The 57059-nt window shown below is 60.7% G+C and carries 52 protein-coding genes and 2 pseudogenes (1 of these 54 running past the window's edge); 28 read left to right on the top strand and 26 right to left on the bottom strand.

What is annotated here, in order from left to right; genetic code table 11:
- The 5 genes from pstA to NTD84_RS00250 all read left to right on the top strand — a co-directional run.
- A protein-coding gene (gene pstA / locus NTD84_RS00270) for a phosphate ABC transporter permease PstA (RefSeq protein ID WP_262162614.1) crosses the window boundary here: on the top strand, nucleotides 1–1247 show its 3' portion. 424 nt of this gene lie to the left of the window's left edge; 1247 of the gene's 1671 nt are visible here — the last part of the coding sequence; the start codon falls outside the window, past its left edge; its stop codon occupies nucleotides 1245–1247.
- A gap of 131 nt (nucleotides 1248–1378) precedes the next feature.
- Nucleotides 1379–2212, top strand: coding sequence for a phosphate ABC transporter ATP-binding protein PstB (gene pstB, locus NTD84_RS00265; protein WP_262162613.1), 834 nt, complete (start codon nucleotides 1379–1381; stop codon nucleotides 2210–2212).
- Between the two features lie 72 nt (nucleotides 2213–2284).
- Complete coding sequence (phoU, locus tag NTD84_RS00260) at nucleotides 2285–3046, top strand: phosphate signaling complex protein PhoU (RefSeq protein ID WP_262162612.1); 762 nt, start codon at nucleotides 2285–2287, stop codon at nucleotides 3044–3046.
- Between the two features lie 167 nt (nucleotides 3047–3213).
- Entirely contained in the window at nucleotides 3214–4167 is a 954-nt protein-coding gene (locus tag NTD84_RS00255; protein ID WP_262162610.1) for a response regulator, read from the top strand.
- 205 nt (nucleotides 4168–4372) lie between these two features.
- The gene (locus NTD84_RS00250; RefSeq protein ID WP_262162609.1) at nucleotides 4373–5269 is read left to right on the top strand and encodes a M23 family metallopeptidase; all 897 of its coding nucleotides are present in this window, start codon (nucleotides 4373–4375) and stop codon (nucleotides 5267–5269) included.
- 26 nt (nucleotides 5270–5295) lie between these two features.
- Here the strand turns inward: NTD84_RS00250 and NTD84_RS00245 are convergent, their stop codons facing one another.
- From NTD84_RS00245 to phoB, 3 genes are all read right to left on the bottom strand, one after another.
- On the bottom strand, nucleotides 5296–6636 hold the full coding sequence (locus NTD84_RS00245; protein ID WP_262162608.1) for a hemolysin family protein: 1341 nt from the start codon (nucleotides 6634–6636) through the stop codon (nucleotides 5296–5298).
- A gap of 122 nt (nucleotides 6637–6758) precedes the next feature.
- Nucleotides 6759–8045: a phosphate regulon sensor histidine kinase PhoR gene (phoR, locus tag NTD84_RS00240; RefSeq protein ID WP_262162626.1), complete on the bottom strand. Its 1287-nt coding sequence runs from the start codon at nucleotides 8043–8045 to the stop codon at nucleotides 6759–6761.
- 81 nt (nucleotides 8046–8126) lie between these two features.
- Nucleotides 8127–8816 (bottom strand): phosphate regulon transcriptional regulator PhoB, encoded by a 690-nt coding sequence (gene phoB, locus NTD84_RS00235; RefSeq protein ID WP_007896474.1) that lies wholly within the window; start codon nucleotides 8814–8816, stop codon nucleotides 8127–8129.
- Nucleotides 8817–8968: 152 nt separating this feature from the next.
- On the opposite strand from phoB, the gene NTD84_RS00230 reads away from it, so the two are divergent.
- Nucleotides 8969–9352, top strand: a complete 384-nt coding sequence (locus tag NTD84_RS00230) for a hypothetical protein (protein ID WP_262162607.1) — start codon at nucleotides 8969–8971, stop codon at nucleotides 9350–9352.
- A 56-nt stretch (nucleotides 9353–9408) separates the two neighbouring features.
- Here NTD84_RS00230 and ubiA read toward each other — a convergent pair whose 3' ends face one another.
- Entirely contained in the window at nucleotides 9409–10299 is an 891-nt protein-coding gene (gene ubiA, locus NTD84_RS00225; RefSeq protein ID WP_262162606.1) for a 4-hydroxybenzoate octaprenyltransferase, read from the bottom strand.
- Nucleotides 10299–10850, bottom strand: coding sequence for a chorismate--pyruvate lyase family protein (locus tag NTD84_RS00220; protein WP_262162605.1), 552 nt, complete (start codon nucleotides 10848–10850; stop codon nucleotides 10299–10301). Before NTD84_RS00220 ends, ubiA begins: the two co-directional genes overlap by 1 nt.
- A gap of 201 nt (nucleotides 10851–11051) precedes the next feature.
- On the opposite strand from NTD84_RS00220, the gene NTD84_RS00215 reads away from it, so the two are divergent.
- The 3 genes from NTD84_RS00215 (at nucleotide 11052) to NTD84_RS00205 (ending at nucleotide 12873) form a co-directional block, all read left to right on the top strand.
- Nucleotides 11052–11219 carry a rubredoxin gene (locus NTD84_RS00215; RefSeq protein ID WP_007954349.1) on the top strand — a complete coding sequence of 56 codons (168 nt, stop codon included), beginning with the start codon at nucleotides 11052–11054 and terminating at the stop codon, nucleotides 11217–11219.
- Between the two features lie 37 nt (nucleotides 11220–11256).
- Nucleotides 11257–12405, top strand: coding sequence for an NAD(P)/FAD-dependent oxidoreductase (locus tag NTD84_RS00210; protein ID WP_262162604.1), 1149 nt, complete (start codon nucleotides 11257–11259; stop codon nucleotides 12403–12405).
- Between the two features lie 192 nt (nucleotides 12406–12597).
- Nucleotides 12598–12873 (top strand): HU family DNA-binding protein, encoded by a 276-nt coding sequence (locus tag NTD84_RS00205; RefSeq protein ID WP_003213368.1) that lies wholly within the window; start codon nucleotides 12598–12600, stop codon nucleotides 12871–12873.
- 106 nt (nucleotides 12874–12979) lie between these two features.
- Here the strand turns inward: NTD84_RS00205 and NTD84_RS00200 are convergent, their stop codons facing one another.
- From NTD84_RS00200 to tssI, 7 genes are all read right to left on the bottom strand, one after another.
- Complete coding sequence (locus NTD84_RS00200) at nucleotides 12980–13453, bottom strand: Hcp family type VI secretion system effector (protein ID WP_262162625.1); 474 nt, start codon at nucleotides 13451–13453, stop codon at nucleotides 12980–12982.
- Between the two features lie 389 nt (nucleotides 13454–13842).
- Nucleotides 13843–14166, bottom strand: coding sequence for a DUF6124 family protein (locus NTD84_RS00195; protein ID WP_262162603.1), 324 nt, complete (start codon nucleotides 14164–14166; stop codon nucleotides 13843–13845).
- A gap of 366 nt (nucleotides 14167–14532) precedes the next feature.
- A complete protein-coding gene (locus NTD84_RS00190; protein WP_410017319.1) occupies nucleotides 14533–16875 on the bottom strand; it encodes a lipase family protein in 2343 nt (780 codons plus the stop codon).
- The gene (locus NTD84_RS00185; RefSeq protein ID WP_262162623.1) at nucleotides 16872–17663 is read right to left on the bottom strand and encodes a hypothetical protein; all 792 of its coding nucleotides are present in this window, start codon (nucleotides 17661–17663) and stop codon (nucleotides 16872–16874) included. Before NTD84_RS00185 ends, NTD84_RS00190 begins: the two co-directional genes overlap by 4 nt.
- 41 nt (nucleotides 17664–17704) lie before the next feature.
- Nucleotides 17705–18496, bottom strand: a complete 792-nt coding sequence (locus tag NTD84_RS00180) for a hypothetical protein (protein ID WP_262162602.1) — start codon at nucleotides 18494–18496, stop codon at nucleotides 17705–17707.
- The gene (locus NTD84_RS00175) at nucleotides 18493–19341 is read right to left on the bottom strand and encodes a DUF4123 domain-containing protein (RefSeq protein WP_262162601.1); all 849 of its coding nucleotides are present in this window, start codon (nucleotides 19339–19341) and stop codon (nucleotides 18493–18495) included. Before NTD84_RS00175 ends, NTD84_RS00180 begins: the two co-directional genes overlap by 4 nt.
- Nucleotides 19338–21353, bottom strand: coding sequence for a type VI secretion system tip protein TssI/VgrG (gene tssI / locus NTD84_RS00170; protein ID WP_262162600.1), 2016 nt, complete (start codon nucleotides 21351–21353; stop codon nucleotides 19338–19340). The genes NTD84_RS00175 and tssI overlap by 4 nt, the downstream gene beginning before the upstream one ends.
- Before the next feature lie 630 nt (nucleotides 21354–21983).
- Between tssI and tssA the strand changes: the two genes are divergently transcribed.
- From tssA to NTD84_RS00090, 16 genes are all read left to right on the top strand, one after another.
- Complete coding sequence (tssA, locus tag NTD84_RS00165; RefSeq protein WP_262162599.1) at nucleotides 21984–23540, top strand: type VI secretion system protein TssA; 1557 nt, start codon at nucleotides 21984–21986, stop codon at nucleotides 23538–23540.
- 32 nt (nucleotides 23541–23572) lie between these two features.
- A complete protein-coding gene (gene tssB, locus NTD84_RS00160; RefSeq protein ID WP_262162598.1) occupies nucleotides 23573–24076 on the top strand; it encodes a type VI secretion system contractile sheath small subunit in 504 nt (167 codons plus the stop codon).
- A 28-nt stretch (nucleotides 24077–24104) separates the two neighbouring features.
- Nucleotides 24105–25580 carry a type VI secretion system contractile sheath large subunit gene (tssC, locus tag NTD84_RS00155; RefSeq protein ID WP_262162597.1) on the top strand — a complete coding sequence of 492 codons (1476 nt, stop codon included), beginning with the start codon at nucleotides 24105–24107 and terminating at the stop codon, nucleotides 25578–25580.
- A gap of 14 nt (nucleotides 25581–25594) precedes the next feature.
- Nucleotides 25595–26002: a type VI secretion system baseplate subunit TssE gene (gene tssE, locus NTD84_RS00150; RefSeq protein WP_262162594.1), complete on the top strand. Its 408-nt coding sequence runs from the start codon at nucleotides 25595–25597 to the stop codon at nucleotides 26000–26002.
- Between the two features lie 20 nt (nucleotides 26003–26022).
- Nucleotides 26023–27810: a type VI secretion system baseplate subunit TssF gene (tssF, locus tag NTD84_RS00145; protein WP_262162593.1), complete on the top strand. Its 1788-nt coding sequence runs from the start codon at nucleotides 26023–26025 to the stop codon at nucleotides 27808–27810.
- Complete coding sequence (gene tssG / locus NTD84_RS00140; protein WP_262162592.1) at nucleotides 27774–28781, top strand: type VI secretion system baseplate subunit TssG; 1008 nt, start codon at nucleotides 27774–27776, stop codon at nucleotides 28779–28781. The genes tssF and tssG overlap by 37 nt, the downstream gene beginning before the upstream one ends.
- A gap of 12 nt (nucleotides 28782–28793) precedes the next feature.
- Nucleotides 28794–31430 carry a type VI secretion system ATPase TssH gene (gene tssH, locus NTD84_RS00135; protein WP_262162590.1) on the top strand — a complete coding sequence of 879 codons (2637 nt, stop codon included), beginning with the start codon at nucleotides 28794–28796 and terminating at the stop codon, nucleotides 31428–31430.
- A 54-nt stretch (nucleotides 31431–31484) separates the two neighbouring features.
- A complete protein-coding gene (locus NTD84_RS00130; RefSeq protein WP_262162589.1) occupies nucleotides 31485–31625 on the top strand; it encodes a type VI secretion protein in 141 nt (46 codons plus the stop codon).
- Nucleotides 31626–31642: 17 nt separating this feature from the next.
- Entirely contained in the window at nucleotides 31643–32839 is a 1197-nt protein-coding gene (gene tagH / locus NTD84_RS00125; protein WP_262162587.1) for a type VI secretion system-associated FHA domain protein TagH, read from the top strand.
- A 5-nt stretch (nucleotides 32840–32844) separates the two neighbouring features.
- Nucleotides 32845–33345 (top strand): type VI secretion system lipoprotein TssJ, encoded by a 501-nt coding sequence (gene tssJ / locus NTD84_RS00120; protein WP_262162585.1) that lies wholly within the window; start codon nucleotides 32845–32847, stop codon nucleotides 33343–33345.
- Nucleotides 33346–33347: 2 nt separating this feature from the next.
- A complete protein-coding gene (gene tssK, locus NTD84_RS00115; RefSeq protein ID WP_262162583.1) occupies nucleotides 33348–34679 on the top strand; it encodes a type VI secretion system baseplate subunit TssK in 1332 nt (443 codons plus the stop codon).
- A 5-nt stretch (nucleotides 34680–34684) separates the two neighbouring features.
- Nucleotides 34685–35560: a type IVB secretion system protein IcmH/DotU gene (icmH, locus tag NTD84_RS00110; RefSeq protein WP_262162581.1), complete on the top strand. Its 876-nt coding sequence runs from the start codon at nucleotides 34685–34687 to the stop codon at nucleotides 35558–35560.
- Between the two features lie 13 nt (nucleotides 35561–35573).
- The gene (gene tssM / locus NTD84_RS00105; RefSeq protein ID WP_262162580.1) at nucleotides 35574–39086 is read left to right on the top strand and encodes a type VI secretion system membrane subunit TssM; all 3513 of its coding nucleotides are present in this window, start codon (nucleotides 35574–35576) and stop codon (nucleotides 39084–39086) included.
- Complete coding sequence (locus NTD84_RS00100) at nucleotides 39086–39814, top strand: PP2C family protein-serine/threonine phosphatase (RefSeq protein WP_262162578.1); 729 nt, start codon at nucleotides 39086–39088, stop codon at nucleotides 39812–39814. Before tssM ends, NTD84_RS00100 begins: the two co-directional genes overlap by 1 nt.
- Nucleotides 39811–40830 (top strand): serine/threonine-protein kinase, encoded by a 1020-nt coding sequence (locus tag NTD84_RS00095; protein WP_262162577.1) that lies wholly within the window; start codon nucleotides 39811–39813, stop codon nucleotides 40828–40830. The genes NTD84_RS00100 and NTD84_RS00095 overlap by 4 nt, the downstream gene beginning before the upstream one ends.
- A 290-nt stretch (nucleotides 40831–41120) precedes the next feature.
- Nucleotides 41121–41504: a helicase gene (locus tag NTD84_RS00090; RefSeq protein WP_262162576.1), complete on the top strand. Its 384-nt coding sequence runs from the start codon at nucleotides 41121–41123 to the stop codon at nucleotides 41502–41504.
- A 95-nt stretch (nucleotides 41505–41599) separates the two neighbouring features.
- On the opposite strand, the pseudogene NTD84_RS00085 reads toward NTD84_RS00090, so the two are convergent.
- The 8 genes and pseudogenes from NTD84_RS00085 to exbB form a co-directional block, all read right to left on the bottom strand.
- Nucleotides 41600–41794: pseudogene (locus NTD84_RS00085) on the bottom strand (cell filamentation protein Fic); the annotation flags it as partial.
- Nucleotides 41794–42050: pseudogene (locus NTD84_RS00080) on the bottom strand (hypothetical protein). The pseudogenes NTD84_RS00085 and NTD84_RS00080, both read right to left, overlap by 1 nt.
- A 250-nt stretch (nucleotides 42051–42300) precedes the next feature.
- Complete coding sequence (locus NTD84_RS00075) at nucleotides 42301–43701, bottom strand: aminoacyl-tRNA deacylase and HDOD domain-containing protein (RefSeq protein ID WP_262162575.1); 1401 nt, start codon at nucleotides 43699–43701, stop codon at nucleotides 42301–42303.
- A 78-nt stretch (nucleotides 43702–43779) separates the two neighbouring features.
- Nucleotides 43780–45855, bottom strand: a complete 2076-nt coding sequence (gene recG / locus NTD84_RS00070) for an ATP-dependent DNA helicase RecG (RefSeq protein WP_262162574.1) — start codon at nucleotides 45853–45855, stop codon at nucleotides 43780–43782.
- A 9-nt stretch (nucleotides 45856–45864) separates the two neighbouring features.
- A complete protein-coding gene (locus tag NTD84_RS00065; RefSeq protein ID WP_262162572.1) occupies nucleotides 45865–46794 on the bottom strand; it encodes a hydrogen peroxide-inducible genes activator in 930 nt (309 codons plus the stop codon).
- Between the two features lie 210 nt (nucleotides 46795–47004).
- The gene (locus NTD84_RS00060; RefSeq protein WP_262162570.1) at nucleotides 47005–47751 is read right to left on the bottom strand and encodes a TonB family protein; all 747 of its coding nucleotides are present in this window, start codon (nucleotides 47749–47751) and stop codon (nucleotides 47005–47007) included.
- A complete protein-coding gene (gene exbD, locus NTD84_RS00055) occupies nucleotides 47748–48176 on the bottom strand; it encodes a TonB system transport protein ExbD (RefSeq protein ID WP_262162568.1) in 429 nt (142 codons plus the stop codon). The genes NTD84_RS00060 and exbD overlap by 4 nt, the downstream gene beginning before the upstream one ends.
- Nucleotides 48177–48182: 6 nt before the next feature.
- A complete protein-coding gene (gene exbB / locus NTD84_RS00050; protein ID WP_262162567.1) occupies nucleotides 48183–49151 on the bottom strand; it encodes a tonB-system energizer ExbB in 969 nt (322 codons plus the stop codon).
- Between the two features lie 188 nt (nucleotides 49152–49339).
- On the opposite strand from exbB, the gene NTD84_RS00045 reads away from it, so the two are divergent.
- The gene (locus NTD84_RS00045) at nucleotides 49340–50197 is read left to right on the top strand and encodes an SDR family oxidoreductase (RefSeq protein WP_262162565.1); all 858 of its coding nucleotides are present in this window, start codon (nucleotides 49340–49342) and stop codon (nucleotides 50195–50197) included.
- A 140-nt stretch (nucleotides 50198–50337) separates the two neighbouring features.
- Here NTD84_RS00045 and NTD84_RS00040 read toward each other — a convergent pair whose 3' ends face one another.
- The 6 genes from NTD84_RS00040 to NTD84_RS00015 all read right to left on the bottom strand — a co-directional run bounded on the left by NTD84_RS00040 (nucleotide 50338) and on the right by NTD84_RS00015 (nucleotide 55643).
- The gene (locus NTD84_RS00040) at nucleotides 50338–51078 is read right to left on the bottom strand and encodes a hypothetical protein (RefSeq protein WP_262162564.1); all 741 of its coding nucleotides are present in this window, start codon (nucleotides 51076–51078) and stop codon (nucleotides 50338–50340) included.
- Between the two features lie 69 nt (nucleotides 51079–51147).
- A complete protein-coding gene (locus NTD84_RS00035) occupies nucleotides 51148–51528 on the bottom strand; it encodes a RidA family protein (protein WP_003229509.1) in 381 nt (126 codons plus the stop codon).
- Between the two features lie 24 nt (nucleotides 51529–51552).
- A complete protein-coding gene (gene spoT / locus NTD84_RS00030; protein WP_262162563.1) occupies nucleotides 51553–53658 on the bottom strand; it encodes a bifunctional GTP diphosphokinase/guanosine-3',5'-bis pyrophosphate 3'-pyrophosphohydrolase in 2106 nt (701 codons plus the stop codon).
- Between the two features lie 57 nt (nucleotides 53659–53715).
- On the bottom strand, nucleotides 53716–53979 hold the full coding sequence (rpoZ, locus tag NTD84_RS00025) for a DNA-directed RNA polymerase subunit omega (protein ID WP_003177259.1): 264 nt from the start codon (nucleotides 53977–53979) through the stop codon (nucleotides 53716–53718).
- Between the two features lie 167 nt (nucleotides 53980–54146).
- Entirely contained in the window at nucleotides 54147–54767 is a 621-nt protein-coding gene (gmk, locus tag NTD84_RS00020; RefSeq protein ID WP_262162562.1) for a guanylate kinase, read from the bottom strand.
- A gap of 12 nt (nucleotides 54768–54779) precedes the next feature.
- Nucleotides 54780–55643, bottom strand: a complete 864-nt coding sequence (locus NTD84_RS00015) for a YicC/YloC family endoribonuclease (RefSeq protein ID WP_262162561.1) — start codon at nucleotides 55641–55643, stop codon at nucleotides 54780–54782.
- A 280-nt stretch (nucleotides 55644–55923) separates the two neighbouring features.
- Between NTD84_RS00015 and rph the strand changes: the two genes are divergently transcribed.
- Together rph and NTD84_RS00005 are read left to right on the top strand one after the other, a co-directional pair.
- Nucleotides 55924–56646, top strand: coding sequence for a ribonuclease PH (rph, locus tag NTD84_RS00010; protein WP_150780185.1), 723 nt, complete (start codon nucleotides 55924–55926; stop codon nucleotides 56644–56646).
- Between the two features lie 29 nt (nucleotides 56647–56675).
- Nucleotides 56676–57044, top strand: coding sequence for a DUF4870 domain-containing protein (locus NTD84_RS00005; RefSeq protein WP_262162559.1), 369 nt, complete (start codon nucleotides 56676–56678; stop codon nucleotides 57042–57044).
- The last annotated feature ends 15 nt before the right edge of the window (nucleotides 57045–57059 follow it).

The raw sequence follows: 57059 nt of genomic DNA, 5'->3' as shown, positions 1-57059 counted from the left end.
ACGGCTACCTGGTCAACGTCAAACAGGACGGCAAGGTCATCGCGGAAGGCGAGGCGGCGTGGCCTGAGTTGCAGGCCCGCGTTGCCCGCGTCAACCAGCTCGCGGCACAGCTCAAGACCCTGGAAAAAGTCGACATCGGCGCGATCAACGCCGGCCTCGAACGCATCCGGCTGCACGGTCGCAAACTGGAGTTGGCCGGCAAGCTCGACGCCACCGCGCAAGCGGACATGGAATCCGAGCGTGCCGAGCTGAACGCGCGTTATCAGGACATCGAAGCCCGTCTTGCCGACCTGCATGCCCAGTTCAACCGCGACAGCCTGACGGCCCGCGATGCCAACGGCAAAGAGATCGTGATCGACATCGGCAAAGTGGTTCACGCCTACCAGCCGAACGCCATGGGCACGATGACCAAGATCGGTTTCTACTTCAGCAAGGTCTGGGAATTCCTCAGCGACGACCCGCGTGAAGCGAACACCGAAGGCGGGATCTTCCCGGCGATTTTCGGCACCGTGATGATGACCCTGATCATGGCGATGATCGTGACGCCGTTTGGCGTACTGGCGGCGGTTTACCTGCGTGAATACGCCAAGCAGAACGCGCTGACGCGGATCATCCGCATCGCCGTGAACAACCTGGCGGGCGTTCCGGCAATCGTGTACGGCGTATTCGGCCTGGGCTTCTTCGTGTACGTGCTGGGCGGTTCGGTCGACCGGTTGTTCTTCCCTGAAGCGCTGCCGGCACCGACCTTCGGTACGCCGGGCCTGCTCTGGGCGTCCCTGACCCTGGCGCTGCTGGCGGTGCCCGTGGTGATCGTCGCCACCGAAGAAGGCTTGGCGCGGATTCCTCGCACCGTGCGTGAAGGCTCGCTGGCCCTCGGCGCGACCAAGGCGGAAACCTTGTGGAAGATCGTGCTGCCGATGGCCAGCCCGGCGATGATGACCGGCATGATCCTCGCCGTGGCCCGCGCCGCCGGCGAAGTGGCGCCGCTGATGCTGGTAGGTGTGGTGAAACTGGCACCGTCGCTTCCACTGGACGGCAACTACCCGTACCTGCACCTTGACCAGAAAATCATGCACCTGGGCTTCCATATTTATGACGTCGGCTTCCAGAGCCCGAACGTCGAAGCCGCACGACCGCTGGTGTACGCCACAGCGCTGTTGCTGGTGCTGGTGATCGCGACGTTGAACCTGTCGGCCGTTTACATCCGCAACCACCTGCGCGAGAAATACAAAGCGCTGGATAGCTGATTTCTTATGTGGGAGCCAGCCTGCTGGCGATGGCATCACCGCGGTTTCACAGATGAACCGCGTTGCCTGAATCGCCAGCAGGCTGGCTGCCACAAAAACCGAACCGAATTTGTCAGCACAGGGAGCCTCCCATGCAGCACGAAACTCATACCCACGGCATCAACATGTCCGCCCTGGGCCGCGACAAACAGAGCCTGAGCCTGGCGCAGGAAACCGTGGCCATCGAAGTGCCGGGCCTGAGCCTGTTCTACGGCGAGAAACAAGCGCTGTACGACGTCAGCATGAACATCCCGAAACAGCGCGTGACCGCCTTCATCGGCCCGTCCGGCTGCGGCAAGTCCACGCTGCTGCGCACCTTCAACCGCATGAACGACCTGGTTGACGGTTGCCGCGTAGAAGGCGAGATCAACCTGTACGGCAACAACATCTACCGCAAGGGCGAAGACGTGGCCGAGCTGCGTCGTCGCGTCGGCATGGTGTTCCAGAAGCCGAACCCGTTCCCGAAAACCATCTACGAAAACGTGGTGTACGGCCTGCGCATCCAGGGCATCAACAAAAAACGCATCCTCGACGAAGCCGTTGAATGGGCGTTGAAAGGCGCGGCGTTGTGGGACGAAGTCAAAGACCGCCTGCACGAGTCGGCACTGGGCCTGTCCGGTGGCCAGCAGCAACGTCTGGTGATCGCGCGCACCATCGCCGTGGAACCGGAAGTGCTGCTGCTCGACGAACCGTGCTCGGCACTCGACCCGATCTCCACGCTGAAAGTCGAAGAGCTGATCTACGAACTGAAATCGAAATTCACCATCGTCATCGTCACCCACAACATGCAACAGGCCGCGCGGGTTTCCGACTACACGGCGTTCATGTACATGGGCAAACTGGTGGAATTCGGCGACACCGATACCCTGTTCACCAATCCGGCGAAGAAGCAGACCGAAGACTACATCACCGGTCGTTACGGCTAGCAAGCGGTTGGTTGCTCACTGAACTGACGCTGCGGCCCACCGCACCTTACCGGACGCTCCAAGGACGCCAACATGATTAGTAAAGAAGGCCTTACCCATCACATTTCCCAGCAGTTCAACGCTGAGCTGGAGGAAGTGCGCAGCCACCTCCTGGCCATGGGCGGGCTGGTAGAGAAGCAGGTCAACGACGCCGTGACGGCGCTGATCGAGGCCGACTCCGGCCTGGCCCAGCAGGTCCGCGAGATCGACGAGCAGATCAACCAGATGGAGCGCAACATCGACGAAGAATGCCTGCGCATTCTGGCCCGTCGTCAGCCGGCGGCGTCCGACTTGCGTCTGATCATCAGCATTTCGAAGTCGGTGATCGACCTCGAGCGTATCGGCGACGAGTCGACCAAGATCGCTCGCCGCGCCATCCAGTTGTGCGAGGAGGGCGAAGCGCCGCGCGGTTATGTCGAGGTGCGCCACATCGGCGACCAGGTGCGCAACATGGTGCGTGACGCGCTGGACGCCTTTGCCCGCTTCGACGCCGACCTGGCGTTGTCGGTGGCGCAGTACGACAAGATCATCGACCGCGAATACAAGACCGCCCTGCGCGAACTCGCCACCTACATGATGGAAGACCCGCGCTCTATCTCGCGGGTCTTGAGCATTATCTGGGTGCTGCGTTCGCTGGAGCGGATCGGCGACCACGCGCGCAACATTTCCGAGCTGGTGATCTACCTGGTGCGCGGCACCGACGTGCGCCACCTGGGCCTTAAGCGCATGAAGGAAGAAGTTGAAGGAACAAGCGGTGAAAGCGCTAATGTTCCGGTCAAAGTTGACGATAAGTAAGATTGCCCAAGAAAAACGCCCGGTCCTTTGGCCGGGCTTTTTTGTGTGCGCAATTCGATAGTGAAAGCAGCACCCGCGAACGAAAAGTCCCGGCGTGACTGAAGGTTTTTGGCAATGTGCCATCAGCAAGACGGTATGCTTGCCGGGATTTTTTCAAGGGGTGATGGATGAGCAAGATCAGCGTGTTGGTGGTGGACGATGCAGCGTTCATTCGTGACTTGGTTAAGAAGTGTCTGCGTAACTACTTTCCGGGTATCCGCACCGAAGATGCCATCAACGGCAAAAAGGCCCAGGCGATGCTGGCCAAGGAAGCGTTCGACCTGGTCCTGTGCGACTGGGAGATGCCGGAAATGTCCGGCCTGGAGTTGCTGACCTGGTGCCGCGAGCAGGACAACCTCAAGACCATGCCCTTCGTGATGGTGACCAGCCGAGGCGACAAGGACAACGTCGTCCAGGCGATCCAGGCCGGCGTGTCCGGCTACGTCAGCAAGCCATTCACCAACGAACAACTGCTGACCAAGGTCAAGCAGGCGTTGAACAAGGTCGGCAAGCTCGACACCTTGATGAACAGCGCACCGACCAAAATGAATTCGGCCTTCGGTAACGACTCCCTGAGTGCCTTGACCAGTGGCAAACCTGCCGTAGCCAGCGTCGCCCCCGCAGCCGCGGCGGTTGCCCCGATCGCCCGGCCTGCCGCCGCTCCAGCCCCCGCAGCGGTGGCACCGTCCCGCGGCTTGCTCAACAGCCCGCCGGTAAAAGCGCCCGCGGCGAGCGCCGCCACCGGCGGTCGTGGCCAGGGCCAGTTGCGTCTGCCGAACGGCATTCAGGCGTGCGTGATCAAGGCCTTGAGCCTCAAAGAAGCGCTGCTGGTGGTCAAACGCAGCGAAGCCTTGCCGCAAGTGCTCGACAGCGCCGTGCTCGATCTGGAGCAGGGCGACAACGCCGAAGTCGCCCGCCTCAATGGCTACCTGCACGCCATCGTCGCCCACGAGCAGAAACCCGACAGCGAATGGCTGCAACTGACGTTCCGCTTCGTCGACCAGGACGCGCAGAAACTGGACTACCTCTCCCGCCTGATTGCGCGCGGCACGGCGCAGAAGCATTTCATTCCGGGCGCCTGATCTTCGTCGCCTGACAGTCCGCCTCCGCGGGCAAGTCCGCTCCCACACAGGAATGCGTTCCCTGTGGGAGCGGGCTTGCCCGCGATGGGGCCGTCCAGTTCACCGCACATCTGCTGAACGGTGGAATTTGAAACATCGGCCGACTACCCAGGTCCATTGCAGCTGCTAGGCTCCATCCAGATCTTTACTCGACAGAATCTTGCCCATGCACGCGCGCTTGCTGTTTTTCTGCGGTCTTTTCATGGCGTCCGCTTCGGCCATGGCCATGACGATCTACAAATCCACCGATGCCAATGGCGTGGTTTCCTACAGCGACCGCCCCACGCAGGGCTCGCAGGTGTTCACCTTTCGTGATCGCATGGTCGAGCACCTGGAGCGTCAGGTGTATCTGGTCATTACCAAGAAGAAGGGCGCGGACAGCGTTTATGTGCGCAACGATTTGTATGCGCCGGTTGAGATCGAGTTGAGTTTCGACGGGCTGCAGAACGTCAGCGGTGCGCCTAGCCGGCCGATCCGTCGGGTGATGCCGGCGCGCAGCAGCATTCGTCTGGCGCTGCTCACGGCGCTGCAGGCGGAAAGGCCGCTCACCTACGTCCCCAAATTCGAATACTTCCTGGGCGACCCCTCGGGGGCTGCCCAGGACTACCGATACCCGTTCCCCTGGCGCGGTGGACCGTTTCGGTTAAGCCAGGGGGCCAATGGGCAGTACAGCCACTTCGGTCCGAAAAACCGTTATGCCATGGACATCGCCATGCCCGTGGGCACGCCGATCATCGCTGCGCGCGGTGGGGTGGTGGTGAAAACCGAGAACGCCCAGACCGGGCGTGGCACCGATGCGTCGGGTAATTTCGTGCGGGTGCTGCACGATGACGGGACGATGGGCGTGTACCTGCACCTCAAACAAGGTTCGGTCAGTGTTCGCGAGGGGCAGCGGGTGTCGGTGGGCAGTCCGTTGGCGCTGTCAGGCAACACCGGCAACAGCAGCGGCCCGCACCTGCATTTCGTGGTACAGCGCAATACCGGGTTGGGGCTGGTGTCGATTCCGTATCAGTTCAATCAGCCGATGGGGGCGTTGCCCAACTTCGCGCTGGGCAAGCAGTGAGCAGCCGGCTCCTACAGGGGTAGGGTTTAATCGAGCATCAACACCTTGGCCAGAATGATCTTCGGTCCCTTCATCTTCTTGATGATGATCCGCAGGCCTTCAACTTCCAGCACTTCTTCCTCTTCCGGCACCCGCTTCAGGGTTTCGTAGATCAGCCCGGCCAGGGTTTCGGCCTCGACGTGGTCCAGATCGATGCCCAGCAGGCGCTCAACCTTGAACAAAGGCGTGTCGCCGCGCACCAGCAGCTTGCCGGGCTGGTACGCGAGGATCCCGCGTTCCGCCTTGCGGTGTTCGTCCTGAATGTCGCCAACCAGCACTTCCAGCACGTCCTCCATGGTCAGGTAACCGATGATGTTGCCATCGGCTTCTTCGACCAAGGCGAAGTGCGAGCCGCCTTTGCGGAACTGCTCGAGCAATTGCGACAACGGCATGTGCCGCGACACCCGCTCTAGCGGGCGGGTCAGTTCCGCCAGGTTGAACGACTCGGGAATGTGGTCCAGGGCCGCCAGTTCCAGCAGCAGGTCCTTGATGTGCAGCAGGCCGACGAACTCCTGGCGGTCACTGTCGTATACCGGATAGCGGCTGAACTTGTGGCGACGGAACATCGCCAGGATTTCCTTGAGCGGCGCGTTGAACTCCAGCGTCACCAGGTCTTCACGGGAGTTGGCCCAGTCGACCACTTCCAGTTCGCCCATCTCCACCGCCGAAGCCAGGACGCGCATGCCTTGGTCGCTCGGGTCCTGGCCACGGCTGGAGTGCAGGATCAGTTTCAGTTCTTCGCGGCTGTAATGGTGTTCGTGATGCGGGCCGGGTTCACCTTGGCCGGCAATCCGCAGGATCGTGTTGGCGCTGGCGTTGAGCAGGTAAATCGCCGGGTACATCGCCCAATAGAACAGGTACAGCGGCACGGCGGTCCACAGCGACAATAGCTCGGGTTTGCGGATCGCCCAGGATTTCGGCGCCAGTTCGCCGACCACGATGTGCAGGTACGAGATGACAAAGAACGCGGCGAAGAACGACACGCCCTTGACCACTTCGGCCGACTGCACGCCGACGGTTTCCAGCAAAGGCTCGAGAATGTGCGCGAAGGCCGGTTCGCCGACCCAGCCGAGGCCGAGGGAGGCCAGGGTAATGCCCAATTGGCACGCTGACAGGTAGGCATCGAGCTGACTGTGAACGGTGCGCAGGATGTGTCCGCGCCAGCCGTTTTTCTCGGCGATGGCCTCGACCCGGGTGGAGCGCAGTTTGACCATGGCAAATTCCGCCGCAACGAAAAAACCGTTGAGCAGAACCAGGATCAGAGCAAAAAGAATCATGCCGAAATCGGCGAAGAGTGTCGCGAGGGTCAAGCCAGGGGAAGGGTCCATGATGGAGTTTTGCGGGTTCCGTGTATTCGAATAGGGGTAATTGCGGTGCCTGAAGGGCAGGCACAAGTCAGCCAATGTAGCGGCTGACTTGTCGATTGCCTAGTGGCGCGTGCCGGCCGGTATCAGTCAGTGGTGCTGATGACCGGGGTTTTCGTGACCTGGGCCGGCGCGAAATGGCAGGTGAAGGTACTGCCGTGGCCCGGCACGCTGCTGATTTCCATCCGTGCGCGGTGGCGCAGCAACACGTGCTTGACGATCGCCAGCCCGAGGCCGGTGCCGCCAGTATTCGAGTTGCGGCTGGAGTCGACGCGGTAGAAGCGTTCGGTGAGGCGTGGCAGGTGTTTACTGTCGATGCCGATGCCGGAATCCTGCACGCTCAGGTGCGCACCTTGTTCATCACCCCACCAGCGAATGCGGATATTGCCTTCGGCCGGGGTGTATTTCACCGCGTTGAACACCAGGTTGGAAAACGCGCTGCGCAACTCGGCTTCGCTGCCCTTGAGCTGGATCGTCGGGTCGGCTTCCAGGGTGATGCCCTGATTTTTCTGCCCGGACAGTTGCTGCGCGTCGCTCTTGATCGATTGCAGCAAGCCGTCGATGGCCACGGGCTGATTGTCCGACGGGTAATCCGTGGCCTCCAGTTTGGCCAGCAGCAGCAAGTCATTGAGCAGCGTCTGCATGCGCCCGCCTTGCTGTTGCATCTGTTGCAGGGCACGGCTCCAGCGCGGGTTCACGTCCTCGACGTTGTCGAGCAGGGTTTCCAGGTAGCCGCAGATCACCGTCAGCGGCGTGCGCAACTCGTGGGAGACGTTGGCGATGAAGTCCTTGCGCATCTGCTCCAGCTGATGAATGCGCGTCACGTCGCGCACCAGCATCAAATGCTCGTTGTTGCCGTAGCGGGTGATGTACAGCTGGATGCGCAGGCGGTCGTTGGTCGGTGATGGGATTTCCAGCGGTTCGGCGTAGCTGTCCTGCTCGAAGTATTCCTTGAAGCGCGGATGGCGCACCAGGTTGGTCACGGGCTGGCCGCTGTCCTGGGGGGTCTTGAGGCCGAGCAGGGTTTCCGCCGCGCGGTTCCACCATTCGAGGTTGCCGTCGGTGTCGAGCATGATCACCGCGTCTTTCAGCGCCGCGGTGGACTCCTGAACCCGGTCGATCACCGCTTGCAGGCGCCCGCGCACCCGTTGGTCGCGGCGCTGCAGGTGGTAGATGCTGTCGAACACCTCGCCCCACAGGCCGTAGCCATCGGGCGGTGCTTCATCGGGTTTGTGCAGGCGCAGCCACTCGTGCAGGCGCAGCAATTGCTTGAGGGTCCAGGCCAGGTAAAGGCCCAGGCCCGCGGCCAGGCTCCAGCCGTAATAGCCGGTGATCAGGCCGATCACCAGGCAGGCGGTGACCAGCAGCAGCATGTGGCGAATCAGGGTGCCATGCCAGTTTTGGTTCACGTCAACGCGCGTCCTTGTCAGCTTGTCGGGCAGGAAAGGTCCGGATCAAGCTTTGGTGGAAAAGCGGTAGCCGGTGCCGCGCACGGTTTGTACCAGATTTTCGTAGGCATCGCCGAGGGCTTTGCGCAGGCGCCGGATGTGCACATCGACGGTGCGTTCCTCGACATACACATTGCCGCCCCAGACCTGATCCAGCAACTGGCCACGGGTGTAGGCACGTTCCTGGTGGGTCATGAAAAATTGCAGCAGGCGGTATTCGGTCGGGCCCATCTCGGCGGGTTTGCCGTCGATGGTCACGCGGTGGCTGATCGGGTCCAGCAGCAGGCCGCCGACTTCGATCGGTGCCTCGCCATCGGTTGGCCCGGCGCGACGCAGCACGGCCTTCAGGCGCGCCACCAGCTCACGGGGGGAAAACGGTTTGGTGATGTAGTCGTCAGCGCCGACTTCCAGGCCCTGGATCTTGTTGTCCTCTTCGCCCTTGGCGGTGAGCATGATGATCGGGATGTCACCGGTCAGCTCATCGCGCTTGAGGCGGCGGGCCAGCTCGATGCCGGAGGTGCCGGGAAGCATCCAGTCGAGCAGGATCAGGTCCGGCTTGCGGTCGACGATGATGGCGTGGGCCTGCTGCGAGTTCTCAGCCTCCAGGCAGTCATAGCCGGCCATTTCCAACGCAACGGCGATCATTTCGCGAATGGGCGCTTCGTCGTCGACGATCAGAATGCTCCTGCCAACCATGCCGTTAATCCTCTTGTCATTTAACTGTCTTGCGCCGCATTAGATAACGGAATTATTGCAGTCGTGTGACAGTATTTTAGTCCCCCTGCGATTGTCATGATCCTGAACTAAGCTCTAAGTCCGAACCCTGACAACCACAAAAGAAGGTTTCCATGACTCAATTCACGCAATCCTTTAAAGCCCTGGTGCTGGCTGCAGCCCTCGCGTTGCCTTCGATGGCGATGGCTGCGGACCCGGCCATGATGAAAGACGGCATGATGGTCGACCATAAGGGCATGACCCTGTACACGTTCGACAAGGACACCGGGGGCAAGTCGGTATGCACGGGTGACTGCGCAAAAAACTGGCCGCCGCTGGCAGCAAAGGCAGGCGACAAGGCTGAAGGCAAATGGTCGATTGTCAAACGTGACGACGGCACGATGCAGTGGGCCTACGACGGCAAGCCGCTTTACACCTTCATGAAGGACAAGGCACCTGGAGACATGACGGGTGACAAGATGAAAGACGTCTGGCATGTCGCCCGTGAGCATATGTAGCAAGTGGTTTGAACGATAAAAAGATCGCAGCCTGTGGCTGCGGTCTTTTAGCTTCTTCAACGCAACGCGTAATCCAGAACAATCCCGACAAAAATCGCCAATCCCGCCCAGTGGTTGTGCAAAAACGCCTTGAAACAACGCATCCGGTCCTTGCCGCGGGTGTACCAGAACTCCCAGGCAAAACAGCCCGCCGCCGCCAGCAAGCCCAGGTGGAACCAGCCACCCAGCTCGAATTTCGACCCGGCCAGCAACAGGCAACCCAACGCCAGTCCCTGCAAGGTCAGGATGATCACCCGATCCGCCTCGCCAAACAGAATCGCCGTGGATTTAACGCCAATCTTCAAATCATCATCGCGGTCGGTCATCGCGTAATACGTGTCGTAGCCCACCGTCCACAGCAGGTTGGCAATCCACAGCAACCACGCCGCGGCCGGCAACTCGCCGGTTTCGGCGGTGAAGGCCATCGGCATCCCCCAGGAAAACGCCGCGCCCAGCACCACTTGCGGGTAGTAGGTGTAGCGCTTCATGAACGGGTAACTGAAGGCCAGCGCCAGGCCGCCAAACGACAGCCAGACCGTCGCCGCATTGGTGCACAGCACCAGCAGGAAACTCAGGCCCATCAGCACCGCGAAAAACACCAGGGCTTCCCGGGAGCTGATCCGGCCGCTCACCAGGGGCCGTTGTTCGGTGCGTTTCACGTGGCCATCGACCTTGCGGTCTGCCCAGTCGTTGATCACGCAACCGCCGGCGCGGGTCAGCACCACGCCGAGCACGAAAATCACGATATTGGCCAGCGACGGCGAGCCTTTGCCGGCAATCCACAGCGCCCATAATGTCGGCCACAGCAGCAAATAAATGCCGATAGGCTTGTCCATGCGGGTCAGTTGAATGAAATCCCAGGCTCGCGGGTTCACGCGGTTCAGGGACTTGAGCAGGCTCTGGTACATCAGCAGTTCTCCGGATGCGCGCGGGTCGCGAGCCACAAAGTCGGCAGGAAGATCTCGGCCACCAGCACGCTCAAGGCGCCACGGTCGAAGCGCGAGCGTCGGCCCCATAGCCCGGACGCTCGGGATTCCAGCGGCAGCCATTGCTGAGGATAGTGACAAACCTCAATGGCGCGCCGCTGAAAGGCCTGATCACAGAACAGCAACTCGCCCAGCGAACGGCTGCCCAGTTCGTCCATGTGCAAGCCGTCGCCCTGCAACGCGCTGCGCGCCGCCACGCTGCGGGCGAACACCCAGGCTTCGCCGTGGCCGCGCAGGTACACCTCGCGCACCCAGCCTTCGCTGCCTTCGGCCAGCGCCAGCGCCGCGCATTCGTCGGCGCGCAGCGGTTGCCAGCCTTCGAACAACGGGGTCACGCTGAAACCGTCATTCGACAGGCGGATCAGCCGTCGGGTCAGCGAGCCTTCATCGAAGAGCCAGTCGAGCGTAGAGGCGTCGGGGAGGGGCGTGAGTTGGCTTTGAGGCAGCCATAGCGGGGCGTTTGTGTGTTGCACAATGAGTCATTATTGGCAGCAAATGAGGCGGCGAGCTTACCATGTCGGTCGGCGATTTTGATTGATCCGGCCGGCCATTGCGCCGAACAGGCTTGCATCTGTCGAGCCCGATCAGTACAAAACGCCCTGAGCCGGACGGCAGCGCGTCAACCATCGACCGTTCGCGCCAGCAATGAGCCTGAATCCTGAGGATGTACCTGAATGAAAAAGTGGCAATGTGTGGTCTGCGGCCTGATCTATAACGAAGCGGACGGCTGGCCGGATGACGGCATTGCGCCGGGCACCCTGTGGCAAGACGTGCCGGAAGACTGGCTGTGCCCGGACTGCGGCGTCGGCAAGATGGATTTCGAAATGATCGAAATCAACTAAGACCTTTTTAGACCAAGACCTTTTAGAGGAGCAGGGCATGAACGCACCTGTCGTGATCGTTGGCACCGGCCTGGCTGGCTACAACCTGGCCCGGGAGTTTCGCAAACTCGATGGCGAAACCCCGCTGCTGCTGATTACCGCCGATGACGGGCGTTCCTACTCCAAGCCGATGCTCTCTACCGGTTTCGGCAAGAACAAAGACGCCGACGGCCTGACCATGGCCGAGCCGGGCGCCATGGCCGAACAGCTGAACGCCGAAGTGCGCACCCACACGCGCATCAGCGGCATCGATCCCGGCCACAAGCGCTTGTGGATCGGCGAAGAATCGGTGATCTACCGCGACCTGATCCTGGCCTGGGGCGCCGAAACCGTCCGCGTGCCCATCGAAGGAGATGCCGCGGACGCCGTGTTCCCGATCAACGACCTCGAAGATTACGCACGCTTTCGCGCGGCCGCGGCCGGCAAGCGTCGGGTGTTGTTGCTCGGGGCCGGCCTGATCGGTTGTGAATTCGCCAACGACCTGATAGCGGGCGGCTACGAAGTGCAACTGGTTGCACCGTGCGAGCAAGTCATGCCGACCCTGCTGCACCCGGCCGCCGCCGCTGCGGTCCAGGCCGGCCTGGAAAGCCTGGGCGCGCGCTTCCACCTCGGGCCGGTGCTCACCCGCTTGCAGCGCGTCGCGGATGGCCTGGAAGCGCACCTGTCGGACGGTCAGGTCATTGCGTGCGACGTGGTGGTCTCGGCCATCGGTCTGCGCCCGCGCATCGACCTGGCGGCTGCGGCCGGTGTGCAGGTCAATCGCGGCGTGGTCGTCGACCGTCACCTGAAAACCTCCCACGCCAATATCTACGCCCTGGGCGACTGCGCTGAAGTCGATGGGCTGAATCTGTTGTACGTGATGCCCCTCATGAGTTGTGCGAGGGCGCTGGCGCAAACCCTCGCCGGCAACCCGACGGCGGTGAACTACGGCGCGATGCCGATCACCGTGAAAACCCCGGTCTGTCCACTGGTGGTGTCGCCGCCGCCACGGGGTTTGGAGGGCGTTTGGACGGTCGAAGGACAGGGCGCCGACATCAAGGCGTTATGCCGCGATGCGGCTGGCAAGCTGCTCGGTTACGCCCTGACAGGCACGGCGGTAATGGAAAAACTCGCGCTGAACAAAGAGCTTCCGCCGCTGCTGGCGTAAATACTGGTCGTTCTGTCGGAATCACCCCTCTTTTGCCCCTACAAACGTCGCGCCGAGACTGGCGCGGCTCTTCCGTGCGTGCCATCCTCACTCCCGTCTGCCGCAGAGTAGAGCACCTGCGGCGCTTTGGGCGCTGTTCCAACGAGAACAGCACGGACATAACAACAAAAAACCGTCAAAGGGGCTTCACTAATGCGTAAACCAGAACTCGCCGCTGCAATTGCGGAAAAAGCAGATCTCACCAAAGAGCAGGCCAACCGCGTTCTCAACGCCGTTCTCGAAGAAATCACCGGCGCCCTGCACCGCAAGGACAGTGTGACGCTGGTCGGCTTCGGCACCTTCCTGCAGCGCCACCGCGGTGCCCGCACCGGCAAAAACCCGCAAACCGGTGAGCCCGTCAAAATCAAGGCCAGCAACACCGTTGCATTCAAGCCAGGCAAATCGTTGAAAGACAGCGTCAATCCGTAATCAGTACTCCCAGCCTGCGAAGACAGGCAGCGGGATAAAAAATGGGCACGCCGATCGAATCGGGTGCCCATTTTTTGTGGCCGGCGGAAATGTGCTGTGTGCCTGATTAGCCGGTGATCGGGGTGCGCCAGTCATCGGAACCCGACGTCCCGGATATTTCGTGGGTCCAGGTGATCTTGCGGTAGGTGAACTGCACTTCTTCCAGGTGCGTGAAGTGCGAGTTCGACGGGTCCTGGCAGTTATGCATCCTGTTGTTGATGGCGACGATGATCGCGTCTTCCAGTTTGGTGGTGTAGTAGTGCTCCTGGGTGCCTTTTGCCGAAGTGCGGAACCACTGGATGACGATCTCGGACATGCGCTCCCCGGACGTCAACGCCGCTTGCAGCAGCGGCGAAGACTTGTCGTAGACCTTGGTGATCACGACCGGTTTGTGGATGCGCTGGCCGGTTGGCTGGCCGGATTGCGGGTCTCGCGGGATGATCACGTCATGCTCGAAAGCCTGAACCATGACCTGGTCTTCATGACCTTCCTGGTAGCTATTGCCAACGGAGTCGGCGGTGAAGGCGCCGGCAGTGATCAGCCTTTATTTTTCGCCAGTGATGGACATGTACGCGGGTGTTGCCATGGGTGTGCTCCTTGCAATGGGTTAAGTGCCTGAATGGCGGTGTTGCCTGTGGGTGAAACTCTGATTGTGGTTACCAAGAGGGATCAAAACGTGGACTCCGGTCTTCCGTGACCCAGCCACGCGGACGAACGTTAAGGTGCAGTGAACAGGGTAAAGAAAACATTACCGAAGCAAAGAGGTACTTCAAGGCAATCGGGCTGAATCGGACGGGTCCTACGGGGGTTTAGGAAACAGGGAAAATATCTGTATTGGTTTTTTGTCCCCGTCTGTGTGGTTGGCATCTTGACGAGACAGCCCCGACGGCCGCACTGGTCACCGATCGGGGCTGTTTACCGCTTGGCGAGTCAGCCGGTTCGGTTTTGCCTGGCCAAAATCGCCGCCATTTCCGGCTCATCCAGATGATCCAGCGCTCGCTCTACCAACAAATGCACCCCGTCGGCCATCCGGTTGAGCGCCAGGGCTTTGGAGCGGCGTGAACCGTCCACACCGTCCGCGAGGTCGGCCGCGATGGCGCTGATGGACAGCAGATCTTCCGAGGCGTTGGCGAGGAGGGTTTCGGTGTTGATGTCGGGGCAGACGCTGAAGAGGTGACCGCGGCGATTTTGTGATTCTTGCTTGCTTGAAGGTTCCGAATGGATATCCGGTGGATCGGGAGTGATCTTGACCATTGGTTCTAACCTCTAAAGGTGAGGCCGCAACCTGTTCGCGACTAAACGAAAAGGAGGCGGCTGTGCACAGGTTAGTCGACCGACGAACCAAGAAATCGGCGCGCCCGAGGGCGCCCTGCGCACAGCCACCATCAAGTGCAGGAACAAGATTCCTGACTGACAGGGGCATCGTACGACTTGGTAGCAACGGGCGACTAAACCCGATCACTGATGAGCAGTGACGAGAATCAAACTACCGACCGGCCCCAAGGCGCACAAGCCGGCGGATTCTGGCGTAGCTGTAGGCAACGACGCAAGGTGTTGTAGCTCTCGGGAAGTAACCCTGAAGCCTTTTAAACAACCATCGCGCGCCGTGTAGGAGCACACCTAGATGATCGAATCAATATCCAGTTCGATGGGCGCACCCACTACGTACCCTCCGGTGATAGCCGCAATCGCTGCGTCAATGTCTACGGGAGGCGCCGGCATCATCGCCAGTTGCTCCCTGGCGATATTTTCCGGATGAGCCTTCCATCGCACCAGGCTTTCCTGCACCCGCTCCGGTTGGTCGGCATGGCTGCCATACACCTGGGCCTCGGTGATCGTCTGGTTGTGCAGCGTTTCCAGACGTGCCTTGGTTTCCCCGATCAGCCTGACTTCTTTTTCAAGATCCCTTAACGCCTGGGCATCTCGCTGGGGATTGGCATGAATGCGCGGCTGAGTCTGGATTTTTGCACTCAGTGCGCTGAGTTGTCCGGAGACATTGGTCAGGACGTCGCTGACCCGCTGGTACTCGTAGAAGGTCACCTGCGAGCGCCTGAGCTCCAGCGCTTCCTGCCAACGGCGCAGGCTGGCCCAGCAGCCGGGAATGTAGCTGTCGACCATCGAGTGATTGCCTCTATCGATCACCTGCCGCAGGAAATTGCCGCGCGTTGGCAAACCATCAGTCTGTTGCAGCGCCTGGGCATAACCATGGTCGTTGATCGTGCTGCAGCGCGGTTCCCAGAGGATGGAGGACCGGTGACCTTCGCCGAATTCAACCGGCATGAAGTGACGTAACTGGCCGTGATGCCCATAGGGGTTACCCGTGAAATTGATGATCCCGCCTATAAAAAACGCCAAACCACCCACCGGGTGAAGGCTGAGTACCACCCCTTGGGTGGAGTACACCGGAATACGGTTAGACGGCGTGTTCATCCAGGTGGACGGAACGCTCGGTACGGGGTCGTTGTGGAACACGATGCGGTGATGTTTGAGCGGTTTTGCAGCCTCAATGAAGATCGAGTCGGCGGCGCGGGGGGCGCCGTAGGTGTAGAGCACGATGTCAGGAAAATATTGTTCATCGCGTCGTAACATTTCAGCCAGCAACAGCGCTACCGCACCACCAAGACTGTGCCCGGTGATTACCAGCTTTTGCCCGCTGTAGAATTTTTCCATGTAGCTCACGGCAAACGTGTAGGCCACTTTCGCAGCCCGATAAAACCCGTTGTGTACTTTGCCATCCCCTTCCTCGAAGGGGACCTGGTGGGCATCCGCATCAAGCCAGGCGTCGGGCCATGTCTCGCTGGTTCCCCTGATACTGATCAAAATCAACTCATCGTGATGGGTGATGAAGGCTTGTGTGTCGGTCTTGTTTTCTTTGTTGCGATCATCCAGGAAGTTCACGTTCGCCGGGTGCTCCTGCAAGCCGCCCAAATCCGGATCATTGACCTCGGGATACAACTGCGGATCGAACGGCACCACTTCCAGACGTTTGGAGTAGGGCACCTCTTCATACAAGGGGTAGAACTTCGCCGTCTGTGAGCCATCGACTCGCCATAGCTCATCAAATTGCGGCAGGGCATGACCGAACCAGTTGCCGCTGCTGGGCTGAAGTGGAAACGTCACGCTGTCCGTCTCGACGGGCTGGGTATTCGGGTCTTGTCCAAAGTCGGTGTAACTCAACGTCGACATCAGGGCCAGTTGATAAAGGTTGAGCGCGCAGAACTCATCGCTGGTCGACAACATCGGTCGCAGCGCTCTCATCGGACGCACTTCCAGCACGTGATGTTTGTTTGGCAGCAAGGCGATGCCTTTTGCCTTGCGCGGTGGCGGTGGCGGGGCGAAGCCCAGGTCGGACATGCCCATGTCCGCTGGTGTCATGACAGCGCCCATTCCGACATCCGTGGCATCTTTATCTTGAGGCGTGAATGCTCTGGTTGTGGCGGGCTGGCGAAACAGCTTGTGCAACACCGTGTTGGGTGGGGCGCTACGCGAGACCAAGGGCGGCAAATGCGCGACATGCTGGACCAGTTCGCTCACTTCAACCTGGTAATAGGCATCAGGATCAGCGAGGTTTTTTGCCGGATTTGCCAGAGTGCGTAAGCCTGACTTGTCGAAAAAACGGGTTTTTTCGGCGCGGACTTGTAGTTCGGTGATGGGGAGGGGGTAATTCGGTCGTTCGCTTAAGAACGTGTATGTTCTCTCGCTACCTTGATATGGCTGACTCAGCTTTAGCAATACCGGGCCACAGAAGTGGTTGTCCACCTTTCCCGTCCCGGTTCCATCTAGCTTTCCGGTGTAAACCGTATCCTCGTAATCAGTAACCTCGAAAGTTAAACCGGCATAAGACTTGCCATCACCAAATTCATCCACTAACTGAAAACTGGTCGAATGCCCCCTCAAAGGGCAGGCATGGATGCTGCCCCCCATAAATGGCACATCACTCGCCACTAAAGATTTAATACTCACGGCGTCTCCTCCTTGTTTTCAGCGCAGCCTGGGTAAATGGTGCAAATCCGTTCATCCACCATCTTGAAGGTGCTGAAATCCTTGTAATTGCCGTAACAAAACGCGTATTGGTCTGCAAAGTTTTCGCCCATGCAGCGTTTCCATCCGTCGGGCACTTTCACCCAAGTGTCACCAATCGCAGGTAGTTCCTCCTCAGCCAGTTTGATTTTCAGCCTTACGGTTTTGCCAGGTAACTGGTCCAGCGTGTATGCCGTGAAGGGACGGCCTTTGGTGACTTTGCCCTGCACATCGAGTTTTTTGCATGTGAGGAGTTTTATGAGGTAACGCTTCGGACCGACCGTGCGGAAGAACCATTGGCATTTACCAGAGAACTCACCTACGCCATCCGCGTTGAACGTGCCTTTATTCCGATCCAACAACGCTGGGCGCACGGCAATGGCGGCATAGTCAGAGCTTCTATTGCCGAGTTTCGGGCCAAAGATTCCGGTGATCTTGATCTCCACCAGATTCAGCGCCACGAGGCAGTTCTCGACCTTCCTATAGAGCTCAATCTCAGAAGCCGTTTCATATTTCATATCGAGCTTGTTAAAGCCGAGCTGAGCATTTCTGCCTCCCGCCAGGGTGCACGTTTGGCCTTTGGCTGGCAGGTAGATGGCCTTCAGTTCGTATTTGAAATCAGGCGGAAGTTCGGGGGCAAAGGTGAAGCTGTCCGACTTGCCAAGGGCGGAACAGCCCACTGTCAGCGACAGGCAACTGCCGAGGGCCAGGCCTTGAATGACTCGTTTAATGAACGGGACATTTACTCGCCAATGCCCAAGTTTTTGATGGGTCATGGGTTGTCGTCCTTGTCTTCCGTGCAGCCTGGATAAATGGTGCAGGTCCTTCCATCCACCAGTTTGAAGGTGCTGAAATCGTTGTAATTTCCATTGCAATAGCCACGCTGATCTTGAAGTCCTTTTCCCAAACAGCGCTTCCAGCCTCCCGGGACCTGGACCCAAGTGTCCCCCCAGCCTGGCAGTTCTTCATCCGCTATCTTGATTTTCAGCTTTACAGTTTTGCCCGGTAGTTGGTCCAGCGTGTAAGCCGTGAAGGGACGGCCTTTGGTGGCACTCCCCTGTGCGTTATTTTTTTTGCACCTGAGCAGTTTTATGACATAACGCTCAGGGCCGACGGTGCGAAAAAACCATTGGCATTTGCCGGAGAACTCACCTACGCCATCCGCGTTGAACGTGCCTTTATTCCGATCCAACAACGCTGGGCGCACGGCAATGGCGGCATAGTCAGTGCTTCTATCACTTCGTTTCGGACCAAATACGCCCGTGACCTCGACTTCCACATGATTCAATGCCAACGGGCACCCGCTCACCTTTCGGTAAAGCGGGATCTCGGAAGTCGCTTCGTATTCCATGTAGACCTTGTTGAACCCGAGCTGCGTACCTTTCCCTCCCGGCACGGTGCACGTCTGCCCTTTGGCGGGCACGTAGCTCGCGGTCAGTTCATACTTGAAGTCAGGGGGGAAATCGGGGACGAAGGTGAAACTGTCCGACTTCCCAAGCGCAGAACACCCCGCCATCAAGGCAAAACAACAGGCGAGGGTCAGGCGCTCAAAGATCCGCGTCATAGGGGTGCATACCCTTGCCAATACAACACCTGCTGATACACCCGCTCAAAATGCGCAGCCGGTTCTTCACCGGTTTTCGGCCCCCAAAACCTGGGCGGCAGATACCCCGGCGCCTTTAACGTCTGGGTCAGTAGAAAATGCACCTGCTCGGGTTGTTGCCAGTCCCATAACCGGGCCAGTTGAATCAGGCCCCACAGCCAGTCATCGACATCTCGGTCCGCGGCGAGGCGAGCCAGGGCTTCGGTGTGCTCACGGACCAGGTACCGGCGGGTGTTATCGAACTGCACGTTCGCGTAGACGATGTCCGGCGTAGGGGTGTTCAGCCAGGCCGGATCGGCTGGCAGTGGATGTTCGCCGGGATCCGGGTTGTCGGTGACGGTCCACTGCCCTTCGTGCCAGTAACAGACACTGGTGATCGGCCCCAGATAATCGGCGTACTGTTCGTCTTGCAGATGGGCGAGCGCGCGTCCCAGTACACGGTTGTCGTGGAAGCGATACACCGCCTGACTCGGGCGATGACCGACGACCAGCCGCTCGCGCCAATGGCTGGCCAGCCCATCAAGGTCGGATTGGGTGGCGCTCGCCAGCCAGCCCCAATGACGCTCGGGCGCATTCAGCAATGCCTGAATGACGGGATGCCTGACGTTGCCGATCCGGAAAAGAAAAGGGCCCGTTTGCGCCATCGAGTTAGCCGTCGTGCCGGCGTACAGACTGCGGTACTGATCAGCCCCGAGCTCCCTGGTCAACTCCCGGCGCTCGTCGAACTGGCCGTCACTATCGAGCATCAGGAAAAGGTGCTTTCCGCTCTGGGATTGTTCGAGCAGCCATTGTTCAAGTGTATTCATGCGATGACTCCAAGGGTGCATTGGCCGGCGTGACACGCCTCGCAAAGCGGGCAGTAATCCGCTGCCTGCTGGCGGGCGCTGGCGACGATAGACAGGGGGTTGGCGATAGCGGCAGCGGGAACGCCCGCTGGCGTCTGCAGCGGTGGCATTGCTGCGAGCGGGGCGCCGCCTTCGACGATGGGGACGCTGCTGAAAAGCCCGCTCGCATTGATGACTAGGTGGTGACCGCCCGCCGTGAGCGTCAGGCTGGCGTCTCCATTGATAATCACGTGGGTGGCGGTGAGATGGGCCTGTTGAGCGGCGTGAATCACCAGCGAGCGTGCGGATGTGGTGCTGCTATTGCCACTGATGGTGAGCAGCTCATCTGCGCCGATCAGCGTGCTGCGCGTACCTTGGGTTTTGTGGCGTTCCTCGCCCGTGATCAGGCTGTTGCTGTTGCGGTCTACCTGCTCGAAGCGATCGTTTTTGATCACGCTGTGGCTGTCGTTGAGGATCAATTGCTCGAGGTCGCGTTGGGCGCGCAGGTAGATTTTTTCCTGCCCGGCTCGGTCCTCAATCGACAGCTCGTTGTAGCCGCCGCTGCGCGGTGAGCTTTGGCTGCGCAGCACCGTTCGGGTTTTGTGCTGGGGCAGTGGATGGGCAACGGACGTGACCTTGTTGGCCACGCAACCGGTGATCAGCGGCTGGTCCGGATCGCCTTCCTCAAACGTCACAACCACTTCCATGCCGACACGCGGAATGGTCGCCGCACCAAATCCCTCGCCCGCCCAGCGGGAGGCCACCCGGAGCCAGCAGCTGCTGTGTTCGCTGTTGCGCTCGGTCCGGTCCCAGTGAAATTCGACTTTCACGCGACCGTATTCATCGCAGTAGATCTCCTCGCCGGCCGGGCCCGTGACGCGAGCGGTCTGGCACACCAGCAGCGTTTTTCGAGGCGCCAGAGGCGGGCGGTAAAACACGTCAGCGGGCATCGCGGTGAAGGTGTTGCGGTAGCCCTGAGTGAAGCCGTCGGCGGGACTGTCCTGGCTGCCTGCTTCCTCCAGCGATTGGGGTTGTTTGCCTTCGTGCTTAACACGGACGAGCAGCCACTGGTCATTGCACGCTTTGCGCGGATGCTCCGTCAGTTTGAACAGATGACCGCTGCGCAACGTCGGCTGGTCGCTTTCACCTTTGGCTAACTGATAGTCGCGGCGATGTCGCTCCAGGGCCTGGCGCACGCCCTGCTTGCCCTGTTTTTCAGTCTGCATCAGCAGCGGATAACGATAGTCCTCAAGCTCGGGAAGGAACTCGGCTTTGAAGCGACTTTCCAGCAGCCGGGTCGGGCGTTCAAAGTCGTAGTCGCGGCGTGTGACGGTGCTGGTGCGCGTGCGGAACCCCAGGTCGAAACGCTTCACCACCGGATGCTCGGCGACCATGCCGGCGTCGTGTCGAAAAGCGGTGGGGGCCAGCGTGCGGAAAAACACCGGGTCCTCGGTGAACACCAGCACATGCCCTTCAAGCGCATGCTGGTGATGCCAGGCAAGGCCGTCTTCGGCGCACAGGCGCTGGATGAACGCGAAGTCGCTTTCCCCGTACTGCGTGCAGTACTCGCGCTCGGCGCTGGTGCGGACATGGAAGGTGAATGCGTCCATCTGCAGGCCATGCTGCTTCAGAACTTGAGTGACGATCTGCGGCACCGTCAGGTTCTGGAAAATCCGTTGGTTGTAGCTGAACTGCAAGTAGTGCAGCGCCGGTACGAGCGTCAGGTGATAGTGGCTCAGGCGCTTGCCAGTGCGGCCCGCGACCATCTCTTCGATGCGGCCATGCAGGCCTTCGCCATTGAAGCCGAATTGCAGGAACGCCGGCAGGCTGAGCAGGCTTTCCAGATCGACATTGGGGTTTTCGCTGACCAGGTCGACGCGAATGGCATAGAGCTCACTGATGGCTTCGGTGCCCTTGAAACTCAGGACTTTGAAGTCGTGGTGAACGGTGGGGATCTGCAGGGTGAATCGCGTGCTGCTTTCTAGAGTGAACATACGCTTGTCCTTAAGCAAAGTTGATTAGGCGTGGCGTCCAGTCGTCCTTGACTAGCCACGTGCAGGGTAACTCCGACTCACGCTAACAAATGCCTGAAACAAATTGATGTAAGAAACTTCCCGGAAGTTTGTAAGAGCGTTCCGCAATAAAGGTTTTCATGTTGACGGTAGGAAATGCTTGTAGGAGTGGGCTTTAGAAACAGTAGTTGGGTTTGTATTTTTGGCTTGTCTCTTAAAAATTTAATGAGTGTCGAAAAATAACGTGCAATCAATATGGTGGCTGGCGAGTGACAGCCATTGGCCGTCAAATAATCATGTTCCGTAATACATTTTCAGAAACGTCCTACTTTTATTTTTTTCAAGTCTTGTCATGCTTCGCCCCCTGTTTCCGAGGCTTTGGATCGACCTGCCGTTGGGCAGCAGCCATCAAGTTTTTCCTGGAGGCGGCCTCCGTCGTGGAGAGCTCGATTCTTCTTAAATAGCTATAGTTCATTCAAGGTGATTTAAGAAAGTCAATAAATCTTCTTGAGTCAAATTGTTTGATGAAGTGACAGCTGGTGACTTTTCGTGAACGTTCCATGCTGCTGAAACTTCAATTTCGTACAAGTGCAACAACACTAAAGGCTAGGAATGTCCTACTCAAACAAACTGTCCGCGCATTATCTCGATCTCGCGAAAGTCTCTATTTCCAAAGAGCATTTCGCGGGCGAGGACGTTCGCTTTTCGAGCGACTACGAGGCGTTGGAGAGTGAGTTGGCCAAGGGCTCGTCCATGCACGAAGCAGGGCAGATCGAGTGGCTGAAAATCTGTGAAATCAGTGAAAAAGTGCTGCGGACCCAATCCAAGGATTTGCGGGTCGGCGCCTGGCTGACCTGGGCCCTGTACCAGCGCGAATCCTTTCAGGGTTTGCTGGCCGGTCTCGGTTTGCTGCACTACCTGTGCGAAAGCCACTGGGCTGAAGTCCATCCTCAAAAGGCGCGTACCCGCGCCGCAGCGATCAGCTGGCTGGTGCCGCGTCTTGAGCAGGCGCTGACTGAAAACATCGCGATCAAAGAGCAGTTGCCGATGTTCCGTCGTCTCGTGGAACACCTGGAAGGCCTCGACACGATCTGTACCGAGCAATTGGGCGCCGACGCGCCGCTGCTGCTGCCGATCTGCCGCCGCCTGAAAAACAGGATCCAGCGCGCTGCCGATAACCAGCCGCAGCCCGGCACGGTGGGCGCGGCCGTCGCCCAGGTCAAGCAAGCCGCCACGCAACTGTTCACGCCCGGCGCGCCGATCGATAACGAAAAAGAAGCCCACAAAGCCTTGCGCGCCCAGCAGGAAAGCGCGCGGCCTTTGTGTGCCTGGTGGCTCAAGCAGAAAGCCACCGACCTGCGTGCCTTGCGCCTCAATCGCACGTTGCTGTGGCTGTCCATCGACGCCGTCCCAGAGCGCAACGCCGAGCACATTACCGCGCTGCGTGGCCTGCCGGCCGACAAGCTCAAGACCTTTCAGGACCGTTACGACCAGGGTAAATACGCCGACCTGTTGGTGGAACTGGAAGCGAGTCTGGCGAAGACGCCGTTCTGGTTCGATGGCCACCGGATCGTCTGGGAATGCCTTCAGGCCCTGGACGCCGAAATGGCGATGCGCGAGGTGGAAATCCACTTTGCGCTGCTGGTTCAGCGCCTGCCGGGGATCGTCGAATTGCGTTTCCATGACGGCGCGCCGTTTGCCGACCCGGCCACCCGTGCCTGGATCAGCGCCAATGTCCTGCCACACCTGCAGAGCACCAGTACGCCGCGCAAGGTCGAAATCGCCGACACCCAGCCGGCCTGGGAGCTGGCCCTCGAAGAAGTCCTGCCGATTTTACGCAAGGACGGCCTCAAGGCCGCCGTGCTGATACTGAAGCAGGGCCTGCAAAGCGCGCAGGGCGGACGCGTGCGGTTCTTCTGGCAGTTCGCCCTCGCACGGCTGTGCTTCATGGCCAAGAAATACGAGCTGGCCAAGACCCAACTGGAAACCCTCGATCAAACGTTACAGGACTCAGGCCTGCAAGCCTGGGAGCCCGATCTTGCGCTGGAAGTGCTGCGTCTGCTGCATAGCTGCTGCGAGTTGCTGCCGCAGAACCATGCTGTACGTGAACGCAAGGAAGAGATTTATCGCAGGCTGTGCCACCTCGATCTCGAAGTGGTACTCGACTAGGCCCCAGGGCCACAAACGCAAGGAGAAAAGCCATGGCCAAAGAAGGCTCGGTAGCCCCCAAGGAACGCATCAACGTCACGTTTAAACCTGCCACCGGCGGTGCCCAGGAAGAGATCGAACTGCCGTTGAAACTGCTGGCAATCGGGGATTACACCCACCGCAAGGACGAACGCAAAGTCGAAGATCGCAAGCCGATCAGCATCGACAAGATGACCTTCGACGAAGTGCTGGCCAAGCAGGAATTGCAATTGGTATTGAGCGTGCCGAACCGTCTTCAGGAAGACAGCGACACCGAAGAATTGGCCGTGAAACTGCGCGTCAACTCAATGAAGGACTTCAATCCGGCCAGCCTGGTCGAGCAAGTGCCCGAGCTGCAGAAACTGATGGAGCTGCGCGACGCGCTGGTGGCCCTCAAAGGTCCGCTGGGTAACGCGCCTGCGTTCCGCAAAGCCATCGAAGGTGTTCTCGCCGACGACGAATCCCGCGGTCGCGTACTGGGTGAGCTGGGCCTGAACGCCGCCGCCCAGGACGTCTGAGTCTCCATCAGCCAAGGAAGCCAACACCATGAGCACCCGTGCAGCGCAGCAAAAGAATCAAGAGAACAGCGACTACAGCATTCTCGACAGCATCATCGCCGAAACCCGCCTGACGCCGGACGATGACGCCTACGGCATCGCCAAGCGCGGTGTGTCGGCCTTTATCGAAGAGCTGCTCAAGCCGCAGAACAGCGGTGAGCCGGTCAAGAAAGCCATGGTTGACCGCATGATCGCCGAGATCGATGCCAAGCTCAGCCGACAGATGGACGAAATCCTCCACCATCCGGACTTCCAGTCCCTGGAATCGTCGTGGCGTGGATTGCAGTTGCTGGTCGAGCGCACCAACTTCCGCGAAAACATCAAGATCGAAATCCTCAACGTCTCCAAAGACGACCTGCTGGACGACTTCGAAGACTCGCCGGAAGTGATGCAGTCAGGCCTGTACAAGCACATCTACACCGCTGAATATGGTCAGTTCGGTGGTCAGCCGGTGGGCGCGATCATCGCCAACTACTTCATGTCCCCAAGCTCGCCCGACGTGAAACTGCTGCAGTACGTTTCGAGCGTGGCCTGCATGTCCCATGCGCCGTTCATTGCCGCCGCCGGCCCGAAATTTTTCGGCCTGGAAAGCTTCACCGGCCTGCCGAACCTGAAGGACCTGAAAGATCATTTCGACGGGCCGCAATTCGCCAAATGGCAGAGCTTCCGTACCTCAGAAGACGCCCGCTACGTGGGCCTGACCGTGCCGCGTTTCCTCCTGCGCAACCCGTACGACCCGGAAGAAAATCCGGTCAAGTCGTTCGTGTACAAAGAGACCGTCGCCACCAGCCACGAACACTACCTGTGGGGCAACACCGCCTATGCGTTCGCGACCAGGTTGACCGACAGCTTTGCCAAATTCCGCTGGTGCCCGAACATCATTGGCCCGCAAAGCGGTGGCGCGGTGGAAGACCTGCCGTTGCACCACTTCGAAAGCATGGGCGAAATCGAAACCAAGATCCCGACCGAGGTACTGGTTAGCGACCGTCGTGAATACGAGCTGGCCGAGGAAGGTTTCATCTCCCTGACCATGCGCAAAGGCTCTGATAACGCGGCGTTTTTCTCCGCCAGCTCGGTGCAGAAGCCGAAGTTCTTCGGCATCAGCGCCGAGGGCAAAACCTCAGAGCTGAACTACAAGCTCGGCACTCAGTTGCCGTACATGATGATCGTCAATCGCCTGGCTCATTACCTGAAAGTGCTGCAGCGTGAGCAACTCGGTTCGTGGAAGGAGCGCACCGACCTCGAGCTGGAACTCAACAAGTGGATCCGTCAGTACGTGGCGGACCAGGAAAACCCAAGCGCCGAAGTCCGTGGCCGACGTCCGCTTCGTTCTGCCGAGATTTTCGTCAGCGATGTCGAAGGCGAGCCTGGCTGGTACCGGGTGAGTCTCAACGTGCGGCCGCACTTCAAGTACATGGGGGCGGATTTCACGTTGTCGCTGGTGGGCAAGCTGGACAAGGAATAATCGGAGCTCAACTCATGACTGGATACGGCAGCCTTTTCGAACGCCTGGATGGCGCCGCGGACGAACGCGCCGGCTGGAGCCGCGAGGTGTCCGCCATGGCGTCGGTGGCTGCCCACCTGGCCAAGATGCTCAGCACCCGTGCGGGCAGCGTACAAACGCTGCCCGATTACGGGCTACCCGATCTCAATGACATGCGCCTGAGCCTGCACGACTCCCTGAATCAGGCCCGCGAGGCCATCACACGCTTCATCCAAGCCTACGAACCGCGCCTGAGCAAGGTGCGTGTCATCCCCCAGCCGCGTGAGCACGATCAGTTGCGCTTGTCCTTCAGCATCGAAGGCTTGCTGGAAGTCGAGGGTTTCAAGCGTCAGGTCAGTTTTGTCGCGTGCCTGGATGGCAGCGGCCAAGTCCAGGTTAGCTAACCAACAGCAGGTATTTTCGCGTGTCTTTCAACCACTACTACCAAAGCGAACTCACTGCCTTGCGCCAGCTGGGTCGTCGATTCGCTGAGCGCAGCCCGGCGTTGGCACCCTTTCTTGGACAGGTCGGGCGGGACCCTGACGTGGAGCGGTTGCTGGAAGGTTTTGCGTTCCTGGCCGGGCGCCTGCGGCAGAAGCTTGATGATGAACTGCCAGAACTCAGCCATTCGCTGATGCACCTGCTTTGGCCCAACTACATGCGGCCGCTGCCGGCGTTCAGCATTTTGCAGTTCGATCCGTTGCAGCGTTCGGGGCCAGCGTTGAGGGTCGAGCGTGACACGCCGGTCGAAAGTGAGCCCATCAATGGCGTGCATTGTCGCTTTCGCACCTGTTATCCGACCGATGTGCTACCGCTGGATCTGGCCGCGCTGAATTACTCGGTGAAGGGCGATGGTGCGCTGTTGAGCCTGCGTCTGGAGATGAGCGCCGACGGACACCTTGGCGAACTGAAACTAAGTCGCCTGCGTCTGCACTTTGCCGGCGAGCGCTATATCACTCAGATGCTGTACCTCGGCCTGCTGCGCAATCTGCAAGGCATCGAGCTGATCCCGCTGGACAGCGCCGGCAAACCCATCGAGCGCAAGGACAGCACGTTGGTGACGTTCAAACTGTCCGGCGACCGCGTGCAGCCGGTGGGGTTTGCCGAACACGAAGCGTTGATTCCGTACCCGCTGAACACCTTCCGCGGCTACCGCTACCTGCAGGAATACTTCGCCTTCCAGGACAAATTCCTTTTCGTCGATATCAACGGCCTGGACGTGCTCAACGCGCTGCCGGAAGACACGCTGAAGCAGGTGCGCGGCCTCGAGTTGCGCTTCGACATTCACAAGAGCGGCATTCAGCGCCTGCGCCCGACCCTGGAAAACGTAAAGCTCTATTGCACGCCCATCGTCAACCTGTTCAAGCACGACGCGCTGCCGATTCGCCTGGACGGCAAGCAGGACGAGTACCTGCTGCTGCCGGCCGAATTCGATTTGCAGAGTTGTGGTGTGTTTTCAGTGGAAACCGTGACGGGCTGGAGGTCCGGTGGCCTTGAGTATCAGAAGTACGTGCCGTTCGAATCCTTCGAGCACGACCCAAGCTTCGACGTGCCTGACAGCCGCCCGCATTACAGCCTCCGCCAGCGTTCTTCGTCGCTGCACGACGGCCTCGACACCTACCTGAGCTTCGGCGTCCGTCACACCGACGCCGGGGAAATACTGTCGGTCGAACTGATGTGCACCAACCAGAATCTGCCGCGCCAGCTCAAGCTTGGCGATATCTGCAGGCGTCGTGAAAAAACGCCGGAGCTCCTGAGTTTTCGCAACATCACGCCGGCCACCTCCAGCTTCGCGCCGCCGCTTAACCGGGATTTCCTGTGGAAGCTGATCAGCAACATGTCGCTCAACTACCTGTCCCTGGCCGACGTCGATGCGCTGAAGGTGATTCTCGAAACCTACGACCTGCCGCGCTATTACGACCAGCATGCAGAAAAAGTCAGCAAGCGCCTGCTGGGGGGGCTCAAGTCGATCCGGCACCGACACGTCGATCGACTGCACCGAGGATTGCCGGTTCGCGGGTTGCGTACCGAGCTGACCATCGATCCGGAAGGGTACGTCGGTCAGGGCGACCTGTTCCTGTTCGCATCGGTTCTCAACGAGTTTTTCGCACTTTACGCCAGCCTCAATTCGTACCACGAGCTGCAGGTCAACAGCACACAGGGAGAGGTGTACCAATGGACGCCACGCATGGGGCTGCAGCCCCTGCTTTAAGCGGGCTGACTCGGGTTATACGCGAGTACTCGCTGTTTCAGGCCGTGCTGCTGGTGGTCGACCGGCTGCGTGAAGCACACCCGCACCTGAGCGAAGACGACCTGTACGACCAACTGGAATTCCAGGCAAACCCAAGCCTTGGTTTTCCCGCCAGCGACGTCGATCGCGTGGAGTTTTTCCAGGAGCACGGGCAGCTGCGCGCGCGCCTGCGGTTCAACCTGATCAGCCTGGTCGGCTCCGGTTCGCCGCTGCCGGCGTTCTATGGCGAACAGGCGCTCGGCGATAGCGAAGGCGGCAACCCGACCCGACAATTCCTCGACCTGTTTCATCATCGCCTGCAACGGCTGATGCTGCCGATCTGGCGCAAGTACCGCTACCGCGCGAGTTTCCAGAGTGGCGCACTCGACCCGTTTTCGGCACAGCTGTTTGCGCTGATCGGCCTGGGCGGCGAAGAGATCCGCAAGGCCCGGGAGCTGAACTGGAAACGCCTGCTGCCCTACCTCGGTTTGCTCAGTTTGCGGGCGCACTCGGCGGCGCTGATCGAAGCGGTGTTGCGTTACTACTTCAAGCACGCCGAGCTGACCATCGAGCAGTGCATCGAGCGCCGCGTGGATATTCTCGATGAGCAGCGCAATCGTCTCGGCCGCGCCAACAGCCTGCTCGGCGAAGACCTGGTACTGGGCGAACACGTGCGCGACCGCAGCGGTAAATTCCGCATTCACATCCGCGAGCTCGACTGGCAGCGCTTTCACGAATTCCTGCCGATCGGTTTTGGTTACCAGCCGCTGTGTGCGCTGGTGCGCTTCACCCTGCGTGACCCGCTCGACTACGACATTCGCCTGGTACTACGCCAAGAGGAAATCCGCGAACTGCGCATCGGTGAGCAGAACGCCTGTCGCCTGGGATGGACCAGTTGGCTCGGCCGCGAACAAGCGGACGGTGTGGTGGCCCTGGGCAGCAAAATTCATTAAGGAAGATGACCATTGATCAACGTAGACCTGCAACAACTCATCCAGGCGCTGGACGCCGAAACCCGTCGTGATCTGGAAGGTTCCGCCGAGCGTTGCGTCGCGCGAGGCGGCAGCAAGATCCTCGTCGAAGACCTGTTGCTGGGATTGCTGGAGCGTCCGCAAGGCCTGCTCGCCCGCGCGTTGCAGGACGTCGAAGTGGAGACCGGCGAGCTGAGCGCGGCGTTGCAATCGAGAGTCGAGCACAGCGCCTCGCGCAACCCGGTGTTTGCCCCGGAACTGGTGCAGTGGCTGCAGGATGCGTTGCTGGTGGCGAACCTTGAATTAGGCCAGAGCCAGGTCGGGCAGGCCGCATTGATCCTCGCGTTGCTGCGCAGCCCGATGCGCTACGCCGGCAGCCGCTACCAGTCGTTGCTGGCCAGACTGAACATCGAGCGCTTAAAAGAATTTGCCCTGTCGCAGCAGGAACAACCGCCCACCGGCAAACCGGACGTACCAGGTGAATCACTGCTGGAGCGCTTCACTCATAACCTGACCCAACAGGCCCGTGACGGCAAACTCGACCCGGTGCTGTGCCGCGATGGCGCGATCCGGCAGATGGTCGACATCCTCGCCCGGCGCCGCAAGAACAACCCGATCGTGGTCGGAGAGGCCGGCGTCGGCAAGACCGCAATCGTCGAAGGCCTGGCTTCGCGCATGGCTGCCGGTGAAGTGCCGCAGGTGTTGAAAGGCGTGGAGCTGCTGTCACTGGACATGGGCCTGCTGCAGGCCGGTGCCAGCGTCAAAGGTGAGTTCGAGCGTCGGCTCAAAGGCGTGATCGACGAAGTCAAAGCTGCGCCGAAGCCGGTCATCCTGTTCATCGACGAGGCCCACACGCTGATCGGCGCGGGCGGCAACGCTGGCGGATCCGACGCGGCCAACCTGCTCAAGCCCGCATTGGCTCGCGGCGAATTGCGCACCATCGCCGCAACCACCTGGGCCGAGTACAAGAAGTACTTCGAAAAGGACCCGGCACTGGCCCGGCGTTTCCAGCCGGTGCAGTTGCACGAGCCGACCGTCAGTGAAGCGGTGACCATCCTCCGGGGCCTGGCTCAGGTCTACGAAAAAAGCCACGGCATCTACCTGCGTGATGACGCCGTGGTGGCAGCGGCCGAGTTGTCCGCGCGTTATCTCGCCGGGCGGCAACTGCCGGACAAGGCTGTCGACGTCCTCGACACTGCGTGCGCCCGCGTGCGCATCAGCCTCGCCGCGGCGCCGGAAAGTCTGGAGCGCCTGCGCGGTGAGCTGGCTGAAGGGGGGCGGCAGCGTCAGGCGCTGCGTCGCGATGCCGAAGCCGGCCTGCTGATTGATGATGACGCGCTGGACGCTTTGGAAGGTCGACTGGCCCGCGCTGAAGACGAACGAGCGGCGTTGCAGACGCTGTGGACTGAACAGAAGGCACTGGCGCAGCGCCTGCTGGATTTGCGTCAGCAACTGGCCAGGGCTCGCCAAGCCGCCGCGGTCGAACCTGCCGAAAAAGAGGTCGCAGGCGCCGTGGACGGAACACTCGAAGCGTCTGCGAAAGACGTCGGATCCCTTGAAGCCGCACTCAACGACACCCACAAAGCCCTGACCGCAGCCCAGGCCAACGAACGTCTGGTGAGCTTCGAAGTCTGCCCGCGTCTGGTCGCCGAAGTGATCAGCGCCTGGACCGGCGTGCCGCTGGCGCAATTGGCCTGTGAGCACAACGCCAAGGTCGCCCGTTTCGCCACCGATCTGCGCAGCCGCATCCGGGGCCAGGAACAGGCTGTTTACGCCCTGGACCGCTCAATGCGCGCGACGGCGGCCGGCCTGAACAAGCCAGATGCACCGGTTGGCGTGTTTCTGCTGGTCGGCCCGAGCGGCGTCGGCAAGACCGAAACCGCGCTGGCACTCGCCGACTTGCTGTACGGCGGCGAGCGTTTCATCACCACCATCAACATGTCCGAGTTCCAGGAAAAGCACACCGTCTCGCGCCTGATCGGTGCGCCGCCGGGCTACGTCGGTTACGGCGAGGGCGGCATGCTCACTGAAGCGGTGCGCCAGAAGCCGTACTCCGTCGTCCTGCTGGATGAAGTCGAAAAGGCTGATCCGGACGTCCTGAACCTGTTCTACCAAATCTTCGACAAAGGCGTGGCGAACGACGGGGAAGGGCGCGCGATCGACTTCCGTAACACGCTGATCCTGATGACTTCGAACCTCGGCAGCGAGCGCATCAGCGAACTCTGCGAGAACGGTGCGCGTCCGACCGCCGAAGTGCTGGAAGAAACCCTCCGCCCTGTATTGAGCAAGCATTTCAAACCGGCGCTGCTGGCGCGCATGCGTGTGGTGCCTTACTACCCGGTGGGGGGCCCGGTGCTACGCGAACTGGTCGAAATCAAACTCGATCGCTTGGGCGAGCGTCTGCACCGCCGCCACCTGGATTTCACCTACTCGCAAGACCTCGTCGATCACCTCGCCGATCGCTGCACCCAAAGCGACAGCGGCGCGCGGTTGATCGACCACCTGCTTGACCTGCACGTGCTGCCAAAGGTGGCTGATCGCTTGCTCGATGCGATGGCCTGCGGCGACAGCCTGAGGCGCGTCCACGCGACGCTGGATGGCCATGCCGGCGTGACCTGTGAGTTCGCCTGAAGTGTTTGTCCGAACGGCGTTCGCTTCGTTTTTTCTACCCCTGGAGACCCTCTGATGCCTGTCCGTCACTGGTACGCCGTCCTGCTGACCCTGGTCGTTCTATGCGGCCTGGGCGGCTGCAGCGGCAATTACACATTCAACGACAACGCCTATCGCCCGTTGGGTGATCCTCAGGCGGTCAATCGCGGCAAGTGATCGCAAGGAGTCTCACCATGGAACTGGTCCTGGAAATACTCAACCCTCAGCAGTTCGTGCCAAAGGTGCTGAGTCAGAAAACCTTCAAACAGACCGGTGGGGTGATTGGCCGGAGCGAAGATTGCGACTGGGTTATCCCGGATCGCAAACGTCTGCTGTCCAATCACCACGCGTTGATCAGCTTTCGTGACGGTACGTTTTTCCTGACCGATACCAGCAGCAACGGTATCCAGAACCGCGCAAACGGTGCGCTCCTGCGCAAGGGCGAAGCGATGCGCATCGAGCATGACAGCGTTTACGTGCTGGGACATTTCGAGATCCGTGCGCAACTGGTGCGCGACCCGGCGACTGTTGAGCAGGAAGTGGGTCGCCCGCTACCAGCGGGCAGCGTTATTCCGGACGACGCGTTCCTCGACCTCGACCCGTTGAACGCTTTCCATCAGCAAGCGCACGAGTATTCGGAAATCGACGCATTGATCTCCCCGGACACCCCCGTCGAGGACCCCCGTCAACGCGCCGACTACGCGCGCATCGACATGGAACGCCTGATGGTGCCCGAGCTGATCGACCCCCCGGCTGAACACGCGCCGGCCGCTATGCCAACCGCACGGGAGCGCCAGAGCGATGGTTTCTGGGAGCACTTCGGGGCCGCCCTGGGCGTGGACCTCAACGGTCTCGACCACGACGCCCGTGAAGCCCTGGCGCTGAATGCCGCACGCCTGCTCAAGCAAAGCGTTGGCGGCTTGCAGCAGAGCCTGCACACCCGCAGCGAACTGAAAAACGAACTGCGACTCGCCCAGACCAGCGTACAAGGCGCGCAGAAAAACCCGCTGAAATTCACCGTCGATGCCAGTGATGCGCTGGGCATCCTGTTACAGCCGAACAGGCCGGGCCAGTTGCCGGCCGAGCAATCGATCGCTCGTGCGTTCCGCGATTTGCAGGCGCATCAGGTCGCTCTGCTGACCGCCAGTCGAGCCGCCGTCCGGGGTGCGCTGGAGCACTTTTCGCCACAGCAACTGACCTTGCGTTTCGAGCGCGACAATCCGCCGTTGCTGGCCACGTCGGGCAGTCGCTGGAGAGCCTACGGTCGTTATTACCAGGCCTTGCGTCAGGACGATGACTGGAGCGAGCGTCTGCTGGCCCGCGACTTCGCCCAGGCGTACGAAGAACAGATCCGTCTGATTTCCACCCTTCACACCGACCACCAAGGATGATGCGCATGTCTCGCTGCCCGACCATTTTTTTCAAGAGGCTGACGGTGCTAATGGCGATGGTGCTGCTCGCTGGATGCTCGTCGCTGTCGCCGTTTTCCCAGGTCACCAAAGTCAATCTGACACTGAGCGGCAGTGATCAGCTGAACCCGGATCTCAACGGGCGCCCATCACCGATCGTCGTGCGCCTGTTCGAGCTCAAGCACCCGGTGGCGTTCGAGAATGCCGACTTTTTCAGCCTGTACGAACGCGCCAGGGAATCCCTGGCCCCCGACCTGGTGGCCAGTGAAGAAGTTGAATTGCGCCCAGGTGAAACCCTGTCACTCAAGCTCAGCGTGAAGGAAGGAAGCCGCTACGTCGGCATTCTCGCGGCCTACCGCGACCTGCCGGAAACGCGCTGGCGTTACACGGTGCCGGTCACACCAATGGCTATCACCGACGCAGACCTGACCCTCGACCAGTCCGGTATTCGTAACGGTAACGCAACCCTCGTCAAGGCGGATGACTGACCATGAATGCCGATAAAGTCATTTGGCAGGAAGGCATGCTGCTGCGTCCCCAGCACTTCCAGCACAACGATCGCTACTACGACCACCAGATGAAGACCCGCACCCGGTTGCTGGGCCGTTACACCTGGGGCTTCCTCAGCCTGGAAATCGACCTGCACTTTCTCAACATGGGCAAGCTGGTGCTCAGCCGGGCTTCGGGAATCCTGCCGGACGGAAGCCTGTTCGAACTCGAGGGCCACACCCAACCGCTGGCACTCGACGTGCCGCCCAATACTGGCAATACACCGGTCTATCTGGCGCTGCCGCTGGTCACCGGCAACCACATCGAGTCGCGCCGTTTGGAGCAGGCCGACATGCTGGCGCGCTACATCGCCTACGAAGCTGATGTCGCCGATTCCAATGCCGGCGACCATTGCGCCCGCCAGGTCAGCTGCGGCCGTCCGGACTTCAAACTGTTGCTCGGCGAGCAGCAGAGCGATCAGGCCTACGTGAAACTGAAGATCTGCGAGGTGCTCGACACCACGCCCGATGGCGTGATCAGTCTCGATCCGGGCTTCGAGCCGACCTACCTCCAGGCACATGCGTCCAGTTATTTGCTGTCCTGCCTGAAAGAAGTGATCAGCCTTCTCGGCCATCGCGGCGACACCCTCGCCGAACGCATTCGCTGCAACGGCAAGGTCGGTGGCGCGGAAGTCGGCGACTTCATGATGCTGCAACTGATCAATCGCACCGAGCCACTGCTGCGTCATTATCTCGGTCTGGAGCAGGTGCATCCGGAAACCTTGTACTGCACGTTACTGACCCTGCTCGGCGAACTGGCGACCTTCTCCAGTGATAGCAAACGCCCGCGGCTGGACAGCCATTACCAGCACAGCGACCAGGGCGCGAGCTTCCGCAAACTGATGGACGCGATCCGTCAGGTGCTGTCGATGGTGCTTGAGCAACACGCCATCGAACTGGAGCTGCAAGCGCGCCAGTACGGGATCAGTGTCTCGCCGCTGAACGACCACACACTGCTGGGCTCGGCGTCGTTCGTGCTCGCCGCCAGTGCCAATTGCGACTCCGACGCACTGCGCCAACGCTTGCCCGCGCACCTCAAGGTCGGCCCGGTGGAGCACATCCGCCAGTTGGTCAACCTGCATCTGCCGGGCATCAAGGTCAAACCGTTGCCGGTGGCCCCACGGCAGATCGCGTTTCACTCCAACAAAACCTATTTCATCCTTGAGCTCAGTTCCGAAGACCTGGCGCAACTCCAGCGCTCCGGCGGCTTCGCGTTCCACGTGTCCGGCGAATTTGCCGAGCTTGAACTGAAATTCTGGGCCATCAGGAACTGACCGACATGAACAAGGATACGGAACACCCTCAGGACGAGAAGACCATCCTGCTCGACCGCGGCGGCCACGGCCCGGCGCAGGGTCCGCTGACCGATTTCGCTTCACCACCGCAGTTCGAACAACTTGAAGAGCGGATGATCTACGCCTCAAGCCAGGGACCGGCGGAGTCATTCAATATCCGTCTCAATACGCTGGTGGCTGCTGCCGCCGATCTGTTATCGGAAGTGGTACGACTCAAGCACCGCACCACTCCCGATGATGTGCATGCGCTAAAAGAGCGACTGACGATTGCATTGCAGCAATTTGAGAAGCGCGCACAGCATGGCGGCTGCGAAAGCAGCGAGGTGTCGATTGCGCGTTACCTGCTCTGCACCGTGATCGACGAAGCCGTCGTGACCACGTCATGGGGAGGTGCCAGCAATTGGTCGCAGATGAGCTTGCTCAGCAGCTTCCACAACGAAACCTCCGGCGGCGAGAAGTTCTTCCAGCTGCTGGATCTGGTGTCGAAGAATCCGGTCAAGCACCTGCCGATGCTAGAGCTGATGTACGTGTGCCTGTCCCTCGGTTTCGAAGGCAAGTACCGCGTGCAGACTCGCGGCATCGTCGAACTCGAACGCATCCGCGACGCCTTGTATCGGCAGATTCGTCAGCTGCGCGGCGACGTACCGCGTGAGTTGTCGCCGAACTGGGAAGGCCTGAACGATCAGCGCCGCAGCCTGGTGCACATCGTGCCGACGTGGACGGTGGTGGCGTTCACCGTGGTCTGCCTGGTGGTGATGTATTCGGGGTTCGCCTGGGTGCTGAGCGAGCAACGCGACACCGTGCTGCGACCTTATCAGACCCTGGACCCCATCTGGGTCCAGCCGCAGTCGCAGCCTTAAGCAGGGACGTGTGATGAAAAAGTTTTTCAAGAAAATCGGCGCATTGCTGCGCCAGACCTGGGTCTGGACCTTGCTGCTGGTGCTGTTCGTTGCACTGCTGGTTTGGTTCGCCGGGCCGCTGCTGGCGGTCGACGATTACAAGTTCTGGGAAGCCTCGACCTCCCGCTTGCTGAGCATCAGTGTGCTGTTCCTGATCTGGGGCCTGACCATGGTCTTCGTCAGCTGGCGCGCCGGTGTGCGTAAAACAGCCATTGAAGTCACCGAGGACGGGCAGGACCGTATTCGCCGTGAAGAACAAATCGATAAAGAGGAAAAGGCGCTTCGGGCTCATTTCAAGGACGCACTGAATATCCTCAAGACCTCAAGCCTGTATCGCGGCCGCAGCGAACGCTGGCGCAGTGATTTGCCGTGGTACCTGCTGATCGGCCCGCAGGGCAGCGGAAAAACCAGCTTGCTGGATTTCTCGGGCCTTGAGTTTCCAATCAACAGGGTTGAGCGCAAGCTGACCCGCGACACCGCAGGCACCCGTCATTGCGACTGGTATTTCGCTGACCACGGGGTGCTGATCGACACCGCCGGGCGTTACCTGACCCACGGGGATGTCGCCGTCGATGGCCGCGCCTGGAACACCTTGCTCGACCTGCTGCGCAAGCGTCGCCGTAACCGTCCGTTGAATGGTGTGCTGGTGACCCTTTCGGTGGAAACGCTGCTGGGCGCGACCCCGGATGCCCTAAAGGCGCTGGCTTGCCAAGTGCGTGGACGCCTGCAGGACGTGCATCAGCAACTGCACGTCGATGTGCCGGTTTACCTGGTGCTGAGCAAGGCGGACAAGCTACTCGGTTTCGACGAGTTCTTCGACCAGCTGACCCGCGAAGAAAGCGATCAGGTACTCGGCACCAGCTTCCGCATCGAGCAGAGCGGCACCGACGCGACCTTGCTGCGCGCTGAGTTCGAAGCGTTGTTGCGTCGCCTCGACAGCCAGGTCATCACGCGCATGCACCAGGAGCGCAACACCCAGCGTCGTGGTCGCATTCTCGACTTCCCCCATCAACTGGGGCGGATCGGCGAGCCCCTGTGTCATTTCGTCGAGATGGCATTCACGGGCAACCGGTACCAGCGTGCCAGCCAGTTGCGCGGTTTCTACCTGACCAGCGCACCGTATCTGACCAAGGAAACCGACCCGGGCAGCGCCGACACTGGCGTGACATCTGGAAACCAGGCCGGCGCAGTGCCAACCCTGCGCAGCGGCCGTTCGCGATTCATTCACCACCTGTTCAGCCGGGTGATTTTTCCCGAGGCCGATTTGGCCGGTCTGGACAAGCGTGAACGCAGGCGCATCCACTGGGGCCAGCGTGCGTTGTACGTCGGCGCATTGGCGGTGCTGAGCCTGTTCGGTCTGTGGTGGGCGAGCGGGTTCTCGGCCAACCATGAGCGCCTGGAGCAGCTGCGCCAGCTGGCCACTCCGCGCTCGGCACTGACCGCGCATGACGATGCCGTGGGTGTGCTCAAGACCCTCGACACCCGCTACGCGGCGACCCAGGTCTTCCCGAAAAAAGCTGACGTGGGTTACCGCGAGCGCAGTGGCCTGTACCAGGGCGAAGTCGTCAATCCGGTGGTCAGCGGGGTTTACGAGCGCGAGCTCGAAACGCAGTTGCTGCCGACGGTCGCGACGCTGCTGGAAGGGCAGATCCGCGTCAACATGAAGGACCGCGAACGCTTGATCAACAGCCTGCGTGCGTACCTGATGCTGGGCATGAAGGATCGCCGCGACGCGGCATGGCTCAAGGAGTGGGTGGCCGCTGAATGGTCCCAACGGTACGCCGGCAACGCCGCCGTGCAGAACGGTCTGAACAGCCACTTCGAGCGTTTGCTCGAGCAGCCGTTCATTTACCCGCTCAACGATCAGTTGGTGACTCAGGCGCGGCAGGTGTTGCGCAGCGAGTCGCTGGCCAACGTGGTTTACCGAATGCTGCGCGAGCAGGCCCGCACCTTGCCGGAATACCGCTTGAGCCAACACCTGGGGTCGCAGGGCGGGCGGTTTGTCGGTACCGATTACGTGATCCCGGGGTTCTACACGCAACAGGGCTATCAGCAGTATTTCTCGGTCCAGGGCTCCGCGCTGGTGACCGATATCCTGCGTGACAACTGGGTGCTGGGCGAAGGTGAGGGTATCAGCGGCATGGACTTGCGTCGCTTGATGGTCGAGCTGGAGCAACTGTATTTCCGCGATTACGCCAACTTCTGGAGTGAAGCGGTCGGCCGGGTGGCCCTGCCACCGATCAGCGACGTGGGCGAGGGCGCCGAGCAACTGGCAGGCCTGACCTCGGCTAACTCCCCGGTGCTGCAATTGCTGATGGAAGTGCGCGAGCACACCCGTTTCAACAGCGTGGCGGACAGTATCGCCGCGGCCGCAGACACCATGGAGACACTGGGCGAGAAGGGCGGCAAGCTCGGGAAGCTGGCCGTGGCGTCAGTGGACAAGGCCGTCGACAGGAGCAAGAACCTGCCGGACACCGCGAAGAAGTCCCTGCAACGTCGCTTTGAACCGCTGCATCGGTTGCTGGACGAAAACGACGGTCCGGCCGCTGATCTGATCCCGGCGTTGAATGCGCTCAATGACCTGCAGACGCAACTGGCGAGCCTCGCCCGTGCCAGTGCGCCGGAGCAGGCCGCGTTCGAAATGGCCAAGACCCGCATGAGCGGCCAGCGCGATGCGCTGAGCAATCTGCGCAACGCGTCGAACCGTCTGCCGCGGCCGGTCAGCGCGTGGTTCAACATGCTGGCCGAAGACACCTGGCGTCTGGTGCTCAATCACTCCTATCACTACCTGAACCAGCGTTATCAGAGCGAGCTGTACAGCTTTTACGGCAAGGCGATCAACAAGCGCTACCCGTTCAGCGCCCACAGCACCAGCGACGTGGCGATCAGCGATTTCCGCGATTTTTTCAAGGCACAAGGCATTGCCGATCGCTTCTTTGATCACTACATGCGTCCGTTCGTCAGTGGCGATCCGGGCACCTATCGCCTGCGCAGCATCGACGGTCTCAGCCTGCCGATCTCCAAGGTCTACCTTGATCAGATGGCTGCGGCAAAAGTGATCCGCCAAAGTTTCTTCTCGATCAACCCGGCCGAACCGCACGTGCAGTTCAAACTGGAACCGTACACCCTCGACCCGGCGGTCAGCCGTTCCGAATTCAAGTTCGGCGACAAAACCATCGAATACCGTCACGGCCCGATCGTGCCGGTGTCGTTCAAATGGCCGACCGATGCTGAGGACGGTCGCACCAGCCTGGTCCTCGAAAAAATGGTTGGTCGCCCGATCGGCATCGAGAAGAACACCGGACCGTGGTCACTTTTCCGTATGTTCGACCTGATGCAGACCGAGTACCTGAGCGGTCGTGATGTGTTGGTCCTGAAGGCCGATGTAGGGGGCCTGCGTGCCAACTACCTGCTGTCGAGCCAGCGTACACCGAACCCGTTCGACTTGAGCGTACTGCGTACTTTTCGCATGCCGGTGCAGCTCTGATGCAAATTGCCAGGCCCTGGCGCAGCGCGGCGCGCACCGACGCCGGCAAGGTTCGGCCACGCAACGAAGATGCTTTTCTCGACTGCCCACAGCAAGGGCTGTGGGCGGTTGCGGACGGCATGGGCGGTCATCAGGGCGGCGACATCGCCAGCCAGTTGATCGTCGCCAGCCTGGCGGAATTGCCGGCGCAGGAGGACTTCGACGAACGCCTCAAAGGCATTCGTCAGTGCCTGCACTGGCTCAACCGTCGCCTGGGTCAGGAGTTGACCGTCACCGACGGACGCCACGACAGCATCATGGGTAGCACCGTGGTGACGCTGGTGGTGGAGGGCAATCGCGCGGCCTGCATCTGGGCCGGCGATAGTCGTTGCTATATGTGGCGTGGCCAGCGGTTGTATCAACTGTCGAAGGACCATTCGCTGCAACAGCAACTGATCGACGAGCAACAGATGAGCGTCGAAGACGCCCGCGCCCATCCTTCGGCTCACGCGTTGACCCGTGCGGTCGGCGCGTCCGAGCAACTGGCACTGGAGGTGCTCGAACTCCAGATCCACCCCGGTGATGCGTTTCTGTTGTGCAGCGATGGTTTGTACAACGAGCTGGGCAGCGATGCTCTGGGGAGCGCGCTGAGCCTGACCGCACCGCACGTTGCGCTGGAGCGGCTGTTCGATGGCGCGTTGCGGGGATCGGCCCGAGACAACCTGACGGCCGTGGTGATCCGCCAATGAGCCAACTCACGCTGGCGCTTGACGATTCGCTGACGGGTGAAGAACAGGCTATCAACCTGACTTACTTTGCATTCGCCAGGGCCCACACCGCGGAGCCAGATTCGCTGCCGGCCAGGGGCAGCGTCGGTGCAATGCCGCAAGTGCTGGCAGGCCGATACCGCATCGAACGCCTGCTCGGTGCCGGCGGCATGGGCCTGGTCTACCGGGCACGGGATCTGCTGAGTGAGCAGTTCGGCGACCCCAATCCCTACCTCGCGCTGAAAGTACTCAGCGAAGCATTCGCCGAATCGCCGGACGCCACGGCCTTGCTCTACAGTGAGTTCGCCCTGACCCGGCGCCTGCGCCACGACAACGTGCTGCGCCCGCACACCTTTGAGGTGGACATCGATTGCCAGCGTGCTTTCATCACCATGGAACTCATGCGTGGGTTGACCCTGGACAAACTGCTCTGCGAGCGGCCACTTGGCCTGCCGTGGAAAGAACTGCGCGATATCGCGTTGCCGCTGCTCGACGCGTTGGCCTACGCCCACGCGCGCGGCGTGCTGCACGGCGACATGAAGCCAAGCAACGTGATGCTCAGTGAAGAAGGCGTGCGCCTGTTTGACTTCGGTCTGGGCCAGGCTGAGACAGGCATCCTGCCCGGCCTGGCGCAACTGAGTCGCGACCGCTTCAACGCCTGGACGCCCGGCTACGCCGCGCCGGAATTGCTTGAAGGTCAGCCTCTGTCAGCCAGTGCAGACGTCTATAGCGTGGCGTGCGTGCTCTACGAGTTGGCGAGCGGCAAACATCCGTTCCGGCGCCTGCCCTCGACCCAGGCCCGTGACGAACACCTGGAGCGCGAGTTGCGCGCGCCGAAAAATCTTCCGAAACACTGTTGGCCAGCCCTGCGAAGGGCGCTGGCATTCGATGCGGCCGATCGAACGATCACCGCCGAACAACTGCGTGACGCCATGGGCGACACGTCGTCGTGGCTGCAACGACTTGTCATCGGCAAACGGTCTCTACGGGGTTTCTGAACCCGATTCCGCGATACGACCCGGGAATCTGTAGGAGCGAGCACGCTGGCGATGTTCGTTAACGATAACGCGTGCTGCCTGATACCCCGCGACGCCTTTGCAACCATCGCCTGCAGGCTGGCTCCCACAGAATCACCCTTTTCAGCTTCGGCCGCGTCATACCTACGTGACTTGGTAGTCATTGACGCCAAAAACACCACCATCTTCTTCTAACACTGCACAACAGTAGCGTTCCTCCCCAGAGCCGTTACACTGCCTCCGCCGTTCATTTCCCTTTTGAGGCTGCACGCATGAAATTTCGTTTTCTTCTGTGGATGCTGGGTGTGTTGATGGGTAAGGCCAGCCGGAAAAATCCCGCGTTCCAGCAGCAGTTGGGCGACAAGGAATTGGTGTTTCAGCTACAAACCCTGGACGGGAAAGTCGCGCGGCATTTCCTGGTCAAGGATCAACGCATTACCAGCAAGTCCGGCATGTATGCAACGCCGGCGTTTGCGATTGCGTTTAAGGATGCGGCTTATGGCTTTGCCACAATGCAGGCGAAGAACAAGCAGTTGGCGTTCATGACGGGGATTCAGGACAAGTCGATTCAGATCAAGGGCAACCCGGCGTTGGTGATCTGGTTTCAGGGGTTGACCAGGTATTTGAAGCCGCGTAAGGCCAAGCCTAAGGCGTGAGGTTTTTCAGTTCGCTTGCAGGTTTTTTGTCGGATCGCCGCCTGGAGCAAGATCGCCCCTTCAGTCATCCGATTCAGGCGCACCAAGGGGCAGTGCGAGAACAGAATCTCGTGAGCGCTCAGTACTGCCTCATAATCGATTAGCTTCTTCTTGGCCAGATAGGCAAGGGCGTCTTCGATGCTCAACTCGAAAGAAAGATGCTCTGATTCTTTTACTTCAGTGGGGTCTTTCAGCTGCAGCGAATTTTGCAGATATTCAGCCGTTTCAAAGTCGCCGAATGGATCAAACATTACGCGCTACGTTTCTTCGAGCGTCTTTTCTGAAGGTAGCGTCCTTGGAGTGCCAAGGTCTCGGATTTACTTAGAATGCCTTTTTCTTGAGATTGACGAGCAATTGTTCGACGCCATCCAGCTCCACCACATCCCCCGCCATACGGGTAATGAGTACCGCCATACGGCTCATGCCGTCAGGGTCGGCAGGGACCATGTGCTCTTTGGAAAGTTTGCGGACCTGGCTTGCAACACTGACAGCCGTGGTTTGAGTCATAGGAAAGCCCTCTATGTGCAGTCAAATCATAGGAGCACGGTAGTCTGTTGTCCGTAGATGGCCCGTAGCCGACGATCGGGTTAGGAGGATGTCTTGTATATCGAGATCGGGTGATCTGATCAGGGGTAACAAGTATTTGAAACCAAGGTTTGGTGATGGTCAGGTAGACCGCGTTGACTTCATCGCGAGCGGCCTCGCTCCCACAGGAATTACCTGAACCCTTGTGGGAGCGAGCCTGCTCGCGAAGCTTTCAAGCCTGGGTGAACTGCGACGCCAGTTCGCGCAGCAGCACCTCAGCCTCCAGCACTTTGCTGACGACGTCGTTGGCCTTGTCGCGAGTCAAACCAACCCGTTCCAGCAGCGCCTCCGGGATGTCTTCATCCGGACCGGAGCCGATGCCGCGGCCGCGCAGCAGGCGTACGGCCAGGCACACCAGGTTCGGGTACTCGGCGTAGGCGCCATCGTAGGTTGGGTCGTGCTGGAAGCGTAGCGCGGTGGCGAGTTCCTCGGGCATGTCCCAATAGCGCATCAACCAGGAGCCGATCTGTTCGCGGCTGATGCCCAGCAAGTGTTGCTCGATGTAGCTATGGCACAGGTGCGGGTTGACCTCCAGGTGTCGGCAGATCAGCGAAAAGTGTGGCGGGAATACGTGGGCCAGCAGCAAGTAACCGAAGTTGTGCAGCAGGCCGGCGAGGTAGGTCAGGCCGGCTTCCGGGCGCTGGGCGCGGGGCATGGCGCGGGTCAGGCCTTCGATGACGGCAGCGGTGTAGATCGACTGGTGCCAGTACGGCGTGGTGTGCTGCGGATGATCTTTGGGCAGGCTCAGGGTTTTGCCCAGCGCCAGGCCCAGCGCGAGGTTGATCACCAGGTCGAAACCCAGCACGCGCACGATCGCATCTTCCACCGAACGGATCTTGCCCGGCGACGCGTAGTAGGGCGACGCCGCCCAGCTCACGACTTGTGCGGCCAGCGCCGGGTCGGTTTCGACCACGCCGGTGATGTCGTCGATGGTGGCGTTGGGGTCGACGCGCAGTTTGATGATTTTCTGCGCGGTTTCAGCCAGCGGCGGAATCTCGATGGTGGATTCCAGGCGTTGCTGGATGCGTCGCGCGGTGAACGCTTGAACGGCCTGGGTGATTTCCTCGCGGTCATCGTCGGGACGGTCGAGGTTCGGACGGATGCTGGTCAGGTTTTCGCCGAAGTTGGCGGCGCTGGCCTTGGTCAGCATGGTCTTGAAGTCGTCGCTGGTGATTTCCAGCAGCACGCCCGGCTCGCCCGAGTTGATTAGCAACTTCGGTTCGCGCAGCAGGCTTTCTTCATACAGGCAGGGCGAAGTGGTCAGCGCCGGCAAGCCGGGCAACAGGCTCAGGCTGTGTTTGCCGAGCATCTTTTCCAGGCGTTCGGTGGACACCGCGGTCAGGCGTCGGCCGGTCAGTTCGGAGAGGCGATTGAGGTCGAGCAACTGGCTCTGCGGGAACAGCACCATCAGCGCGCCCACGGCGTCGTCGAGCAACACCGCCTGCACTTTGCGCGAGGCGTTGAGGCCGTGATGGTCCAGTACTTCTTCGTAGGCGATGCCCAGTTTGCCGAGCAGCAGCCGAATAACAGACGGAGCGTGCGGGGTTTCGGGGGCGAGGGCAGCTTCAGTCATAGTCTGTATCCGTATTCAAACAATTGCAGGAGTATAACCAGCTTGTTTAACCGCATCGTCCAGAATCTGCGACGGTGCTCACACTTGGCCGTATTGCTGCCCATGGCGCAGCCAGCGATCGAGCAGCGGACTGACGTGATCCGGCCAGCGCTCGAGCAATGCCTGGGCGGCGTCACGCACGGCGGGCAGCAAATCGGCGTCGCGCATCAGGTCGGCGACCTTGAATTGAAGCAGACCTGTCTGCCGCGTGCCGAGCATTTCACCGGGGCCGCGCAATTCGAGGTCTTTTTCGGCGATGACAAACCCGTCGTTGGTCTCGCGCATGATGCCCAGGCGCTGGCGACCAATCTGCGACAGCGGCGGATGGTAGAGCAGCACGCAATGGCTGGCGGCGCTGCCCCGGCCGACGCGACCGCGCAACTGGTGCAGTTGCGCCAGGCCCAGGCGCTCGGGGTTTTCGATGATCATCAGGCTGGCGTTGGGCACGTCGACGCCGACTTCAATCACCGTGGTCGCGACCAGCAGTTGCAGGTTGCCGGCCTTGAACTCGGCCATCACCGCGGCTTTTTCGACCGGTTTCATACGGCCGTGAATCAGCCCGACCTTCAACTCGCCCAGCGCGGCGGTGAGGTCTTCATAGGTGGTTTCCGCTGCCTGGCAGGTCAGCTCTTCCGATTCTTCGATCAGCGTGCACACCCAGTAGGCCTGACGCCCTTCGGCGCAGGCGCCGCGCACCCGCTCAATGACTTCGACGCGCCGGGTGTCGGTGACCAGCACCGTGTTCACCGGGGTTCGGCCGGGCGGAAGTTCGTCGAGGATCGAGGTGTCGAGGTCGGCGTAGGCGCTCATGGCCAGCGTCCGTGGGATTGGCGTGGCGGTCATGATCAGCTGATGTGGGCACATCCGTCCGCCAACACCTTTCTGCCGCAGCGCCAGCCGCTGCTGCACGCCGAATCGATGCTGTTCGTCGATGATCACCAGCGCGAGGTTCTTGAATTGCACTTCATCCTGAAACAGCGCGTGGGTGCCGACCACCATCGGCGTACCGCTGGCGATCTGTTCCAGCGCGGCGACGCGGTTTTTGCCCTTGAGCTTGCCGGCCAGCCAGGCGACCTCGATGCCCAGCGGTTCGAGCCAGCGCTTGAAGGTGATGAAATGCTGTTCGGCGAGGATTTCGGTGGGCGCCATCAGGGCCACTTGGTAACCGGCCTCGAGCGCCTGGAGTGCGGCGAGGGCGGCGACCACGGTCTTACCGGCGCCCACGTCGCCTTGAATCAAGCGCAGCATCGGTTCGTGCTGGCTGAGGTCATAGGCGATTTCGTTGCCGACGCGCTGCTGAGCGCCGGTCGGTGCGAAGCCCAGATTGGCCAGATATTTAGCCGGCAATCGTGTCGCTTTCGGCATCGCCGGCGCGCGTAGCGAACGCATGCTTTCTCGCAGGCGTTGCTGGGACAGTTGATGGGTCAGCAGTTCTTCGAAGGCCAAGCGGTGCTGGGCCCAGTGATGACCGAGGGCGAGTTCGTCGACGTCGGCATCGGCGGGCGGATGATGCAGGTAGCGGATCGCATCGGCCAGCGGCGCCAGTTGATAGTCCCGCGCCAGTTCGGTCGGCAGCCAGTCGGGCAGGCTGGTCGGGCCGAGCATCGTCAGGGTCTGCATGCACAACTGGCGCAGGCGTTGCTGGGTCAGGCCTTCGGTGAGCGGGTAGACCGGCGTCAGGGTTTCATCCACCGGCGGCGGTTCGTCGCCGGTGATGGCGCGGTATTCCGGGTGATAGATTTCCAGCCCTGAGGCACCGGGCCGCGCTTCGCCGTAGCAGCGAATCCGCGTACCGCGCTTGAGGCCTTCTTTCTGGGCGTTGCTGAAATGGTAGAAGCGCAGGCTAAGCCCGCCGGTGCCGTCCTGGAGGCGCACGACGAGGCTGCGGCGACGGCCCATGACCACGTCGGCACCGCTGACGGTGCCTTCGATCACGGCGTCTTGCCCAGGCCGCAAGTGACCGATCGGGACCACGCGGGTGCGGTCCTGATAACGCAGCGGCAGGTGGAACAGCACGTCCTGGAGGTTCTCCAGGCCGACCTTGGCCAGTTTCTCGGCCATGGCCTCGCCGACCCCCTTGAGTGCCGTGACCGACACTTGCGACAACTCGGTCATGACTGCGACTTAAGCCGCAACCACCGGCACCGGCGGCTTGGCCACCGAGCACAGGCGAATGGAGTCAGCGAGGATCTCGATCGCTTTCGGCCGCGGGAAGCTTGCACGCCAGGCGATGGCCACGGTACGGAAGGGCACCGGTGGCGTCAGTGGGCGCACTGCGATGATGCCGGGAGCGTAGTGATGGCTGTCCACCGCCGACAGCGGCAGGATCGAAATGCCGAGGCCGGAAGCGACCATGTGGCGGATGGTCTCCAGCGAGCTGGATTCCACGGTGGTGTGCTTGGCGCCGTCCTTGCCATTGGTCAGCGTCGGGCAGGCTTCCAGCACTTGATCGCGGAAGCAGTGGCCCTCGCCGAGCAGCAGCAGGCTCTTGTCGTTGAGCAGCGCAGCGTCGATGGATTCTTTTTGCGTCCACGGGTGCTGGGCCGGCATCAGTACGTAGAACGGCTCATCGTAGAGCGGCAGCGTCAGTACGTCGGCTTCGTTGAACGGCAGGGCGATGATGATCGCGTCGAGCTCGCCGTTGCGCAGTTTGTCGCGCAGCACGTGGGTAAAGTTTTCTTCGATGTACAACGGCATCTGCGGGGCGACCCGGTGCAGTTGCGGAATCAGGTGCGGGAACAGGTACGGGCCAACGGTGTAGATCGCGCCGACTTTCAGCGGAGCGGTCAACTGGTTCTTGCCGGCCTGGGCCAGTTCGCGAATGCCTTGGGCCTGCTCCAGGACTTTTTGCGCCTGGGCCACGATGCCTTCGCCGACCGGGGTCAGGCGCACGGCGCTCTTGCTGCGCTCGAAAATCAGCACACCGAGTTCGTCTTCAAGCTTTTTCACGCCCACCGACAGGGTCGGCTGACTGACGTGGCAACGCTCGGCCGCGTGGCCGAAGTGTTGTTCTTGGGCGAGGGTAACGATGTAGCGTAATTCTGTAAGAGTCATAGCGAGCGTCCATGAAGTTGCGGGCCAAGCATACCGGCTGCAATCGATAGACGCACGTTATCAGAGAGCGTGTTGAATGACACAACCTGATGCCGTTCCTGTAGGAGCGAGCATGCTCGCGATGGTGGTCAACGATGACGTTGGGGGCCTGACACCCCGCGGCGCTCTTTCGTCCATCGCGAGCATGCTCGCTCCTACAGGATGAGGTGGTTAGCGGCGGCGCTCCAGCGAGTAAACAAACGGCGCAACAATTTCGATCGAGCCGTTGTTCAGCATGTCCGCCGGAGGTTTTGGCAATGGCTGCGCGCGGCGGATCATTTCCAGGGTCGCCCGGTCCAGATCGGCGTTGCCGGAGCGGCCCACCAGTTCGAATGACAACACGTTGCCTTCGGCATCCACGACGAAGCGCAGACGGTTCAAGCCTTCCTTGCCCCGTGCCTGAGCGCTGGCCGGGTACTTTTTGTACTTGGCCAGGTGAGCAAGCAGCGTGCCTTGCCAACTGGCCTTGGCCGCTTGCTGTGCGGGCGATGGCCCCGGTGCCGGCTGTGCGGATTTATCCGTCGGCGCCTGGGTCGGCTGCGCGTCGCTCGGTTTTTCCTCGGACGGCTTTTCCTTCGGCGGCTCCGGCTTTTTCTCCACCGGCTTGGGCGGTTGAGGCTTGGGCTTGGGTTTGACCGGTTTCGGCACGGCAATCTCGGCCTTCGGCGCTTCAGCCAGCTTCGGGATCGGCAATTCTTCCACCGGGGCCGGTGGTTGTGGCGGCGTTATCACCTTCGGCGGTGCCGGCGGTGGCGGGGCCGGAACCGGTGCCAGCTCCACCATCATCGCCTGCGGCGGCAGCTCGATGGGTGGGCGCGAGGTCCAGTTCAGCGCCAGCGCAATGACCAGCGCATGGACGCCCAGCACCACGGCCAGGCTCCCGCTGTAACGCGTCAGCTTATGGCGCGTCGTGATCATTTCTTGACTGCCGTCTCGAGTCCGACCAGACCGACCTTCAGGTAACCGGCCGAGCGCAGGTTGTCCATCACGCTCATCAGGTCGCCGTAGTCCACGCCTTTATCGGCCTGGAAGAAGATCGTCGTGTCTTTCTTGCCCTTGGTCCGCGCGTCGAGCGTGGCGCCCAGTGTTTCGGCCTTCACTTCGTCTTCGCCGAGGAACAGGCGCTGGTCAGCCTTGACGCTGAGGAACACCGGTTTCTCCGGCCGCGGCGCCGGTTTGGCGGTGGAGGCAGGCAGGTCGACCTTGATGTCCACGGTGGCCAACGGAGCGGCCACCATGAAGATGATCAACAGCACCAGCATCACGTCGATGAACGGCGTGACGTTGATTTCGTGGTTCTCGGCCAGATCGTCGTCTGCGCCTTCTTTCAAATGCAGGCCCATGGCCGATTACCCCACTTTCACCATGTGCGGTTGCGAGCTGCGCTCAGGCTGGTGGTCGAGGTCGCGGCTGACCAGCAGCAGCACTTCTGCCGATGCGTCGGACACTTGCGCCTTGTAACCGGCGATGGAGCGGGCGAAAACGTTGTAGATCACCACGGCCGGAATCGCGGCAACCAGGCCCAGCGCGGTGGCCAGCAGGGCTTCGGCGATGCCGGGAGCCACGACGGCGAGGTTGGTGGTCTGGGTCTTGGCGATGCCGATGAAGCTGTTCATGATCCCCCATACGGTGCCGAACAGGCCGACGAACGGCGCGGTGGAACCGATGGTGGCGAGAACGCCGGTGCCGCTGCTCATGTTGCGACCGCAGGCTGCCACCAGACGCTCAAGACGGAAGGCCACACGTTCCTTGATACCTTCTTTTTCCCGGCTGTTGGTCGACAGGCGCATCTCTTCCAACGCGTCGTGCACCAGCACATTGGCGAGGGTGCCGGGCTTGGTGGCGGTCGCGCTGGCTTCTTTGAGGGTGGTGGCTTTTTTCAGGTGGGCGATTTCGGTGCGCAGGCGACGCTTGGCGCCCATCAACTCAAAACCCTTGGCGATCCAGATGGTCCAGGTGATGATCGAGGCGATGGCCAGGCCGATCATCACGATTTTCACGATGATGTCGGCGTTCTGGTACATGCCCCACGGCGACAAGTCATGGGCCATGCCCAAGGTGTTGTCGGCTTCGAGGACTTCTGGAGCGTCTTCGGCATCAGTCTCTAGAGCCTGGGCCGGGTCGCTGGCTGTCGGTGCAGTGTGGTCAGCCGCATGATCGGCTGGCGCCGGTGCAGAAGCGGCAGCCGGGGTAGCAGGTGCCTGTGCATCAGCGAATGCGGCGGTTGGCGCCAGCATCAGGCTGAGCAGCAAGGCGGCCACCGCGCTCCAGGCGCGAGGTCGTTTGGTTGGCGAAGCGGAGAATTGATTGCGTGTCATGCTGGCCGGACCTGAGAGAAAAAGACGGTAAATGTTCTTCCAGGCCTCGAAGGCCGAGAACAAAAGTGGCGGGCATTATTGCAAGTAATTCTTGTTAACAGAAGTAATAGAGTCTCTTTTTTTCCTGCATTACTAGCCGCTCGTCCATTGCCAGCGCTAGTCTGTGGCTTTCCGATAGGAGTTTTTTGATGTCCGCGCCCTCTGTTTTGATCGCCGGCTGCGGTGATGTCGGCAGTCGTCTGGCTACGCAATTGCTGACTGCCGGGTGGGAAGTTCATGGCTTGCGCCGTGACGTTTCACGCCTGCCTGACGGTGTTATTGGCGTCTCCGGCGACCTGTTCAATGAAGACTGCCCGGACACCTGGCCGGTCGGTGCGGTGGACTACGTGGTGTATTGTGCGGCGGCGACCGATCACGATGAGGCCGGTTACCGTGCGGCTTACGTGCAGGGCGTGCAGAATGTGTTGAGCTGGCTGAACGACTATGGGCAGGTGCCGAATCGACTGCTGTTCGTTTCCAGCAGCAGCGTTTACGGTCAGCAGGACGGCGAATGGGTCGATGAAACGTCGCCGACCGTCGCCGCCGGTTATTCCGGCCGGGTGATGCTGGAGGCTGAGCACGTGGCGCTCAAGAGCGGCATTCCGGCGAGCATCGTGCGCTTGACCGGCATTTACGGCCCGGGCCGGGAGTGGCTGCTGACCCAGGTGCGTCGCGGCTATCGCGTGGCGGTTGATCCGCCGTTGTATGGCAACCGTATTCATGCCGACGACGCGGCCGGGTTGATGGCGTTCCTGCTGGAAGCGGATCATCGCGGCGTGGCGCTGGATCACATGTACATTGGCGTGGACGACGCGCCTGCGCCACTGGCGGAAGTGGTGGGTTGGCTGCGGGATTATCTGGGCGTGACCGAGTGGGCTGACGATGCGAGCGTGCGTCGCACGGGCAGCAAGCGGTGCAGCAATGCTCGGGCGAAGGCCTTGGGCTGGGCACCGAAGTACCCGAGTTATCGCGAAGGTTACGCCGCCATTCTCGAGGGTCGCTGCTGACTTTCGGTTCCACAAATCAAAATATGGGAGCGAGCCTGCTCGCGAAGAGGTCATGACATTCAACATTTCTGCTGAGGGTCGTACCGCTTTCGCGAGCAGGCTCGCTCCCACGTTGGATCTACGGTGCAGCTACGATCGGGTTACTGCTTCTCAAGCAACCACTTGCGATCACCCGCCGTGAACTGCGGCATTTCATCCGCCTGCGCGGTGTTCACCGCCTGCAAAATCTCCAGTTCCTTGCCCTTGCGCGCAAAGATCCAGGTGTTGCCCTGGCCATTCTGTTGCAGCCACATGTTGTCGTTACCGCCGCTCATCGACGCGCAGTCACCCGCCAGGCACAAGGCGTAGCGATCGGCACCTGGCAGGCCGGTGACCTGGCCGTCGGCCTGAAATTGCACGGTGCCGCCTTCGCCAGGACCGCTGACGACTGTCCAGTTGCCGCCCATGTACGCCGAATACAGCGCACGTTCGAAGCTCGCGCCAATCGGTGCGCCTTCCGGCACCGGGATCAGCGCGCGGTCGAAGACCTGGGCCGATTCATTCTCGGTCGCGGACTGGCTCAGTTGTTTGCCATCACGCTTCAGCTCGCTTCCGGAGCTGCCGTAAAAGTCGACTTTCCAGGCCCCGGACTCTTCGCCCAGCAGCTTGCCGTCGACGTTCTCAAAACCGTTGGTGTAGCGGGCCTGACCGGCCTTGGTGTTGATGTCCCATTCCAGGTTCGGACCATAGGCCTGGAGGGCTTCACGCAGGGGGCCGCCTTTGGAGGCAGCGTCGATCGCCACCTGGTTGATCCAGGTGCCGCTGATGTCGCGGTCGGCAGGGTTGCTGGCACATCCGCCCAGGAGGAGGGCGAGCAGCGAAAAGGCTAGCGCTTTGCGCATGGTGGAGTCCTTTCAAAACGCTTGATACATACGGCAGCGGCGCAGCCTCAGGAGGCTGCGCCGGACGCATTACTCGATGACCAGAATGGCATCCATTTCAACCTGCGAACCCTTTGGCAGGGCCGCTACGCCGATGGCGGCGCGGGCAGGGTACGGCTGGTCGAAATACTTGCCCATGATCTCGTTGACCTTGGCGAAGTGGCTCAGGTCGGTGAGGAAAATGTTCAGTTTGACGATGTCCTTGAACGAACCGCCAGCCGCTTCAGCCACGGCCTTCAGGTTCTCGAACACCTGGACGGTCTGGGCTTCGAAGCCTTCAACCAGTTCCATGGTCTTTGGGTCCAGAGGAATCTGACCCGACATGTAAACGGTATTGCCAGCCTTGATCGCCTGGGAGTAAGTGCCGATGGCGGCCGGGGCCTTGTCGCTGGTGATAACAGTCTTGGTCATGAATGACTCCTTGTAATAGATGGCTTAGGCGCGCATGCGGGTGATGCGAATCACCCCGGTCAGTGCGCGCAGTTTCTTGATCACGCGGGCCAGGTGCACACGGTCGTGCACGCTGACCACCAGTTGGACCACGCTGATGCGACCGTCACGTTCGTCCATGCTGATTTTTTCGATATTGCCGTCGGCCGCATTGACGCTGCTGGCCAGCAGGGCGATCAGCCCGCGCTGATGTTCCAGCTCGACACGCAGCTCGACGTTGAATTCGCCGGTGACATCCTTGGCCCACGACAGCTGGATGCATTTTTCCGGATTGTGGCGGATCTCACTGATGTTGCGGCAGTTGTCCAGGTGCACCACCATGCCTTTGCCTGCCGACAGGTGCCCGACAATCGGGTCGCCGGGGATCGGCGTGCAGCACTTGGCGTAGCTGAGCACCAGACCTTCGGTGCCGCGAATCGCCAGCGGGCCTTCCGGGCTCGGCAGCTGTTCGCCTTCGCCGAGCAGGCGGCGGGCGACCACGTAGGCCATGCGATTGCCCAGGCCGATGTCTTCAAGCAGGTCTTCGATCAGTTCGAGGCGGTACTCGGCGAGCATCGCCTTGACGCGTTCGGCCGGGACTTTGTCCAGCGCACTGTCGAAACCGTTGAGGACTTTGTTCAGCAGGCGCTCGCCGAGGCTGATGGACTCGGAGCGGCGCTGCAGTTTCAACGCGTGGCGGATGTGCGTCCGCGCCTTGCCGGTCACGACGAAATTCAGCCACGCCGGGTTGGGCCGTGCGCCAGGGGCGCTGACGATCTCAACCGTGGAGCCACTTTGCAGCGGTTCCGACAATGGCGCGAGCCGACGATTGATCCGACAGGCAATGCAGCTGTTGCCCACGTCGGTATGCACTGCGTAAGCGAAGTCGACCGCCGTGGAGCCTTTCGGCAGCTCCATGATCCGGCCTTTGGGCGTAAACACGTAGACCTCGTCCGGGAACAGGTCGATCTTCACGCTCTCGATGAATTCCAGCGAGTTGCCGGCGCGTTGCTGCATCTCCAGCACACCCTTGACCCACTGGCGTGCGCGGGCGTGAGTGCCTTTCGGTTGCTCGTCGCCGCTGGATTTGTACAGCCAATGGGCGGCGATGCCATTGTTGGCCATCTCTTCCATTTCGCGGGTGCGGATCTGGATCTCGATCGGCACCCCGTGCATGCCGAACAGTGTGGTGTGCAGCGACTGATAGCCGTTGGCCTTGGGGATCGCGATGTAATCCTTGAAGCGCCCCGGCAACGGTTTGTACAAATTATGCACAGCACCCAGCACGCGGTAGCAGGTATCGACCTTGTCGACGATGATCCGGAACGCGTAGACGTCCATGATCTCGTTGAAGGCCCGACGCTTGCCGCGCATTTTCTTGTAGATGCCGTAGAGGTGTTTCTGGCGACCGCTGACCTCGCCCTGAATGCCGTCGATGGCGAGGCAGTGGCTGAGGGATTCTTCGATCTTGTTGACGATTTCCTTGCGGTTGCCCCGGGCGCGTTTGACCGCCTGGTTGATCCGCGCGGAACGCATCGGGTGCATGGCCTTGAAGCCGAGGTCTTCGAATTCTATGCGGATGGCGTGCATGCCCAGCCGGTTGGCGATGGGCGCATAGATTTCCAGGGTTTCCTTGGCGATCCGCCGGCGTTTTTCGCCGGACAGGACTTCCAGCGTGCGCATGTTGTGCAGGCGGTCGGCGAGCTTGACCAGGATCACGCGAATATCGCGCGCCATGGCCATGGCCATTTTCTGGAAGTTTTCGGCCTGGGCCTCGGCTTTGGTCTCGAAGTTCATCTGGGTCAGTTTGCTGACCCCGTCGACCAGTTCGGCCACGGTTTCGCCGAACTGCGCCTGGAGCGCTTCCTTGGCAATACCGGTGTCTTCGATCACGTCATGCAGCATTGCCGCCATCAAGCTCTGATGGTCCATGTGCATGTCGGCCAGAATATTCGCCACCGCAAGAGGATGGGTGACGTACGCCTCGCCGCTGCGGCGGCGTTGGCCGTCGTGGGCTTGTTCGGCGTAGAAGTACGCTCGGCGGACCAGGTTGACCTGATCCTTGCCGAGGTAGGTCGATAAGCGATCGGCGAGGGCGTCTATGCTCGGCATGATAACTCCTGCCGTTCGCTGTGACCCCGCGCCGTGCTACGTCGACCAGGCATAGGCTTAGACGGCCTCGTTGGACTCGTCCTCGAACGCTGCGAACAGCGGTTCGTCTTCGACGATTTCAGCGTTGGCGATGAACTCGTAGCTCATCAGGCCTTCGGCGATTTCACGCAGGGCTACAACGGTAGGCTTGTCGTTTTCCCACTGAACCAGGGGCTCTTTGCCGCCGGTGGCCAGTTGACGGGCACGCTTGGTAGAGAGCATGACCAGCTCAAAGCGGTTTTCCACGTGTTCTAGGCAGTCTTCAACGGTTACGCGGGCCATGGTATTCCTCGGAGCGAATGCAATATGCGCGCTGCCCGGTTGGGCGAGCGGACTCAACAGTTTAAAAAATCACCAGCGATTAGGGAAGCGCTGATTTTTTGACCAAGCCCTTCAACGCGCTGCAAGTGCCAATGTAAAGCCCCCGCAGCGGTTTTGGGAAGAGCTGATTAGCCGAGCAATTCAGCCAAAAGTTTACCGTGACGCTGCTGCTGACGCTTCTGATGCAGCTGGTTGGCACGGAAAATCGCCTGCAAATCGTGCAGCGCGTGGGCGAAATTGTCGTTGATGATCAGGTAGTCGTAGTCGACGTAATGGCTCATCTCACTGACGGCTTCGCGCATGCGGCCATCGATGATCTCGTCGCTGTCCTGGCCGCGATTGGTCAGGCGCTGGTGCAGAGCCTGCAGGGACGGCGGCAGAATGAAAATGGAACGGGCCTGGGGCATCAACTTGCGCACCTGCTCCGCGCCCTGCCAGTCGATCTCCAGAATCAGGTCGTGGCCTTCGTCCAGGGTCTGCTGCAGATGGCTTTGCGAGGTGCCGTAGAGATTGCCGAACACTTCGGCGCGCTCCAGGAAGTCGCCATGCTCGATCATCTTCACGAACTCGCTGCGGTCGACGAAGTGATAGTTCACGCCATTCACTTCACCAGGACGCATGGCGCGGGTGGTGTGGGAGACCGAGACGCGGATCTCCTGATCAGCGTCGGTCAGGGCCTTGACCAGGCTGCTCTTGCCCGCGCCCGAAGGGGCGGAAATGATGTACAGGGTGCCGGTGCTGTGGGTCATGTCGGGTTTGCCTTACTCAATATTCTGCACTTGTTCGCGCATCTGCTCGATCAACACCTTGAGGTTGACCGCCGCCTGGGTGCTGCGCGGGTCGAAGGCTTTGGAGCCCAGTGTGTTGGCTTCGCGGTTGAGTTCCTGCATCAGGAAATCGAGGCGCCGACCGGCCGCGCCGCCGGATTTGAGCACCCGGCGGACTTCGATGATGTGGGTGCTCAGGCGATCCAGTTCTTCGGCGACGTCGCTCTTCTGAGCGAGCATGACCATTTCCTGTTCCAGGCGCTGCGGGTCCATCTCGGCCTTCATGTCGGCGAAGCGGTCGAGGACTTTCTGGCGCTGGGTGGCGAGCATCTGCGGGACCAGCTCGCGCAGGGTCACCACGTCTCCTTCGATGGAGGTCAGGCGGTCGTTGATCAGGCGCGCCAGCTCCGCGCCTTCGCGCTCACGGCCGGCCTTGAGTTCCTTCAGGCCTTCGTTGAACAGGGCCAGCGCTTCGGCATTCAAGGCTTGCGGGTCAGTGGCATTGCCTACCAGCACGCCGGGCCACGCCAGCACTTCCAGTGGGTTCAGCGCAGCGGGGTTCTTGATCAGGCCGGCGATGGTCTCGGCAGCCGCGACCAACTGCGCGGCGCGTTCGCGATCCACTTGCAGCGGCTTGTCAGTGTTTTCTTCGGTGAAGCGCAGGGTGCATTCGAGTTTGCCGCGGGAAATTCCCTGACGCAGGGCTTCGCGGACTGCGCCCTCGAGGTCGCGAAACGACTCCGGCAGGCGCAAGTGTGGTTCCAGGTAGCGGCTGTTGACCGAGCGCAATTCCCAGCTCAGGGTGCCTTGGGCGCCGGCTTTTTCGACGCGGGCGAAGGCGGTCATGCTGTGCACCATGGAGGTACCTCGCAATTCGGGTTTGCGTTACCAAAGGTTTCGCGAGAGCCGATATCTGTGAATTAAAGCCGACAGGCAGCAAAGGCGCAGGATTGTAGCGCAGTGGGGCGGATGCGCCCAAACACACGGTGTGACAAAGGCCTGCAGGCCGTCGGTTAAGCGCTGTTCTACGCTCAAGTCAGGGCCTTCAATCGTCGGGCGGATTTATTAGAAGTGCCCAGGCCCGGCGCGCGGCTCTATAATGCTCGACAGTTTTCCGTCCCCCGTACAGGTACTCCCTATGAAACGTCCAAGTGGTCGCGCTGCCGATCAGCTCCGCTCGATCCGCATTACCCGCAACTACACCAAACACGCCGAGGGATCTGTACTGGTCGAGTTCGGTGATACCAAGGTCATCTGCACCGTCAGCGTCGAAAATGGCGTGCCGCGTTTCCTCAAAGGCCAGGGCCAGGGCTGGCTGACCGCCGAATACGGCATGCTGCCGCGCGCCACCGGCGAGCGTAACCAGCGCGAAGCGAGCCGCGGCAAGCAGGGCGGCCGCACACTGGAAATCCAGCGTCTGATCGGTCGTTCACTGCGGGCTTCGCTGGACATGTCCAAACTGGGCGACGTCACTCTCTACGTCGACTGCGATGTAATCCAGGCTGACGGCGGCACCCGCACCGCGTCCATCACCGGTGCGATGGTGGCGCTGGTCGACGCCTTGAAAGTGATCAAGAAGCGCGGCGGCCTGAAAGGTGGCGACCCGCTGAAGCAAATGATCGCGGCCGTTTCGGTTGGCATGTACCAGGGCGAACCGGTGCTCGACCTCGACTACCTGGAAGATTCGGCTGCCGAGACTGACCTGAACGTGGTCATGACCAGCACCGGCGGTTTCATCGAGGTTCAAGGCACCGCAGAAGGCGCGCCGTTCCAGCCTGAAGAGCTGAACGCTATGCTGGAACTGGCGAAGAAAGGCATGACCGAAATCTTCGATCTGCAAAAGGCTGCACTGGCCGACTGATCGCAACCGCTCCAGGCAAGGAGGACGTTATGAGTGACGAGCAAGAGCTGCTTCCCATCCCGAGCAAAGAGGTTCGGCAATGGGCGATGTTTTGTCACCTGTCCGCCTTGCTGGGGATCTGGATTCCGTTTGGCACGCTGATCGGGCCGCTGATTCTCTGGCAGATGAAGCGCGATATGGACCCCTTTGTCGATGCACAGGGCAAGGAGGCGCTGAACTTTCAGATTACCGTCGCCATTGCTTCCGCCATCTGCTTCTTGCTGATGGTGGTGATCGTGGGGTTCTTTCTGTTTGGCTTGATCGCCATTGGCGCGCTGGTTCTGACGATCATCGGTGGCGTGAAGGCCAATGAAGGGGTGCCGTATCGGTATCCATTTACCTGGCGCTTGATCAAATAAACACGCCGCCTATCT

This window comes from Pseudomonas sp. 14P_8.1_Bac3, assembly GCF_025466085.1.
Lineage (GTDB): Bacteria > Pseudomonadota > Gammaproteobacteria > Pseudomonadales > Pseudomonadaceae > Aquipseudomonas.
This window is presented reverse-complemented; position numbering and strand designations above follow the sequence as displayed.

Bases quoted from the DNA above. Each gene is read 5' to 3' on its own strand.
- pstB (WP_262162613.1), top strand. From the start codon at position 1,379: ATGCAGCACGAAACTCATACCCACGGCATCAACATGTCCGCCCTGGGC.
- phoU (WP_262162612.1), top strand. From the start codon at position 2,285: ATGATTAGTAAAGAAGGCCTTACCCATCACATTTCCCAGCAGTTCAAC.
- NTD84_RS00255 (WP_262162610.1), top strand. From the start codon at position 3,214: ATGAGCAAGATCAGCGTGTTGGTGGTGGACGATGCAGCGTTCATTCGT.
- NTD84_RS00250 (WP_262162609.1), top strand. From the start codon at position 4,373: ATGCACGCGCGCTTGCTGTTTTTCTGCGGTCTTTTCATGGCGTCCGCT.
- NTD84_RS00245 (WP_262162608.1), bottom strand. From the start codon at position 6,636: ATGGACCCTTCCCCTGGCTTGACCCTCGCGACACTCTTCGCCGATTTC.
- phoR (WP_262162626.1), bottom strand. From the start codon at position 8,045: ATGCTGCTGCTGGTCACCGCCTGCCTGGTGATCGGCCTGATCACCGGC.
- phoB (WP_007896474.1), bottom strand. From the start codon at position 8,816: ATGGTTGGCAGGAGCATTCTGATCGTCGACGACGAAGCGCCCATTCGC.
- NTD84_RS00230 (WP_262162607.1), top strand. From the start codon at position 8,969: ATGACTCAATTCACGCAATCCTTTAAAGCCCTGGTGCTGGCTGCAGCC.
- ubiA (WP_262162606.1), bottom strand. From the start codon at position 10,299: ATGTACCAGAGCCTGCTCAAGTCCCTGAACCGCGTGAACCCGCGAGCC.
- NTD84_RS00215 (WP_007954349.1), top strand. From the start codon at position 11,052: ATGAAAAAGTGGCAATGTGTGGTCTGCGGCCTGATCTATAACGAAGCG.
- NTD84_RS00210 (WP_262162604.1), top strand. From the start codon at position 11,257: ATGAACGCACCTGTCGTGATCGTTGGCACCGGCCTGGCTGGCTACAAC.
- NTD84_RS00205 (WP_003213368.1), top strand. From the start codon at position 12,598: ATGCGTAAACCAGAACTCGCCGCTGCAATTGCGGAAAAAGCAGATCTC.
- NTD84_RS00195 (WP_262162603.1), bottom strand. From the start codon at position 14,166: ATGGTCAAGATCACTCCCGATCCACCGGATATCCATTCGGAACCTTCA.
- NTD84_RS00180 (WP_262162602.1), bottom strand. From the start codon at position 18,496: ATGACGCGGATCTTTGAGCGCCTGACCCTCGCCTGTTGTTTTGCCTTG.
- NTD84_RS00175 (WP_262162601.1), bottom strand. From the start codon at position 19,341: ATGAATACACTTGAACAATGGCTGCTCGAACAATCCCAGAGCGGAAAG.
- tssI (WP_262162600.1), bottom strand. From the start codon at position 21,353: ATGTTCACTCTAGAAAGCAGCACGCGATTCACCCTGCAGATCCCCACC.
- tssA (WP_262162599.1), top strand. From the start codon at position 21,984: ATGTCCTACTCAAACAAACTGTCCGCGCATTATCTCGATCTCGCGAAA.
- tssB (WP_262162598.1), top strand. From the start codon at position 23,573: ATGGCCAAAGAAGGCTCGGTAGCCCCCAAGGAACGCATCAACGTCACG.
- tssC (WP_262162597.1), top strand. From the start codon at position 24,105: ATGAGCACCCGTGCAGCGCAGCAAAAGAATCAAGAGAACAGCGACTAC.
- tssE (WP_262162594.1), top strand. From the start codon at position 25,595: ATGACTGGATACGGCAGCCTTTTCGAACGCCTGGATGGCGCCGCGGAC.
- tssG (WP_262162592.1), top strand. From the start codon at position 27,774: ATGGACGCCACGCATGGGGCTGCAGCCCCTGCTTTAAGCGGGCTGACT.
- NTD84_RS00130 (WP_262162589.1), top strand. From the start codon at position 31,485: ATGCCTGTCCGTCACTGGTACGCCGTCCTGCTGACCCTGGTCGTTCTA.
- tagH (WP_262162587.1), top strand. From the start codon at position 31,643: ATGGAACTGGTCCTGGAAATACTCAACCCTCAGCAGTTCGTGCCAAAG.
- tssJ (WP_262162585.1), top strand. From the start codon at position 32,845: ATGTCTCGCTGCCCGACCATTTTTTTCAAGAGGCTGACGGTGCTAATG.
- tssK (WP_262162583.1), top strand. From the start codon at position 33,348: ATGAATGCCGATAAAGTCATTTGGCAGGAAGGCATGCTGCTGCGTCCC.
- icmH (WP_262162581.1), top strand. From the start codon at position 34,685: ATGAACAAGGATACGGAACACCCTCAGGACGAGAAGACCATCCTGCTC.
- tssM (WP_262162580.1), top strand. From the start codon at position 35,574: ATGAAAAAGTTTTTCAAGAAAATCGGCGCATTGCTGCGCCAGACCTGG.
- NTD84_RS00100 (WP_262162578.1), top strand. From the start codon at position 39,086: ATGCAAATTGCCAGGCCCTGGCGCAGCGCGGCGCGCACCGACGCCGGC.
- NTD84_RS00095 (WP_262162577.1), top strand. From the start codon at position 39,811: ATGAGCCAACTCACGCTGGCGCTTGACGATTCGCTGACGGGTGAAGAA.
- NTD84_RS00090 (WP_262162576.1), top strand. From the start codon at position 41,121: ATGAAATTTCGTTTTCTTCTGTGGATGCTGGGTGTGTTGATGGGTAAG.
- NTD84_RS00075 (WP_262162575.1), bottom strand. From the start codon at position 43,701: ATGACTGAAGCTGCCCTCGCCCCCGAAACCCCGCACGCTCCGTCTGTT.
- recG (WP_262162574.1), bottom strand. From the start codon at position 45,855: ATGACCGAGTTGTCGCAAGTGTCGGTCACGGCACTCAAGGGGGTCGGC.
- NTD84_RS00065 (WP_262162572.1), bottom strand. From the start codon at position 46,794: ATGACTCTTACAGAATTACGCTACATCGTTACCCTCGCCCAAGAACAA.
- NTD84_RS00060 (WP_262162570.1), bottom strand. From the start codon at position 47,751: ATGATCACGACGCGCCATAAGCTGACGCGTTACAGCGGGAGCCTGGCC.
- exbD (WP_262162568.1), bottom strand. From the start codon at position 48,176: ATGGGCCTGCATTTGAAAGAAGGCGCAGACGACGATCTGGCCGAGAAC.
- exbB (WP_262162567.1), bottom strand. From the start codon at position 49,151: ATGACACGCAATCAATTCTCCGCTTCGCCAACCAAACGACCTCGCGCC.
- NTD84_RS00045 (WP_262162565.1), top strand. From the start codon at position 49,340: ATGTCCGCGCCCTCTGTTTTGATCGCCGGCTGCGGTGATGTCGGCAGT.
- NTD84_RS00040 (WP_262162564.1), bottom strand. From the start codon at position 51,078: ATGCGCAAAGCGCTAGCCTTTTCGCTGCTCGCCCTCCTCCTGGGCGGA.
- NTD84_RS00035 (WP_003229509.1), bottom strand. From the start codon at position 51,528: ATGACCAAGACTGTTATCACCAGCGACAAGGCCCCGGCCGCCATCGGC.
- spoT (WP_262162563.1), bottom strand. From the start codon at position 53,658: ATGCCGAGCATAGACGCCCTCGCCGATCGCTTATCGACCTACCTCGGC.
- rpoZ (WP_003177259.1), bottom strand. From the start codon at position 53,979: ATGGCCCGCGTAACCGTTGAAGACTGCCTAGAACACGTGGAAAACCGC.
- gmk (WP_262162562.1), bottom strand. From the start codon at position 54,767: ATGACCCACAGCACCGGCACCCTGTACATCATTTCCGCCCCTTCGGGC.
- NTD84_RS00015 (WP_262162561.1), bottom strand. From the start codon at position 55,643: ATGGTGCACAGCATGACCGCCTTCGCCCGCGTCGAAAAAGCCGGCGCC.
- rph (WP_150780185.1), top strand. From the start codon at position 55,924: ATGAAACGTCCAAGTGGTCGCGCTGCCGATCAGCTCCGCTCGATCCGC.
- NTD84_RS00005 (WP_262162559.1), top strand. From the start codon at position 56,676: ATGAGTGACGAGCAAGAGCTGCTTCCCATCCCGAGCAAAGAGGTTCGG.